Source organism: Paenibacillus wynnii, assembly GCF_000757885.1.
Lineage (GTDB): Bacteria > Bacillota > Bacilli > Paenibacillales > Paenibacillaceae > Paenibacillus_AQ > Paenibacillus_AQ wynnii.
This window is the reverse complement of sequence record NZ_JQCR01000003.1, coordinates 1,325,118-1,382,788: the sequence shown is the minus strand read 5'-3', so window position 1 is coordinate 1,382,788 and position 57,671 is coordinate 1,325,118. Positions and strand designations below refer to the sequence as shown.

54 protein-coding genes (2 of these 54 cut by a window edge) are annotated in these 57,671 nt (G+C 45.9%); 44 read left to right on the top strand and 10 right to left on the bottom strand.

The features are described from left to right. The 11 genes from PWYN_RS21720 to PWYN_RS21675 all read left to right on the top strand — a co-directional run. Positions 1–140: the 3' portion of an NADH:flavin oxidoreductase gene (locus tag PWYN_RS21720; RefSeq protein ID WP_157261238.1), read on the top strand. It extends 955 nt beyond the left edge of the window; the window shows 140 of its 1,095 coding nt (coding positions 956–1,095); its start codon lies beyond the left edge, outside the window; it ends in the stop codon at positions 138–140. A 185-nt stretch (positions 141–325) separates the two neighbouring features. Next, positions 326–1,912, top strand: coding sequence for a tRNA (N6-isopentenyl adenosine(37)-C2)-methylthiotransferase MiaB (miaB, locus tag PWYN_RS21715; RefSeq protein ID WP_036656199.1), 1,587 nt, complete (start codon positions 326–328; stop codon positions 1,910–1,912). A 30-nt stretch (positions 1,913–1,942) separates the two neighbouring features. Further along, the gene (locus PWYN_RS21710) at positions 1,943–2,389 is read left to right on the top strand and encodes a YlbF/YmcA family competence regulator (protein ID WP_420805823.1); all 447 of its coding nucleotides are present in this window, start codon (positions 1,943–1,945) and stop codon (positions 2,387–2,389) included. A gap of 224 nt (positions 2,390–2,613) precedes the next feature. Beyond that, a complete protein-coding gene (locus PWYN_RS21705; RefSeq protein WP_157261237.1) occupies positions 2,614–3,384 on the top strand; it encodes an NUDIX domain-containing protein in 771 nt (256 codons plus the stop codon). Positions 3,385–3,409: 25 nt separating this feature from the next. After that, on the top strand, positions 3,410–3,952 hold the full coding sequence (locus PWYN_RS21700; protein WP_036656193.1) for a cysteine hydrolase family protein: 543 nt from the start codon (positions 3,410–3,412) through the stop codon (positions 3,950–3,952). Positions 3,953–3,998: 46 nt separating this feature from the next. Next, entirely contained in the window at positions 3,999–5,456 is a 1,458-nt protein-coding gene (locus PWYN_RS21695; protein ID WP_036656191.1) for a nicotinate phosphoribosyltransferase, read from the top strand. 707 nt (positions 5,457–6,163) lie between these two features. Next, positions 6,164–7,174 (top strand): 2-oxoacid:acceptor oxidoreductase family protein, encoded by a 1,011-nt coding sequence (locus PWYN_RS21690; protein WP_157261236.1) that lies wholly within the window; start codon positions 6,164–6,166, stop codon positions 7,172–7,174. A gap of 24 nt (positions 7,175–7,198) precedes the next feature. After that, on the top strand, positions 7,199–9,505 hold the full coding sequence (locus PWYN_RS21685) for a thiamine pyrophosphate-dependent enzyme (protein WP_036656187.1): 2,307 nt from the start codon (positions 7,199–7,201) through the stop codon (positions 9,503–9,505). 179 nt (positions 9,506–9,684) lie between these two features. Next, positions 9,685–10,233 (top strand): hypothetical protein, encoded by a 549-nt coding sequence (locus PWYN_RS21680; protein WP_036656184.1) that lies wholly within the window; start codon positions 9,685–9,687, stop codon positions 10,231–10,233. Between the two features lie 410 nt (positions 10,234–10,643). Next, positions 10,644–10,817 carry a hypothetical protein gene (locus PWYN_RS29400; protein ID WP_157261235.1) on the top strand — a complete coding sequence of 58 codons (174 nt, stop codon included), beginning with the start codon at positions 10,644–10,646 and terminating at the stop codon, positions 10,815–10,817. Between the two features lie 12 nt (positions 10,818–10,829). Beyond that, positions 10,830–11,285 (top strand): MarR family winged helix-turn-helix transcriptional regulator, encoded by a 456-nt coding sequence (locus PWYN_RS21675; RefSeq protein WP_036656181.1) that lies wholly within the window; start codon positions 10,830–10,832, stop codon positions 11,283–11,285. Positions 11,286–11,385: 100 nt separating this feature from the next. Here the strand turns inward: PWYN_RS21675 and PWYN_RS21670 are convergent, their stop codons facing one another. Further along, positions 11,386–11,907 carry a MogA/MoaB family molybdenum cofactor biosynthesis protein gene (locus PWYN_RS21670; RefSeq protein WP_036659064.1) on the bottom strand — a complete coding sequence of 174 codons (522 nt, stop codon included), beginning with the start codon at positions 11,905–11,907 and terminating at the stop codon, positions 11,386–11,388. A gap of 179 nt (positions 11,908–12,086) precedes the next feature. On the opposite strand from PWYN_RS21670, the gene PWYN_RS21665 reads away from it, so the two are divergent. The 6 genes from PWYN_RS21665 (at position 12,087) to PWYN_RS21640 (ending at position 16,567) form a co-directional block, all read left to right on the top strand. Then, the gene (locus PWYN_RS21665) at positions 12,087–13,073 is read left to right on the top strand and encodes a CobW family GTP-binding protein (RefSeq protein ID WP_036656179.1); all 987 of its coding nucleotides are present in this window, start codon (positions 12,087–12,089) and stop codon (positions 13,071–13,073) included. Positions 13,074–13,157: 84 nt separating this feature from the next. Continuing rightward, complete coding sequence (locus tag PWYN_RS21660; protein ID WP_036656177.1) at positions 13,158–13,505, top strand: four-helix bundle copper-binding protein; 348 nt, start codon at positions 13,158–13,160, stop codon at positions 13,503–13,505. Between the two features lie 178 nt (positions 13,506–13,683). Continuing rightward, entirely contained in the window at positions 13,684–14,625 is a 942-nt protein-coding gene (locus PWYN_RS28305; protein ID WP_052088267.1) for an ABC transporter ATP-binding protein, read from the top strand. Further along, a complete protein-coding gene (locus tag PWYN_RS21650; protein WP_036656175.1) occupies positions 14,622–15,335 on the top strand; it encodes a hypothetical protein in 714 nt (237 codons plus the stop codon). The genes PWYN_RS28305 and PWYN_RS21650 overlap by 4 nt, the downstream gene beginning before the upstream one ends. A gap of 40 nt (positions 15,336–15,375) precedes the next feature. Next, positions 15,376–15,939 carry a hypothetical protein gene (locus tag PWYN_RS21645; protein WP_240479807.1) on the top strand — a complete coding sequence of 188 codons (564 nt, stop codon included), beginning with the start codon at positions 15,376–15,378 and terminating at the stop codon, positions 15,937–15,939. A gap of 16 nt (positions 15,940–15,955) precedes the next feature. Further along, positions 15,956–16,567 (top strand): class I SAM-dependent methyltransferase, encoded by a 612-nt coding sequence (locus PWYN_RS21640; RefSeq protein ID WP_036656173.1) that lies wholly within the window; start codon positions 15,956–15,958, stop codon positions 16,565–16,567. A gap of 87 nt (positions 16,568–16,654) precedes the next feature. Here the strand turns inward: PWYN_RS21640 and PWYN_RS21635 are convergent, their stop codons facing one another. The 4 genes from PWYN_RS21635 to PWYN_RS21620 form a co-directional block, all read right to left on the bottom strand. Next, on the bottom strand, positions 16,655–17,203 hold the full coding sequence (locus tag PWYN_RS21635) for a hypothetical protein (RefSeq protein WP_036656170.1): 549 nt from the start codon (positions 17,201–17,203) through the stop codon (positions 16,655–16,657). 1 nt (position 17,204) lies between these two features. Next, entirely contained in the window at positions 17,205–18,491 is a 1,287-nt protein-coding gene (locus tag PWYN_RS21630; RefSeq protein ID WP_052088266.1) for a winged helix-turn-helix domain-containing protein, read from the bottom strand. A gap of 125 nt (positions 18,492–18,616) precedes the next feature. Then, positions 18,617–20,692, bottom strand: coding sequence for an ABC transporter ATP-binding protein (locus tag PWYN_RS21625; RefSeq protein WP_052088264.1), 2,076 nt, complete (start codon positions 20,690–20,692; stop codon positions 18,617–18,619). Positions 20,693–20,720: 28 nt separating this feature from the next. Further along, entirely contained in the window at positions 20,721–22,469 is a 1,749-nt protein-coding gene (locus PWYN_RS21620) for an ABC transporter ATP-binding protein (protein WP_036656168.1), read from the bottom strand. 443 nt (positions 22,470–22,912) lie between these two features. On the opposite strand from PWYN_RS21620, the gene PWYN_RS21615 reads away from it, so the two are divergent. After that, positions 22,913–23,221, top strand: a complete 309-nt coding sequence (locus tag PWYN_RS21615) for a HesB/YadR/YfhF family protein (protein WP_036656164.1) — start codon at positions 22,913–22,915, stop codon at positions 23,219–23,221. Positions 23,222–23,307: 86 nt separating this feature from the next. Here PWYN_RS21615 and PWYN_RS21610 read toward each other — a convergent pair whose 3' ends face one another. Then, positions 23,308–23,829, bottom strand: coding sequence for a hypothetical protein (locus tag PWYN_RS21610; protein ID WP_036656161.1), 522 nt, complete (start codon positions 23,827–23,829; stop codon positions 23,308–23,310). A gap of 123 nt (positions 23,830–23,952) precedes the next feature. On the opposite strand from PWYN_RS21610, the gene PWYN_RS21605 reads away from it, so the two are divergent. Then, positions 23,953–25,704 (top strand): ABC transporter ATP-binding protein, encoded by a 1,752-nt coding sequence (locus tag PWYN_RS21605; RefSeq protein ID WP_036656158.1) that lies wholly within the window; start codon positions 23,953–23,955, stop codon positions 25,702–25,704. A 116-nt stretch (positions 25,705–25,820) separates the two neighbouring features. On the opposite strand, the gene PWYN_RS21600 is transcribed toward PWYN_RS21605, so the two are convergent. Together PWYN_RS21600 and PWYN_RS21595 are read right to left on the bottom strand one after the other, a co-directional pair. Next, complete coding sequence (locus PWYN_RS21600) at positions 25,821–26,264, bottom strand: DUF441 domain-containing protein (RefSeq protein ID WP_036656155.1); 444 nt, start codon at positions 26,262–26,264, stop codon at positions 25,821–25,823. 1 nt (position 26,265) lies between these two features. Continuing rightward, a complete protein-coding gene (locus tag PWYN_RS21595; RefSeq protein WP_036656151.1) occupies positions 26,266–27,270 on the bottom strand; it encodes a YpdA family putative bacillithiol disulfide reductase in 1,005 nt (334 codons plus the stop codon). A 218-nt stretch (positions 27,271–27,488) separates the two neighbouring features. On the opposite strand from PWYN_RS21595, the gene PWYN_RS21590 reads away from it, so the two are divergent. The 5 genes from PWYN_RS21590 to PWYN_RS29675 all read left to right on the top strand — a co-directional run bounded on the left by PWYN_RS21590 (position 27,489) and on the right by PWYN_RS29675 (position 31,596). Next, entirely contained in the window at positions 27,489–28,085 is a 597-nt protein-coding gene (locus PWYN_RS21590; RefSeq protein ID WP_036656147.1) for a DUF2087 domain-containing protein, read from the top strand. 119 nt (positions 28,086–28,204) lie between these two features. Further along, positions 28,205–28,660, top strand: a complete 456-nt coding sequence (locus tag PWYN_RS21585) for a DUF3939 domain-containing protein (RefSeq protein ID WP_036656142.1) — start codon at positions 28,205–28,207, stop codon at positions 28,658–28,660. Positions 28,661–28,815: 155 nt separating this feature from the next. Next, positions 28,816–29,487, top strand: a complete 672-nt coding sequence (locus PWYN_RS21580; RefSeq protein ID WP_036656138.1) for an HAD family hydrolase — start codon at positions 28,816–28,818, stop codon at positions 29,485–29,487. A gap of 451 nt (positions 29,488–29,938) precedes the next feature. Then, the gene (gene rsgA, locus PWYN_RS21575) at positions 29,939–31,030 is read left to right on the top strand and encodes a ribosome small subunit-dependent GTPase A (protein ID WP_036656134.1); all 1,092 of its coding nucleotides are present in this window, start codon (positions 29,939–29,941) and stop codon (positions 31,028–31,030) included. Between the two features lie 428 nt (positions 31,031–31,458). Further along, a complete protein-coding gene (locus tag PWYN_RS29675; RefSeq protein WP_169744142.1) occupies positions 31,459–31,596 on the top strand; it encodes a hypothetical protein in 138 nt (45 codons plus the stop codon). Between the two features lie 25 nt (positions 31,597–31,621). Here PWYN_RS29675 and PWYN_RS30120 read toward each other — a convergent pair whose 3' ends face one another. Beyond that, positions 31,622–31,861: a hypothetical protein gene (locus PWYN_RS30120; RefSeq protein WP_036656131.1), complete on the bottom strand. Its 240-nt coding sequence runs from the start codon at positions 31,859–31,861 to the stop codon at positions 31,622–31,624. Between the two features lie 98 nt (positions 31,862–31,959). Continuing rightward, on the bottom strand, positions 31,960–33,678 hold the full coding sequence (locus PWYN_RS21565) for an alpha-amylase family glycosyl hydrolase (RefSeq protein ID WP_052088262.1): 1,719 nt from the start codon (positions 33,676–33,678) through the stop codon (positions 31,960–31,962). 364 nt (positions 33,679–34,042) lie between these two features. Here PWYN_RS21565 and PWYN_RS21560 point away from each other — a divergent pair, with 364 nt between their 5' ends. From PWYN_RS21560 to glnA, 20 genes are all read left to right on the top strand, one after another. Continuing rightward, on the top strand, positions 34,043–35,062 hold the full coding sequence (locus tag PWYN_RS21560) for an ABC transporter substrate-binding protein (protein ID WP_036656128.1): 1,020 nt from the start codon (positions 34,043–34,045) through the stop codon (positions 35,060–35,062). A gap of 49 nt (positions 35,063–35,111) precedes the next feature. Then, positions 35,112–35,894 carry an ABC transporter ATP-binding protein gene (locus PWYN_RS21555; RefSeq protein WP_036656124.1) on the top strand — a complete coding sequence of 261 codons (783 nt, stop codon included), beginning with the start codon at positions 35,112–35,114 and terminating at the stop codon, positions 35,892–35,894. Beyond that, positions 35,887–36,726, top strand: coding sequence for an ABC transporter permease (locus PWYN_RS21550; protein WP_036656120.1), 840 nt, complete (start codon positions 35,887–35,889; stop codon positions 36,724–36,726). The genes PWYN_RS21555 and PWYN_RS21550 overlap by 8 nt, the downstream gene beginning before the upstream one ends. A gap of 91 nt (positions 36,727–36,817) precedes the next feature. Further along, a complete protein-coding gene (locus PWYN_RS21545; protein WP_036656117.1) occupies positions 36,818–37,810 on the top strand; it encodes an aromatic acid exporter family protein in 993 nt (330 codons plus the stop codon). 21 nt (positions 37,811–37,831) lie between these two features. After that, positions 37,832–38,848 carry an HD-GYP domain-containing protein gene (locus PWYN_RS21540; protein WP_036656113.1) on the top strand — a complete coding sequence of 339 codons (1,017 nt, stop codon included), beginning with the start codon at positions 37,832–37,834 and terminating at the stop codon, positions 38,846–38,848. 103 nt (positions 38,849–38,951) lie between these two features. After that, on the top strand, positions 38,952–39,509 hold the full coding sequence (locus tag PWYN_RS21535) for an outer spore coat protein CotE (protein ID WP_036656110.1): 558 nt from the start codon (positions 38,952–38,954) through the stop codon (positions 39,507–39,509). 226 nt (positions 39,510–39,735) lie between these two features. Next, positions 39,736–41,052 (top strand): putative amidoligase domain-containing protein, encoded by a 1,317-nt coding sequence (locus PWYN_RS21530; RefSeq protein WP_052088260.1) that lies wholly within the window; start codon positions 39,736–39,738, stop codon positions 41,050–41,052. Between the two features lie 144 nt (positions 41,053–41,196). Next, on the top strand, positions 41,197–44,052 hold the full coding sequence (mutS, locus tag PWYN_RS21525; RefSeq protein ID WP_036656107.1) for a DNA mismatch repair protein MutS: 2,856 nt from the start codon (positions 41,197–41,199) through the stop codon (positions 44,050–44,052). Positions 44,053–44,212: 160 nt separating this feature from the next. Further along, on the top strand, positions 44,213–46,168 hold the full coding sequence (gene mutL / locus PWYN_RS21520) for a DNA mismatch repair endonuclease MutL (protein ID WP_036656101.1): 1,956 nt from the start codon (positions 44,213–44,215) through the stop codon (positions 46,166–46,168). 43 nt (positions 46,169–46,211) lie between these two features. Then, complete coding sequence (locus PWYN_RS21515) at positions 46,212–46,991, top strand: class I SAM-dependent methyltransferase (protein WP_036656099.1); 780 nt, start codon at positions 46,212–46,214, stop codon at positions 46,989–46,991. Further along, positions 46,981–47,961, top strand: a complete 981-nt coding sequence (miaA, locus tag PWYN_RS21510) for a tRNA (adenosine(37)-N6)-dimethylallyltransferase MiaA (protein ID WP_036656096.1) — start codon at positions 46,981–46,983, stop codon at positions 47,959–47,961. Before PWYN_RS21515 ends, miaA begins: the two co-directional genes overlap by 11 nt. A 19-nt stretch (positions 47,962–47,980) precedes the next feature. Then, on the top strand, positions 47,981–48,220 hold the full coding sequence (gene hfq, locus PWYN_RS21505; protein ID WP_036656093.1) for an RNA chaperone Hfq: 240 nt from the start codon (positions 47,981–47,983) through the stop codon (positions 48,218–48,220). 177 nt (positions 48,221–48,397) lie between these two features. Beyond that, positions 48,398–50,965: a transglycosylase domain-containing protein gene (locus PWYN_RS21500; RefSeq protein ID WP_052088258.1), complete on the top strand. Its 2,568-nt coding sequence runs from the start codon at positions 48,398–48,400 to the stop codon at positions 50,963–50,965. Between the two features lie 123 nt (positions 50,966–51,088). Then, positions 51,089–51,643, top strand: coding sequence for a ribonuclease FAU-1 family protein (locus PWYN_RS21495; RefSeq protein WP_036656091.1), 555 nt, complete (start codon positions 51,089–51,091; stop codon positions 51,641–51,643). Next, positions 51,640–52,311 carry a YdcF family protein gene (locus PWYN_RS21490; protein ID WP_036656088.1) on the top strand — a complete coding sequence of 224 codons (672 nt, stop codon included), beginning with the start codon at positions 51,640–51,642 and terminating at the stop codon, positions 52,309–52,311. Before PWYN_RS21495 ends, PWYN_RS21490 begins: the two co-directional genes overlap by 4 nt. Positions 52,312–52,392: 81 nt before the next feature. Continuing rightward, entirely contained in the window at positions 52,393–53,358 is a 966-nt protein-coding gene (locus tag PWYN_RS21485) for an AAA family ATPase (protein WP_036656085.1), read from the top strand. 50 nt (positions 53,359–53,408) lie between these two features. Continuing rightward, positions 53,409–54,731, top strand: a complete 1,323-nt coding sequence (hflX, locus tag PWYN_RS21480; RefSeq protein ID WP_052088256.1) for a GTPase HflX — start codon at positions 53,409–53,411, stop codon at positions 54,729–54,731. 97 nt (positions 54,732–54,828) lie between these two features. Then, on the top strand, positions 54,829–56,082 hold the full coding sequence (locus PWYN_RS21475) for a methionine gamma-lyase family protein (protein WP_036656082.1): 1,254 nt from the start codon (positions 54,829–54,831) through the stop codon (positions 56,080–56,082). Positions 56,083–56,165: 83 nt separating this feature from the next. Continuing rightward, complete coding sequence (locus PWYN_RS21470; RefSeq protein WP_036656080.1) at positions 56,166–56,576, top strand: MerR family transcriptional regulator; 411 nt, start codon at positions 56,166–56,168, stop codon at positions 56,574–56,576. A 27-nt stretch (positions 56,577–56,603) separates the two neighbouring features. Beyond that, a protein-coding gene (gene glnA / locus PWYN_RS21465; protein WP_036656077.1) for a type I glutamate--ammonia ligase crosses the window boundary here: on the top strand, positions 56,604–57,671 show its 5' portion. Its footprint extends 261 nt past the window's final position; only the first 1,068 of its 1,329 coding nucleotides appear in the window; its start codon is at positions 56,604–56,606; its stop codon lies off the right edge, out of view.

Sequence of the window (57,671 nt, the reverse complement as noted above, 5' to 3'; positions counted from 1 at the left end):
AGCTGGAGAAAGAGGAATTTGATCTTGTTGCCGTAGGCAGAGCGCTCATCGTTGACCCGGCCTGGCCGGCTAAAGTGCAAAGCGGTAGAACGGATGAGATCATTCCTTTTACCCCAGCAGCGACTAAAACTTTGTTTTAAAGGTTTCTAATCATATTATTTACGAACGAACAATGACCTGCAAGATGGATGCTTTGAAAAAAGTGGCCTCTTCAGGTCATTTGTGTTGGTTTGCAATGGATAGGTTCAGGCCAGTTATGCTATAATTTTAAATTAGCAGTATCTAAAAATAATATAAAAGCTTTATCATAAAGGATGTGTACAGCATGACTAAGGGGAACAACAACTCACCGGACTTAAAATCCGGCAAGGGTGCGAAAAATTATGCCAAGTATTTCGATTTTTCGGATGCCAAAGTGATTTCCGAAGAAGAAGGCAAAACCACTTACCGTATTAAAGGTAGAAATGTTCAAATTAATAGCCAGCCGGACTATAAAGATGGTAAACGGCGCGGCAAGGAAGACATAGAAGTTCATTATGATTTTGTCATTCCAGAGGATATGATGAGCTTTGGAGTGGATAAGTTCTACCATATCACCACCTACGGTTGCCAAATGAATGAGCATGACACGGAAACTATGAAGGGTATGCTCGAACAAATGGGATATCGCAGCGTGGATGATCGTAATGAGGCCGATATTATTTTGCTGAATACCTGTGCCATTCGGGAGAATGCAGAGGATAAGGTGTTTGGGGAATTGGGTCACTTGAAGCATCTGAAGATTGAGAAGCCGGGACTTCTACTGGGAATCTGCGGTTGTATGTCTCAGGAAGAAGGGGTTGTGAACCGGATCATGTCGAAGCACAGTTTCGTCGATATGATATTCGGTACGCACAATATTCACCGTCTGCCTCACTTAATTAAGGAAGCCATGTTCAGTAAGGAACTTGTCATAGAGGTTTGGTCTAAGGAAGGCGACATTATAGAGAACCTGCCTAAAAAGCGTGAGGGAATGCGTGCTTGGGTTAATATTATGTACGGCTGTGATAAATTCTGTACGTATTGCATTGTACCCTTCACCCGAGGCAAGGAGAGAAGCCGTCGACCGGAGGATGTTATTGCAGAGGTGCGTGACCTAGCACGGCAGGGCTTCAAGGAAGTGACGCTGCTTGGACAGAATGTGAACGCCTATGGCAAGGATTTTACGGACATTAACTATACCTTCGGGGATTTAATGGATGATATGAGGTTAATTGATATTCCCCGTATTCGTTTCATGACCTCCCATCCGCGTGATTTTGACGACCGTTTGATCGAAGTACTGGCTAAGGGCGGCAATCTGTCAGAGCATATCCATTTACCAGTACAATCAGGCAGCACTGAAGTACTTAAGAAGATGAGTCGAAAATATACGCGTGAGCGCTATTTGGAGCTTGTGGACAAAATTAAGGCAGTTGTGAAGAATCCGGTCCTAACCACTGATATTATTGTCGGGTTCCCCGGTGAAACTGAGGAGCAGTTCGAAGATACGTTGTCCTTGGTTCGAGAAGTAGGCTTTGATATGGCCTATACATTCATATATTCTCCTCGTGAAGGCACACCAGCCGCAAGCATGGAGGACAATGTGCCGATGGAGGTCAAGAGCGCGCGACTGCAACGTTTGAATGATCTCATTAAAGAGAACAGCCGTATTAGTAATGACCGTATGTTAGGTGAAGTAGTAGAAGTGTTGGTAGAAGGCGAAAGTAAGAATAACACAGAAATGCTTTCTGGACGTTCCAGCAGCAACAAGCTGGTTCATTTTGAAGGTTCGAAGGAGCTCATTGGCACCTTTGTTCACGTTAGAATTACAGACACCAAAACATGGTATATCAAAGGTGATTACGTCAAGGAAGCTGCTGTAGTCGTTTAAATCATATAGAATGGGGAGATTCAAGTGGCAATGGAAGAAGGACGTTTGAACAAATACGGAATGCCGACCTACAACAGCCGTGATTTAATCGTGCGCGATGACATTATAGGAAAAGCCAAAGAACTCGCCTCTCTCATTTCAACCAGTGATGAAGTAAGGCACTTCCAACAGGCCGAACAGAAAATCCTGGCGCATGAACGGGTACAGGGACTTATAGCAACGATTAAGAAGAAGCAGAAAGAGATTGTTGCTTTCGAGAGCTTTAAGAATAAAGATATGGTAGCTAAGATTGAGCGTGAAATCGAAGAGCTGCAAGATGAGATCGATGGAATTCCTGTCGTGAATGAGTTTCAGCAAAGTCAGACAGATATCAATTATCTGCTGCAGCTTGTAATTTCCGTGATCCGAGATACCGTCTCCGAAAAAATCAATGTAGAGGCCGGTACAGAAGCACCTCCTTCCACATGCGGAGATTAACCGTATAAGCCAAGGGCGGATATTCATCCGCCCTTTATTTAAATATAGAATAAGTTCCACATTATACTATATCCTTATATTTCTCGGAGAAACGGGTGCCTTCTCTATTAGGACGGCGAAACCGTTTCTTCTTGTTGTGAAAGAATGTTGATTTTAGAAGTTCAGGTTTGGTACATTAAAAGGTACAATAGCAAATTATAGCTGCGGCAAAGGATGGATTAAGAGTGAGCGACAACGAGGAACAAAACTATAACGTCAAAAAGTACCGCACACCGGATGGTGTACCGGCTGACATTGTGATGTTTACATTGACGAAACGTGAGCGGAAAACAGTGACCAAGACACTTCCACTGCGCGAACTAAAAGTAATGCTGATCCGACGTAAAAAGTGGCCTTATGCAGGCATGTGGGCTCTGCCGGGCGGCTTTTGCCAGGAGGATGAGTCTATTTATGATGCAGCCACTCGGGAGCTCAAAGAGGAAACGGGTGTAGATGGCGGGCATCTGGAGTATCTTGGTGTCTACAGTACGCCGGGACGTGATCCGCGTGGATGGATCATCAGCCATGCTTTTTTCGCCTTGGTGGAGGAGTGGATGCTGGAGCACAGACAGGCTTCGGATGATGCAGGTGAGGTCGGCCTTTTCACCCTGCAGGAAGCATTGGAAGAGCTTGAACTCGCTTTTGACCATCATAAGATTATCAGAGATGCGTATCTACGTATTCAACAGCAAATGCTGCAGACAACAATCGCCAGACAATTCCTACCGAATCATTTTACTTTAAGTGAGTTATATCAAGTCATCCAGACGGTAGTTCCAGAGTTTAAGGAGCCCAATTTTATTCGTAAAATCACTTCGACTCGCAGTCGCCAAGGTATTTTGCAGGATGTGCGGGATGAGGCGGGAAATACACTCAGCTCCAATCAGTACTCGCAACGCCCGGCGCAACTGTATATGTTCACCGATCACGAGCCGCTTTTGTCAATATATACTTAGCCTTAACCGAGGAGGTCATATTCTTATGAGAGCCTTGATCGTAATTGATTATACGAATGATTTTGTAGTAGGCAGTCTGCCGGTGGGTCAACCGGGAATCGATATTGAATCCAAAGTCTGTCAATTGACGAAGCAATTTGTAGATAATGAGGATTATGTGGTTATGGCAGTGGATCTTCATGAGAAGAATGATGAGTATCACCCCGAAAGTAAGCTGTTTCCACCCCATAACCTGCGGGGCACCGAGGGACGGGAGCTATACGGACAACTTAACGCTATATATGAAAATAACTACGAGGCTATATATTGGATGGATAAAACCCGTTACAGCGCTTTTTCCGGAACGGATCTGGAGTTGAAGTTGCGGGAACGCGGAATCACGGAAGTTCATCTGATTGGTGTATGCACAGATATATGTGTGCTGCATACTGCGGTGGATGCTTATAATAGAGGCTTTACGATATTCGTGCATGAAGATGCCGTGGCCAGCTTTAACCCTGAAGGACACATCTGGGCGCTTGGACATTTTCAAGGCAGCTTGGGTGCAAAGGTTGTGAAGGGACAATAAGAGGCACGCCAGTGCTTACAGATACAGCTTGACAGGAGATGAGGACTTGAAGAGGGAGCTTGCTTTACATACAGATAAATATCAAATCAACATGATGTATGCTCACTGGGTCAATGGAAGTCATAGACGTAAGGCCGTATTTGAAGCCTATTTCCGGAAGCTGCCTTTCGGAAATGGTTTTGCCGTATTTGCAGGTCTGGAGCGAATTGCCGGTTATATTGAGAGCCTGCGTTTTTCCGAGGAGGATATTCGTTATTTATCGGAGCAGGAGGAGAATTATTCACCGGCCTTCTTGGAAGAATTGCTGCAGTTTCATTTCCAAGGCAGTATCCATTCCATGAAAGAGGGCGCCTTAGTATTCCCAGATGAACCGTTAGTGCGCGTTGAAGGAACCATCATGGAAGCGCAGCTCGTAGAGACGGCTATTCTGAACTTTATGAATTTCCAGACGCTGATTGCGACAAAGGCCTCCAGAATCAAGCAAGTAGCAGGTAACGATATCCTCTTGGAGTTCGGTACGCGGCGGGCACAGGAGGCGGATGCGGCGGTCTGGGGTGCACGGGCGGCTTATATCGGAGGTTTTGATGCGACATCTAACATGCTGGCCGGTAAATTATTCGGTATTCCTACGAAAGGGACACATGCCCATTCCTGGGTACAGAGCTTTGCCAGCGAGCAGGAGGCTTTTGATGCCTATGCTAAGGTGATGCCGGACGGTGTGACTCTATTGGTCGATACCTTTGATACGCTGCGGAGCGGTGTACCTAACGCCATTCGTACCGCCAAGAAGATGGAAGCAGAGGGCAAACAGATGAATGGAATTCGTCTGGATAGCGGTGACCTTGCTTATTTATCCATACAGGCGCGCAAGATGCTGGACGCGGCGGGTTTGCAGTATGTCAAGATTGTTGCCTCCAATGATCTGGACGAAAATACAATCATGAACTTAAAGTCACAAGGTGCGGCTATCGATACGTGGGGCGTGGGAACACAGCTGATTACAGCGTCTGATCAACCCTCCCTTGGGGGTGTTTATAAACTGGTGGAGATTGAGTCTGCCACTGGTGAAATGGTACCTACGATCAAAATCTCCTCAAACCCCGAAAAGGTATCCACCCCGGGCAAAAAGGATGTATTCCGTATTATAGGCACCAACGGCAAGGCTTTGGCTGATTATATCAGCTTCCCGGAAGAAGAGGCCCCTCGTAGCGGCAAAAAACTGAAGTTGTTCAATCCACTTCACCCCTATATGCAAAAGCATGTAGACCGTTACGACGCCTTGCCGATGCTGGAGCCCATTTATGTGAACGGGTTCCGTACCTATACGTTACCGGATCTGAATGAAATTCGGCGCTACCATCAGGAACAGCTTGATCTGTTCTGGCCTGAATACTTGCGTAAGCTAAACCCTGAGGTGTTCAGAGTGAATTTAAGTCAGCAGGTATGGACTCGCAAGCAGGAATTGATTGCGGAGCATATGCATCCGGATTCAGATTCGGAGTAAATTTTTTCTTTTATTTTAAAATCTCGTAAAAAGACAGCAGAGCAGCGATTCTCTCGTTACTAGAGAGTCGTTGCTCTGCTTTTTTGGGTCTTAGTGGCTGGACTCTGCCAGTATTCCGTTCCGCAAAACAGTGAAGGTGGCTTAAAGCATTTATTGCTTTCTAGCTTGCAGCCGATCAGTTCCCCGCTCTAGTAGGCCGATTCCTGCGATTCAAATGTAAAAATACACTTGATTCAGCGCTAGTAGGCCGATTCCTGCGATTCAAATGTAAAAATACACTTGATTCAGCCCTAGTAGGCCGATTCCAGCTATTCAAATGTAAGAATACACTTGATTCCGCACCAGTAGGCCATGGCTTTCGGGACATCCTCCTTGTGTGATTTTTATCATGATTAATGTGATAAATTTAACATCTTAATTTTTAATTTTATTGCTAAATTAAGGTTATAGGACAAGCAAAACATCATAAAGAACGCGAAATACACATATCAGACACAAGTAGTCATTTTGATGGCAGGCATTCTTTCATCGAGGTAACGCAACTCTGTAGTGTATAAACAGATCAATAGAATTCAATAAATAATTGTGATTCGTAAAGCACCGAAAATGCAAGATTTGTCACTTCGCGTACCGTGAAATCAAGTTACAATCGTGAAAAAGTCAGTATGGATGTTATTCTAGTTGACATTTAGAAAGGGGCTATGTCGGTGGTGAAGTTGCCAAAAGTGAACGAACTCGGTTTTTTTGAGATTCGTCTAGAGTCTATAGGAGGTCTGGGTGCAAACCTGGCTGGTAAGATGCTTGCAGAAGCGGGTGTCGTTGGCGCAGGGATGAATGGTGTAAGCTTCTCATCCTATGGTTCGGAGAAAAAAGGCTCACCTGTTAAAGCTAATATCCGGTTTTGTGATTTGAACACTCCAATACGGGATACCTCTCCCGTTGAGCAACCGCATGTTGTTGGAGTTTTTCATGAATCATTAGCGAAGACCGTTAACGTAATTAGCGGTATTTATGAACACAGTACCGTGCTGATTAATTCGACCAAGTCGTCTGATGAACTGAAAGAAGTATTGGGTATGAAAGCCGGTACAATTGCTGTAATTGATGCATCGAGCATCGCGTTGAAGGAGAAGAACCGGGTAAACATGGCGATGTTGGGTGCGATGTTCCGTCTGTGTGATTTCCTTGACCCTGAAATAATGAAAGGTGTTATTGAACAGTCACTGGGTAAAAAATACCCGCAAGCTGTTCAATCCGCCCTAACTACTTTTGATCGTGGATATAATGAAGTGAAGTTTCTGCATTATGAGCTTCCGGCAGGGGAAAGCATGCCGCAGTACGTTCGTTCCGATATTTCGTCGCTTGGATATAATACACAACCTATCGGCGGCATCATAACTAATCCGGGTAACAGTTTCCTAAAGAACTTAAGCATCTCCCGTTCCGGAATGCTGCCTGCCTTTGAGAAAGAGTCATGCATTAACTGCGCGCAGTGTGACACGGTTTGTCCGGATCTGTGTTTTGTATGGGAAGAGCGGATAGATAAGAAGGGCCGTTCGCAGATGTATTTAGAAGGCATTGATTATCAATATTGCAAGGGCTGTCTGAAATGCATAGAAGCTTGCCCGACTTCAGCTCTATCCAGTCAGCGTGAAACGGAAGGTTATGCCGACAGCCACACCGTTCACCATCTATTTGATTTGATTACACAGTCTTAATATGGGGAGAAAGGTGGAACACACATGGCTATCGATTATGAAAAAGAAGTAGGCTCTGCCAAGGTAGAGCAGAAATTTCTATATGAATCCGGTAATGAAATGGCAGCCTATGCTGCACATCAGATCAATTATCATGTTATGGGATACTTTCCTATTTCTCCTTCGACGGAGGTTGCCCAGTTTCTCGATACAATGAAAGCTAACGGACAGCATGACATCATGCTGATTCCATCGGACGGCGAGCATAGCTCAGCCGGTATTTGTTACGGAGCTTCTACTGCGGGCGGACGAGTATTCAATGCGACAAGCGCACAAGGTTATATGTTCATGTTGGAGCAAATGCCGGTGCAATCGGGAACACGTATGCCAATGGTTATGAATCTGATCTGCCGTGCAGTATCAGGGCCGCTTAACATTCACGGTGACCATTCTGATTTATATTATGCGCTCAATACAGGCTGGCCGATTCTGATGTGTCGTGATCCCCAGTCCGTGTATGATATGAACCTGATGGCTTTGAAGCTTGCTGAGCATGCTAAGGTCCGTCTTCCAGTAATGGTAGCTTCAGACGGATATTTTACCTCTCACCAAAAACGTCGGGTACAAGCTATCGCGAACCGTGCAGATGTGCAGAAATTTGTTGGAGAACAACCGCCAACAGGTTTTGCAGATACTTTAGACCGCAATAACCCGATTTCTGTAGGGGCTTATATGAATGAGCCGGATACCATCAACAACCGGTATCAACAATCGGTAGCGATGTACAATGCCGGTGATGTTTTTGAGGAAATCGCCAAGGAGTTCGGTGAAATGACCGGGCGTCACTATCCGATGGTTGAACAATATCGCATGGAGGATGCTGATGTAGCTGTATTCCTAATGAATTCTGCTTCAGAGATTATTAAGGATGTAGTAGACCAGCTTCGTCTACAAGGAATAAAGGCTGGTTCCATTTCACCTAACATGATTCGTCCGTTTCCACAGAGACAAATCGCTGAAGCATTGAAGAATGTCAAAGCCATTACTGTTGGTGATCGTGCGGATTCTGTTGGCGGACACGGCGGTAATATGGTAAATGAGATTAAAGCTGCATTGTTCACTTATGGAAATACTACGACCAAAGTCATCAGCCGAATCTACGGACTAGGCGGTAAGGACTTTTACGCAGAGGATGGACATCACTTCTTCCAGTTGGCTTTGGATGCTGTCGCCGCAGGCCGGGTTGAGGTGCCGTTCGATTATTACGGACATCATGCAGGTGCTCTGGAAAAAGCACCTCAGCGAGTACTTAAGCCGATGGACTTTGAATCTCTCAAAACTGGTTTGATTACTGTGAAGCAGGATGAGGTTACAGGAAAGCTGAGCGTGAGGATTCCGCCGCTTCGAAGCTTGACGAAGAAGCCTAAGCGTATATCGCCAGGACATGGCGCATGCCCGGGCTGCGGAATATTCTCGGGGCTGGAGATCTTCTTCAAAGGTATTGAAGGTGATGTCGTAACGTTGTACCATACGGGTTGTGCAATGGTTACTACTACCGGTTATCCGTATTCCTCACATAAATCAACGTTTATCCATAACTTGTTTCAGAACGGTGCAGCTACACTTTCCGGTGTGGTTGAAATGTTCTGGGAGCGTAAACGCCGCGGTGAGCTTGACAATCTTGGATTGCAAGAAGATTTTACATTTGTAATGGTTACCGGAGATGGCGGTATGGACATTGGTATGGGTCCTGCTATCGGTGCTGCTCTGCGCGGCCACAAAATGATCATTATAGAGTACGATAATGAAGGATATATGAATACGGGTGCCCAACAGACGTATTCTACGCCGCTCGGCCACCGTACAACAACCTCCAGCATCGGTAAACATCAGCAAGGTAAAACAACACAGCATAAGGACACCGCGCAAATTATGGCAGCTACGAATATTTCTTATGTCTTTACGGGTTCTGAAGCCTTTCCGCAGGATCTTGTGAAAAAAGCGGCTAAAGCACAATGGTATGCTCAGAATGAGGGTCTGGTTTATGGTAAAATCTTAACCGCCTGTCCGCTTAACTGGATGTCTGATGACAAAGAAGGCACTAATATTGTATCCCTAGCCGTAGAAACCTGCTTCTTCCCGCTGTATGAGGTTGAACAAGGCATTACGACAATAACTTACAATCCGGAAGACAAAGAAAAACGTGTTGATCTGTCCAATTGGCTCAAGACCATGGGCAAAACCCGCCATTTATTGAAGCCTGAGAATGAACCGGCTCTACGCAGTTTTGAGGATGAGGTTCAACGACGTTGGAATCGTCTGAAGGCAAAACATGAGCATCCAGATCTATAACATTCTTTTTTTGAATTTATATATTAATTGTTAGATGTAAAAGCAGACCCGGCAGGTTTCTTCTGTCGGGTTTTTCTTTATCCTTCTAAGCCTACAGAATCTGCACTGCATAGTTTTTCTATTCTCAGACATGCTATACCTATCTGGATCAAAACCGTGAGAAAGAAGGGGTGGCAGGCATGAAACACCGTATAGCAGGTTTGCTGGCTGCTGCAATAACGTTAGGATTAATGTTGACTGGTTGCAGTAATGAACAAATTGAGAAGGAAGCCGGAAGGTATAACATGCAAACTGTACAAGATGGGGTATTGCGGGCACAGTCGCAAGGAAAAGGGCTGAACGGACGTTTTTTGAAGCAAATGCGTCTCGCTTTTGCACGTGAGCAGGTCAATCTAACCCATGAACGTTATTCAGAAGATGCGAGAGGAAATATCAGTTACCAGTATCTTATTAACAGCCAACCTACACAGCTGATTACTATTCATGTGTTTTCAAGTGAACTTGAGCTCCTAAATCGGGTGCCGCACTGGTATGGAACTAATCAGGTTGCGGAGACCTCCACCACATTGACAGAAATCTATAATAAGAACAATGCATCGTTGGTTTATACTTCTATGGGGGAAAATAAGGGGAAGTATTCAGAAAAAATAAAGATTTTATTCACCAGAATACTCGATCGTTTGGATTTTCCTCAGGGGTCTGAGAATAGAGGTCCCCAATTTAAATAATAGTAAATTCTATATATTGTAAACCTAAATAGTGTCGCTAAAATAAATCGTTTTTTTAAGGGTTGTTGCCACTGCCTTTAATTAAAAGCGATTTTTTGGCGTTGTTTAGTCAATGATTGACAACACTCCAAGTTATTTATATACTATGTTTAGGATATTTAAATTAAAGATAAATAAAAATAGGGCAAATACGAATCAAGCCAAAGGAGAATTTGACGGAGGTAGAATCAAGGAACAAAAGCCGATAGGCTTCTCCGGAGAAGGATCGGTAATTACTAGATTATGATCTTAATTCTATTGGGCGTGGGCTCATGCAGAGACAAAGGCAGAACTTGGGCTGCATCCGCATCAAGGATTTGAGATTATGACCTATGGATATCAGGCCAAAGCATGCATAAGGATACACTGGTATGTACGCTTCAATTGGGCAAAAGGCTGATTTATTCAGTCATAAAGATTTTTTGATTTTCCAAACGGAGGATGAGGATGAAATCACTTTCCAAGCAGGTGGAGAGAAGCTCAGAATTGCTCTAATAGAACTGCCCACCAACATCGATTATCCTTTGTATCAGAAGCGTAAATAAGGGGGAAAACATATGATTGAAAGTGAGGCTAACCGTCAGGAGCTAGATTTGAGACTTTTTCGTGTGATTAGAAATATGTCTACAGCCCTGTTTGAAAATATTAAACGCGACATTGACAGTCACGGACTCGGTGTGGAAACCTTTCAAATTCTAGAGCTCATTTATAGCACTGGCGCACAGACCATTCAAAAAATTAGTGAGGGACTTTCCATTCCGAGCGGCAGTATTACCTATGTGGTAGATAAGCTTGAGAATAAAAATCTTGTGAAAAGAACTCCGGCTCTGGGAGATCGGCGGAAGACGGATGTAACGTTAACTGACGAGGGGCGAGCTTATTTCGATGAAATATTTCCGAAGCATGCCCAAACCATATCCAATAATTTATCCTCGGTAACCGATGCGGAGAAGCTTCTCCTTATTGATTTGTTAAAAAAGATAGGTTATGGCGCACTGGAAAATCGACCATGATTCAAAAGTAGAGGGGTGTCCCGCAGACAGGCCAGTTTGTATGGCTTCTGGGATACCCCTTTTCTGTGACTACATACCGTTCACCTGGATTTACATGGTTCTAAGTCCGTTTATATATCTCCCTCATCACGTGGCGCAGTTCGGGAATAATGATCCGGCTCATGGCTAATTTAACAGCTCCCGTTGATCCGGGCATCGAAAAGACAGCGGTACTTCCGATAGTACCCGCTATTGCCCGGCTAAGAATCGCTGCCGAGCCGATATCCTCTGTGAAGCTCAGATAACGAAAAATCTCACCAAAGCCCGGTAATGACTTGTCCAGCAAGGATGCAACGGCTTCATAAGTCGTATCTCGGGGAGAGATACCGGTGCCGCCGGTGAGCAGAACAGCCTCGATGTCAGAATGAACGGATCTTTTATAAACCAGCTCGCGAATCTCTTCATAATCGTCCTTTACAATCGTTCGCCCTTTAATAATATAGCCAGCTTCTTCAAGTAAAGTTTGGACAAGATCCCCACCGGAATCGGTCTCGGGCGTTCGGGTATCAGAAACCGTAATAATATAGCAGGAAACGGATTTAGGCGCTTCCCGTCGATGTTCTTCGACAGATGACAATTCAATCAACTCCTTGGCAGGGATTAGGTATTCGGTATGTTCTCATGATAGGCTATGACTTAGGCAAAGACAAGTTACCCACGGTTGTTAGGTGACAGGTCTGGCGTTAGCAATGAGGTTGCATCCGCATGACTGGATGTAGTACACTCGCTAGCATAAAGATTTATGTTGGGGAGAGATGAGGAATGGAACAGGTTGTACCTGTATATATATTATCTGGTTTTTTGGGGAGCGGCAAAACAACACTGCTGCAGCATTTACTTGAATATTGGAAAGCTCAGGGACTTCGCCCGGCAGTCGTTATGAATGAACTGGGTGAGGTTAACCTGGATGGTTTATTGGTTGAACAATCGGTACCTATGGCGGAGTTACTTGGCGGTTGCATATGCTGTTCCATTCGCGGGGATCTCAGTACTGAGTTGGCTACCCTTGTGAAGAAGGAGTCCCCAGATGTAGTGATTATCGAAGCTACAGGTGCAGCGAATCCGTTAGAGATTGTCGATGGTGTGACCGAAACATCCCTATATCTCAAAGTGGAGCTGAAAAGCCTAATAACGGTCGTTGATGCTGCTCATATCCTGGAGCTTCACCGTTCACAGCAAGGAAAGACCTACAGGCTGATGCAAGAGCAGATCCGCTGCGCTTCGGTGCTGATCCTGAACAAGACCGACCGCGTGACCGAGGATGAAGTGACCGAGGTTTCTGCAGTGCTGCGGAAATGGAATGCTTTTGCACCCATAATGTCTACTGTTCGATGTGAGGTGGATCCCGAGGAACTGCTCAGCAACTCTGGGGGGATTCTACGAGAAGGTGAAGCTGACGCTAAGCAGGAGACCGGCTCCATGCATACCGCACACGATCATGTCATGGCATACACCCATTATTTCAAGCGTCCGGTGGATAGTATGGAATTTGAGGAATTTGTCAAGGAACTGCCACGGGATGTATATAGAGCCAAGGGAATTCTAACCTTCAGCGACACGTCAAGTCGGTTTCTGTTCCAATATGCTTACCGTGAAGCCGATTATATGAAAATCACTCCACAAGGAGAGGTACCTGATGTTGCCGTATTTATCGGGGAGCATTTCTCATCCCGTGAGCTTCGAGATAAACTGCTCCAAATGGAAAAACGGAATCTGGTCCGACCGGGCACGGTGAAAAGAAGTTTATAAATCCATCCAATAATTGTTTGGTTCGCGGCAATTCTAACAGGTTAATACAAAGACATACCCATCAAAAAGCAGGAGGTTAAGGCTATGACCCCAATTCAATATCAGGAGTGCATTGAAGCATGCATCAAGTGTATGAATGCCTGTAATTATAGTTATGTCTCAAGCCTGAAAGAGTACGACCTTGCATTACTGCGGGATACGATTCGTATGGATCGGGAATGTGCTGATATTTGTGGATATGCTATACAGGCTATGACTCGTCAAAGTCCTTTCGTTGCTGAAATTTGCCGCTTATGCGCCGAAATATGTGAAGCCTGTGCAGAGGTATGCAACAGAAATGTACATATACAATGCAAGAACTGCATCCAAGCATGCTTAGATTGTGCGGAAGCTTGCCGCCAGATTAGTGAAGCTGTTGCGGTTTACGCCTAAAGAAAGGTCTGAAAGATTTAGCGTTTCTGTTATAAGGACCAAGCTGGAGCAGGAGTTACTGCTCTCCGGCCTGGTCCTATTTTAATATATAAGAAAACAGGAAAATGGGGTTTACACGGCGAATAATTTGGATGTAGGTTCGTACGATACTTTACAATGTTAGCTGACGGGAGTGACTATGAAGCTTAACAGTGAGAACATCCAATCCCCCTTAATTGAGCTGGAACAAGTAGGGAAAATATACAACGGAGTAACGGTGCTTGATGAGGTTTCTATGAAGATTGAGTCCGGTTCAGCAACGGCAATTATCGGTCGTAACGGCTCTGGTAAAAGCACACTGTTATCCATACTCGCCGGGTTGATTCAGATTTCAAATGGACGGTTACTTCACAAAGACAAGAGAATGAAGATCGGGTATGCACCCGAATTTTTTCCTCCGTTAAAGTTTACACCTGAGGAATTTTTAAGGAGTGTTGGGCGTTTCCAAGGTCTAGCACCGAAAGAGATTGACCATCGGATAACGGAACTGTTAGTCTGTTTTCGCCTGGAAAGCTATCGTACGCGGTCTATGGAGAGTTTCTCAAAGGGCATGCTGCAAAAGGTGAATCTCATGCAAAGCATGCTGAATCGGCCTCCGTTGCTGCTGCTTGATGAGCCCATGTCGGGTTTGGATGCTCACGCACAAGATTCCTTGCTTGAATTTGTACATGAAATGAAGCGCCAAGGGACAGCTTTAGTCTTTTCTGCTCATGAATCGCAATGGATCGAAGCATTAGCGGATGAAGTACATGTTCTGCACGCAGGCCGAACAATACGTACAGTAAACCGAACAGAATTGCATAGCTCAATTTATTATAAAATTGTCTTCAAAGGAGTCTCACAACCTCTTGATACTCCCTTGGAACAGATGCCTGGTTTTCTATCTATGGCCTTATCCAAAGAGCAGCAAGACGCTGATTGTCCCGTAATATCAGTTCAAGCTATAGAGTGTGATACGTTCCTTCGGACAATACTGGGCGCTGGTGGTTCTATCCTCTCGGTGGAGCGAAAAGGAGGACTTTCTGGCCTGGAATTATGGATGAACCCTCAAGAAGCTTCCAAGAGGGGGGCTGCGTCGTGATAGCATTGATTGCTTATCTAATGAGAAGTTACACCCGTTCACAACGGTATTTCGCTTCTTTGTCCGGTATTGTTATAGCGGTATTGGTGTTGTACTCTTACAAGCCTAATCCTATAATGAACAGCTATGCTGCAACGGCTGTAATTTTGTTTATCGGGTGTGCAGCCATGGGGCTTAGCTTTTTGAATCATGAGCAAGCGGTACAGAGACAAGTGGTTATTGTTCATCTGAGGAGCGCTAGAATCTACAACATAGGCGGAATCCTTAGTCTAACCCTCCTTGCTCTATTGTTAGATGTTATGATAGTGGTGTATCCAATGATTACAGGACGATTTCCCGAGCCGGTCGGTATCTACCGATTTCTGCTGGCTTTAATTGGACATGGTCTGCTGGGTCTACTTGGAATCTCTATTTCATTGTTTCTTCAATCGTCTTGGGTAGCTAAAAGGAGTCATGCAGTCGGGCTCATGCTGGCGAGTATCATTTTATCGATCGGTGGAACTCAGATCAGCAGTCTATTAGAGGGGCCACTTATTCCCCTACGATTTCTTCTGCCGCCGGTTGCCCCGGTCATGAATGCCTTGATGAACGGGGACACCTTGTCGACTTCAGGGGTGCTGACTTCGTTTGCTCATGTATCCCTGTACATAGTTCTATTAATAGGTATTTATGTATTTAAATCTGGTACTAAGGATTATTCGAGAATATAATGTATCTTTAATTCATTAAAAAATTTCAGTGGGAGGAAAGATGAAGGACACACAATTACCGGAGAGTGAACATTCCAAAGAGTTATTCGCTTATTTCGGACTGGCTGTTTATTATGGTCAAGCGCTGGAACAGCAGCTGACCAACCTGTTACTGCTAACAAAGCTGTCTCAGGGGAAGACACCGTCGGAAGCGGATCTTGCGGATCTGTATCAGCGTAAACTTGGCAATTCACTCGGCCAGCTCATCAAAGAAATCCAGCATCATTTTCCTTTCTCTGAGGCAGAGACAGCCCAGTTGGAAGAGGTTTGGAAGCAGCGCAACTATATTGTGCATGATTATTTCAAGGAGCGCATTCAGGATACGTTCACCCCTGCCGGGAGAGCCCATATTATCCGTGAGCTAAAGAGATTCAAGAATAAAGCCAGCAGGCTAGAAATCAAATTACAGGGATACTGTACAGAGATGTATACCAAGTTGGGTCTTGAGAGTACTGATGAAGAGGCCCAAAACTGGAATGAGAAGCAGCTTGTACATAGAGGAATGCCTACAGATTCGTTTGAAAGAGAACGAGATTCCTCCTGTTGGAAGAAACAGAAGAAATAGAGAAGGAGTGTTCCGTATGGTAGATATATTCAAACAGACTCCCTTATACAGGTACTTGATGTATTGCAATGAAACTGAAATGGACAAGAACATCTTAGATTGTGGAGCCGGAGGAGACACTCCGCCGTTAGCCTTATTTGCACAATACGGTTACATAACGCATGGCATTGATTGTGATATGGAGCAAATAAACCTGGCGAATACATACGGACAAGAGCATAGTGTGTATCTGGATATCCGTCAGGGAGATATGCGCCAGCTGGCCTTTGATGATGAATCGATCCCTTTTGTGTATTCCTATAATACCGTGTTTCATATGAGAAAAAGTGAAGTCAAACAGTCTGTTGAAGAGATGAAACGCGTATTAAAGCCCAATGGATTAATGTTTGTGAACTTCTTAACGGTTAATGACTTCCGCTGTGGGGAAGGACCGGATTTAGGTGAGAATCAATATGAACAATTTGACGATGATCAGCCTGTTATTCACTCTTATTATAGATCTGATGAACCGGATTCTTTATTCAGTGATATGGAGGTATTGTACAAAGAAGATAGGGTTTTGGAACGGATATTTAATGGAGAGCGGATTCGGCAAGGTTTTGTAGACTATATTGTAAAGAAAATATAACTCCAATAAAAAAAGAAAGCACGGCTCCTAAAATGGAAGCAGTGCTTTTTTGCCATTCACTCTTTTTTTTCTGTAAATTGTAAATCATTATTCGGAGTCACTTAATCCATTTAGTATTTGGCCTTCGATGATGCTGAGAATATCCTCTGAGTTATAGATGTCATTATTAACCTTCCAGACATCACCTTCTTTTAAAAGCGTCATTGTTCCATCCAAGAATAATTTATCTTCTTTGCTATCTCCAAAACGGAGAGTGCCTGTATAGGTAAGATCTATGGATTCTGCTGTTACACTTTTCTCTGTAAAAGATATATAGGTTACTTTAAGCTCATTATTTTTAATTAATGCGACTCTTAAGGCACGTGCATACATACGACTGGCAGATTGAACCTCAAAGAAGACTTTTGTGGTTAAAGGTTTTATTATAGCTTCCTTTTTTGTTATGTCTTCCAGTGTAATCTCATTCGAATGATCGGGTGGAACGGCTTCAAGCTCTTGTTTTTTGTAGGCAATAGCTACACTCATGGCTTTTGAAAGGCCCGACTCCTGCACAATACTTTCTTTACTCGAACAAGACGTTATTACAACGGAACATAAGGCGGTTATTACAATAACCATGGCTATTTTTTTATTCACTTTACTCCCCCAATCCCAAACTACACTCACGCACTGCTATATCCTGGACACTCTTCACAAGCTCCTGTAATCCTGATTTAGTTACGACTTCGGGCAGGAACTGCACGGAGTTTGCTCTCACGCAGCGTGCCAGTGAAATCAGAGCCTCCTTGAGTGCGGCGGTCAGATCCGGGGTTAAGGATTCCTCCGGCTCCCACCACCAGTTGATGATGGTTAATATTCCGCTTTTCTTATCCGTGACCGGCTCAAATCTGCCTACGAATCGATCTCCATAAAGTAGAGGGAGTACATAATACCCGAATTTCCGCTCCGCTGCTGGCTTATATACCTCCCAACGATATTCGAAATTAAAGAGCTGTTTAATGAGCTCGCGGTCCCATAGCAAGTTATCCAAAGGAGCGAGTGCAGCGGCAGAGAATGTGCTTATACAATCTTCGCCTTGTTCATTGGTATCTCGTAAAAGTTCTTCCAGAACAGGAGTATCTATGGTTCTGATATAGAAGGGTAACTTGATTCCTTCTACGTTGACCTCTCTAATCCTATCCGTATGCAGCAACCGCTGAATGGCCATTGTTCTTTCTTTACTCTTCAATCCGTTAATCCCCAGCCAACCATCGCCGGATCTATTCCATTGAAGTCCAATACTGCCGATACGGCGCAGTACGTACCAGTCATAATACTGATCTTCAGTTTGATTAGGGTCTTGCTCATTAAGGATAGTCTCCGGCAGCAATTTGGCTGTAAAGTCATAATATCGGCGGGTATGCACTCGATGATGGACGACGATTTCTCCCCAGAAATACATGCTTTCCAGCGCTGCCCGGGAAAGCCTTGCGGGGGCCCAGGCCCAGTTGATTTTGTCTTTACCCTCCATATCCAGGGAAGAGAGCGGACCACGTTCCGTAAGTTCCTGGCGTACACGGCCAACGGTGGCCATGATTTCACTGTTTCCTCCGTATCGTGTTGCTGCCAGTTCGCGGCTCCGCTGGAAATAAGGCCAATCCTCTGTGCAATAAATAGACATGTTCTTATCCCAGCCATCGACTAATAGCCGATCCTGATACAGGAGCTCCTGCACCAGATCTGGCGTGAAACCGGGGATGCGCGCCTGCAGTACGAGTTCGTGATTATGGCCGGTAATGCTAAGCGGATCATATTGGATACATCCCACATGCCTGATATAATCGTAAATGCTTTGCTTTGACCCTTGTAAGGTGGAAGAACTCAGATGTTGATGTCGCAGTAGAAACAATCTAGCCTGTTGTTTGGATATTAAATAGTTGATCAATGTTTGATCACTCCGCTCGTATGTATTAATTTACATTATACAGAACGAATGTTCCTCTTACAATAATAATAAAACCCTGACTCCATATACTAGGGGGTCAGGGCTATTAGTTCAATTATGTTCTATTAAAAGCTGCCTTCCGGAGAAGGACGGAGAATTGGCGAAAGCTTGTCATTAGCTCCGCTGCTTGCAGTAATGGCACCCACCTGAAGTTGATACATACGGAAGTACCTGCCGCCAAGGGCCATTAGCTCATCATGGTTGCCGCGTTCTACAATTTCACCGTGATGGAGCACTAGAATCTGATCCGCACTGCGAATCGTGGACAGCCGGTGAGCAATGATAAAGGTTGTGCGTCCTTTTTTCAGCACCTCAAGTGCCTCTTGAATGATGCTCTCCGTCTCCGTATCGATATTGGAGGTAGCTTCATCTAGAATAAGGATCGCAGGGTCGAAGGAAAGGGCGCGTGCAAAGGAAATAAGCTGGCGCTGTCCCGCGGAAAGGGTGCTTCCTTTCTCTACGACAGGTTCATCGAACCCAAGCGGTAGATGAGACAGCAATTTATCTGCGCCTACTTCTCGTAAAGCCCGTTCGACTCTTTCGCGTGAAATCCTTTCATCACCAAGACTTACGTTGGAAGCAATCGTACCCGTGAAGAGATAAGGGTCCTGCAGAACAATACCCATATGACTGCGCAGCCACTGCTTCGGCATATCCTGGACCTCTTGACCGTCAATGGAAATTGACCCTTGCTGAGGATCATAGAAACGGAACAGCAGGTTGATGATTGAGCTTTTGCCGGAGCCTGTATGCCCTACAAGTGCGACCGTTTGACCTGGACGGGCCTCGAATGAAATGTCACGCAGGACGAAGTCCTTTTTGTAAGCAAAAGATACATCCTTAAAGACCACATTTCCCTTGTATCGCGGCATGGTGCCGTCTGTCACGGGTTCTCCGGGTTCATCCATAAGTGTAAACAAGCGACCCGCAGATACCATCGAGGTATCCAGGTTAGCCAGCTGATTGACCATCCCTGTAATGGGATGAAACATACGTCCGAGCACATCTACGAAGGCGTAGAGGACACCTAAGGAAACAAAAGTATTGCCACCTAGACTGCCAAAGCCGAAATACCATAACACAAGTACAAAAGAAAAACTGCGTAAGGAATTCACCAAGTTGTGGGAGGTGAAGGCATTCAGGTTAAGCATTTTATTCTGATACTTTAAATAATCATCGTTAAGGTTCTCGAATTCTTCACGACGCTGCTTCTGGCGGCGGAATATACGGATGATCGACATCCCCTGAATGGATTCATTGATAATGGCGTTAATCTCACTTAATCTGGAGCGGATAATCGTATTGTATTTGGTAGCAACTTTACGGTACAGCACGATCCAAATCACCAGAATGGGCACAATGAACAAGCTAACCAAACCAAGTTTCAAATCGAGCAGAAACAAGGCGATATATACACCGATGAGATTGATAATACCCGTGCTGAAATTGGATAGAACCGCAATGAACAGATCCTTAATGGCTTCAGTATCATTGGTTACCCGGGATACCACCTTACCCGCAGGCAGATTGTCAAAAAAGTAAACAGGAAGACGCTGAATATGCGCGTAGACATCGGTTCGCAGCTTCCGAATAACCTGATTGGCTGAAGATTGCAGCCAGTAGGTTTTACCGAATTCAGCAAAGATCGATATGACCAGAAACAGTGCGTACAATCCTACCAGCTCATAAATACCCGGAAGCTCAGGTTTATAAAAGGCAAATAGTTCATCCGCCGATAGTTTGACTGCGGGATAAGTAACCTCAGTCTCACCGCGTACAATATGCAATTCGCCGTCACGGTAAGTTCGCTCGCCTTGAGGGTGTTCTACAGGTTCGTTAATAAAGTAAAAGCTGCGTCCCTCCTGAAGCAGTCGGATTTCTTGGCCTTTGCTCTCACCCGGCTCGAATCGGTCGGCCCGTTTATATAACTTGTCGTTATAAACTGCCGCCTCGTCCGGCGAGTTTGTCTGGAAGTAGGGTTTTTCGATGGCTAACATGTGATTATCGATCATATTTTTGGCGATAAAAGGGCCTGCAAGCTCTGCTCCTACACCGATGGAAAGCAGCAGAAGGGCCGAGATAAATGTTTTCTTAGCAGTTAATGCGTATTGAAGCAGGCGTTTGCCTGTACTTTGTGTCAACGGTGACACCCCCTAAAAGTTTGCTGGATTAGTCATTTGATAAGTTATTCTCCACCTGCTGACGATCATATTGCTCACGGTACCAGCCATTTAGATCTAACAGCTCTTGGTGGGTACCTCGTTCTGTAATAACTCCATTATCCAACACAACAATTTGATCGGCATGCTCAATGGCAGAAAGTCGGTGGGTGGAGATCAGAGTTGTCTTTCCGGCCCGTTGACTGCGGATGTTCTCAATAATACGGGCTTCTGTACGTGCATCGACCGCTGAAAGCGCATCGTCAAGGATCAGAATATCAGGATTGGAGATAAATGCCCGCGAGAGGGAGACACGTTGTTTTTGTCCGCCAGAGAGGGAAACGCCCCGTTCCCCAACTAAAGTATCCAATCCATCGGATAATGTACCGAGATCACTTTGGAAGGCCGCTGTGGTGATGGCTTCCATAATCCGGTCGTCATTGGCATCCTCATAACCAAATTGAATATTCTGACGGACGGTTTTGGAGAAGAGGATCTGCTCCTGAGGTACGTAACCCATCCAGCTATGCAATCGGTCTAGGGTAATATGTTCAATCGGCACACCGGAGATCAATATATCGCCGGAACCTGTCGGATATTCATGAAGCAGCTGCTTCAACAGCGTTGATTTTCCGCTGCCGGTACGGCCTACAATACCAAGCGTCTCGCCCTGGGATAGGGACAAGCTAACATTGCTTAGATTATCAACGGTTGAGGTCGGGTAGCGGAAGGTGACCTGATTCATCTCAATACGGGTTGGGCTAGTAACTTCAGTCGGATGTGCTACATCCATCACGTCGGGTTTGGTGTTTGTTGTGTCATCAATACGCTCGAGTGATGCACCGCCGCGCTGCATAATATTAATCAGCTCACCGATGGCGAACATAGGCCATACAATCATTCCGAGATACATATTGAAGGAAACGAGATCGCCTAACGTAATCTGATTGCGGAAGACGAGGTAAATCCCGTAGGTGAGACCGATGATGTAACTCATCCCGACACATAAGCGAATGGTGGGTTCGAAAAAGGCATCGACACGGGCCACGGCCATATTTTTACGATATACATCTTCCGTAATGTCCGAGAATCGCTTCTCATCCAATCGTTCCTGAACATACGCGCGGATAACACGCACACCCGATACAGATTCGAGTACCTGATCATTCATATCCCCGAAGGCGTCCTGTGCAAGACTATACCGGTCATGAATAGCTCTGCCATAGAAAATCATAGCTACTGCGATTAGCGGAAGAGGCAATACTGCTGCCAGTGTCAGCTTCCAGCTAACTAGAAAACCCATTGCCAGAAGTACGACTGAGAGAAATATGGTGGAGTCCACTAGGGTCAACATACCGAAACCTACGGTAGCTGAAACTGCGCGAATATCATTCGTTGCCCGGGCCATTAAATCACCGGTGCGGTTGCGCTCGAAGAACGAAGGGGTCATCGACATCAAATGATTCATAAACCGGGATCGCAGGAGGCGTTCCACGAGATTGGAGCCGCCGAATAGTTTATGCATCCATATGTACGTGATCCAGTAGATCGTAAGCAGCATGACAACGATCATGACAATATACTTGGTTAACGAAACAGCTGTAATCGAACCGCTCACAATTTCGTCTATGGCATTACCTAAGAGACGGGGAGGGAGAAGCTCCAGCACGCCGGCTGCAATTAGTAAGACAAGACCAATAACATAACGTCTTTTTTCCCGGCGAAAGAACCATCCGAGATTTTTCAGAACAGAGAACAAGTAAATCCCTTCTTTCGGATTAATTTTTCATGTGGTTAGCTCTAAGGCATGCAAAAAGGCATATCATCCGAAAACGGACGATATGCCTATAATTAGAGACTATCATGCGCACGGCGCTAAGCAGCACCTGGCATGGAATAAACTTTCATGATCTAAAGTGATGCGATTGAAGTAAATCGCAAGTGCTTCAGGAAGGTTTCACCACATGGGCTGCTTCGGTATTTGGTTGTGTGTAGTTGAGGACAATAGTAAAGTATTGGTTCATTACTGGATTAAACACCGCGCTCACCCTTTCGTTAATTTGGTAATAACTTGAAGACCTAAGTTATGTTCAGAGTTTATCACTGAGTCTGAGATTTTGTCAATTGGAATTTTAGGATGATCTCATTTGGTAAAAATCAATTTTTTAAGTATGATGTAGGGACACAAAGGAGTGGAGAGCCATGAGTATCGATATCAGTAAAGAAGCTGCCTCTTGGTTTAAAAGGGAGGTTGGGGTTACAGACGGAGGTTATATTCGATTATTTCCCCGTTATAGTTCAGGTGGTGGATTGCATCCTGGGTTCTCGCTCGGTATAGCCATAGAACCACCGGCACGTCCGAGAATTGAGACGACGCAAGAAGGCATTGTGTTCTATATAGAGGAGCAGGACCTCTGGTACATGGAGGGTTACGGACTTTCTGTGGTATACTCAGAGGCCGAGGATGATATAGAGTATAAATACGAGGCAAAGACTACTGCCGGCGATTAATTGGATTTACTACAACAATAAAAGCCCTTGCGATAAGCATGGGCTTTCCTAATGTACAGCGCCGAACAGACCACAACGGTTCATTTCTAATGATCGGTGAGAGAGCTGCGTGTGCCTTCTTCCATGGCAAAATCAAAATCATCAATATCGTACACTTGAACGGGAACTTCGCCCTCGATAATACGCTGAATAAGTTCGAACTGATCCGTTAAAATAGGCATTTTCTCGCGCTGAGAGGTCAGCAGAAGCTCTGTTTCAATCGGATCGAACGTTTCCCCGTATTGTGCCGAATCCATGCTGTTGATGATGACCATTTGCGCCTGTCCGCCAAGCAGAATGGTAGCGCTTTTTGCCCAAGGCATGGCTAGACAGCGGTTGATTTTTTTCTTATTCAAAGGCTCTTCGAAGTAATTGATTAGTTCTTTGATTTTACCTTTGACATGTGCATCATCTTCCGGGAAATTCATCAGCGGTTCTTCGCTGTCTTGCAGTTCGTACAGTTCGAGCACACTCGTATATGGCACAATATATTCTACAGGGCTTCGCGGTACAAGAAGCTGGCCGTAAATTGCCATCATGACGGCTTCCGTCACAAATTGTCTGGACATCGTTATCCTCCTGAGGTTACGGTACTACTATAGTCTAAAAGACTTAAAATTATAAAAACACTGTATAGAGCAAAAGTCAATAATTGTTGTGTGCATGGTTCAAGGAAAGGATAGAACAAAACAGTGAAACAATGGAAATCCTATTTTATTTTCGTACGCCCTTACATGAAATTAATTATACTGACACTGTTCATTGGTATGATCAAATTCAGCATTCCGTTAACCCTGCCCATGATTATGAAATATGTGGTGGATGATCTTTTATTGAACCCACAAATGACCGCCCAGGACCGTGTGTCTCAGCTGATGCTCATTTTGGGGGGAGCCCTTATTTTATTTGTAGTTATAAGAGGTCCGGTAGAGTATTACCGCCAGTATTTTGCCCAACTTATCACAAGCAGAGTATTATTCGATATGCGAAATAAGCTTTATGGACATATGCAGCGGTTGTCGTTGCGTTACTACCAGAACACCAAAGTGGGGGAGGCCATCTCCCGGTTCATCAATGACGTGGAGCAGACCAAGAATCTGGTAGAAGTCGGGATGATGAACGTGTGGCTCGATATGTTCACTCTTCTTTTCGCGCTGGCGTTTATGGTTTACCTGAATCCAGTGCTCGCACTCGTCTCGATTGCAATTCTGCCTTTGTATGGGATTGCTGTCAATACTCTGTATAAGCGGCTTAAAATATTGACCAAAGACCGTTCGGCAGCACTTGCTGGCATTCAGGGATATCTGCATGAGCGGATCCAAGGGATAGCTGTCATCCGAAGTTTCACAATGGAACGGGTTGACCAGAAGAAATTTGAAGGCATCAACGGCAACTTTCTGGATAAAGCCATGGCCCAGACACGCTGGAATGCTTTCACCTTCGCAATTATTAACACTCTGACTGATATTGCTCCACTGCTGGTTATCGGTTACGGGGGCTATCAGGTTATCCACGGTAATTTAACTTTGGGGACGTTCATTGCCTTCTTTGGTTACCTGGATAGAATGTATGCGCCTCTACGCCGTTTAATTAACTCTTCAACGGTGTTAACGCAAGCCTCGGCATCTCTGGAACGAGTGCTAGAGCTGTTAGAGGAGCCTTACGATATTGTTGACGAACCAGGGGCAAGACCGCTTGTAGGAGCGACTGGATCCATTGAATTTGAAAATGTATGGTTCAAATATAACGATGAGAACGAATGGGTGCTGAAGAATATTTCTTTGGAAATCAAGCCAGGGCAGACCGTCGCATTTGTGGGCATGAGCGGCGGGGGGAAGTCGTCGCTAATTAGTTTGATTCCGCGATTTTATGACATTCAGGAAGGCAGTCTTAAAATGGATGGACAAGATATTAAAGGCTTGACTCAGGAGAGTCTGCGACGAGCCGTTGGAATGGTTCTGCAGGATAACTTTTTGTTCAGCGGGTCGGTACGCGACAATATACTATTCGGGAATCCGCATGCTTCAGAACAGGAGATCATTTCCGCAGCACAAGCAGCCAACGCTCATGACTTTATTGAGATGCTGCCGCAAGGTTATGATACCGAGGTCGGTGAGCGCGGGGTGAAGCTGTCAGGGGGGCAGAAGCAGCGCGTGGCTATTGCCCGAGTGTTCCTAAAAGATCCGAAGGTGCTTATCTTGGACGAAGCTACTTCAGCATTAGATCTGGAATCGGAGCATCTAATCCAACAATCGCTGCAATCCCTTTCCTCACAGCGTACTACGCTTATTGTAGCTCATCGCTTATCAACGATAACGCATGCAGATCAGATTATTGTCATCGAGAACGGAGAAATAACAGAACAGGGCACGCATGATGAACTAATGTTGTTAAAAGAAGGCAGCTATGCCCGATTATTCAATGTTCAGCGGCTGGATGGTTAAGAGAATCCATCACATTTCGGTGTTTTTAGTTGCACGAAGTACACTTAAACATGACCATGCCTTTGATTTTAGTGAAACGAAGGGGTCATCTCATCCGAGATGATCCATTTTTACGTTCACAGTCTGCCAATCAGTAGCGACAGGATGCCAGCGGCAATTAGCGGACCAACAGGTACTCCTTTGAATAAGGCGACTCCAATGACAGTGCCGATCAGGAGACCTGCCACAATCGTAGGCTGGCTGCCCATCAATACGGCTCCGCGACCGCCGAGATAGGCCACGAGGATGCCGATCGCTATAGCCAAAAGGGACTTCCAGTGAAGGAAGGATTGTCCAACAGTTTGAAGAGAGATTTTACCGCTGGCCAGTGGAGTCATTACCCCAATCGTGAGGATGATAATGCCGATGGTTAGGCCATTCTTTTCGAGCCAAGGAAAAGCCTGCTGCAATCCCAATACACGCAATAGGAGCAGGAACACCATCGCTATCGTTACAGGTGAATTTCTGCTAATAACACCAAGGGCGGCGAGTCCGAGCAATAGTAATGATGTCACGTCCATCTTAGTGATCCATCTCCTTTACCCCGGTCATCTGTTTAGACGCAATATGATCTGCTATCAGCTTGCCGTGACCACGCCCGGATTCAATAAACACTTCGTTCGCATTTCGTCCGGAGGCAATAACCCCAGCCACATAGAGACCCGGAATGTCGCTCTCCATGGTTTCGGGATGAAACGCAGGTTTGTCCATATCATCATCCATGGCGACACCTGCTGAAGTGAGTAGAACCCTACTCGGGCGGAAGCCGGTTAAGGCGAGCACAAAATCATTGTCCAGTGAAGTCTTTGACCCATCCTTTGAGGTGATAATTACAGAGTCCACCGTAATTTCAGTGACCCGTGATTGAAGATGCAGAGTGATTTTATCTTTCTTGACCATACTTTCAAAAATAGGGCGTACCCAAGGCTTGATATTGTCTGAAATTCGATCTCCATGGTACACCATATCCACAGAGGCACCCACACGCATAAGCTCCAATGCTGCATCTACAGCAGAATTGCTGCCTCCAATTACAGTAACCTTCATACCCGTATAAGGATGGGCTTCACCGAAATAGTGGGTCACTTTGGGCAACTCTTCACCGGGAATTCCGATTAGATTAGGCTGGTCAAAATACCCAGTTGCGATAACGACATTTGCTGCATAGTGGACCTTTTGTTCTCCCCGTAAGTTCGAGGTATGTACAGAAAAGCTTCCGTCCTCCTGAGGCTCTACCTTTAACGCTTCCTCATAGGCTGCAATTTCCAGACCATACTGCTGGGCTGCACGGCGATAATAGACCAGCGCTTCGTGACGGAAAGGCTTCTCATTAGGTGAGGTAAAAGGGACGTTGCCGATTTCAAGCAATTCTGTGGTGCTGAAGAATTGCATGTTCGTTGGATACAAATAAATAGAGTGTACAATGAAGTTCTTTTCTATGATAAGGCTGGATAAGCCTTGTCGCTGGCATTCTATAGCGGCGGATAGCCCGCAGGGTCCGGCTCCGATAATGATTACATCTTTCATATGGCTGCATACCTCCCAGTTAAATGGTGTCACTTCCTACTCTGCTGTCGTAAAGGCGTTATAGTAAATCCTACTCCAATTTCGGTTTTTTTTCCAGAATGCCCATATTTGCCGCTGAGCGGTTGTTGAACTATATTAACTATGATAAAATTAGATACATATCTAATCAGTTTAGTTCTGATGTTTCTGCTTAACATCTACTGAAGGAGTGTTCCCTATTGCAGCTTGATAAAATTGTTGCCTACCACAAAGCGTTGGCTGATCCTACGCGGCTGCGTCTCTTATTGCTTCTTTCCAAAGGAGAGATGCACGGTCAGGCGCTTGCTGAACGATTGAGTTTATCCCAGCCAACAGTTACTCACCATGCATCGAGGCTAAGGGAAGCAGCGCTGATTAAGGAGCGGCGAGACAAAAATACGGTGTATTTTATGCTGAATCCAGAATTTATCAAGCAAAACGCTGAGGCATCGCTACAGTTTATTTTTGCTAAAGGAGAAGAGACTATGGAAGAGAAGAACACAGATAATAGTCTGAAGGAAACGGTAACTCGCAATTTTTTCTCTAAAGATGGGAGACTACGGCAAATTCCCGCACAATACAAAAAAAAGCTGATTGCTCTTCAGCATATCGTTGAAAAGCTTGAGCCCGGTGTAGTGTACACCGAAAAAGAAATCAATGAATTCATAAAGCTATTCCATGACGATTTTGCAACCATTCGCCGTGAGTTCATCATGCATCAATTTATGTACCGAGAAAATGAGAAATATGAGCTTAACCCCCGCGAGGTGTGGACTCACTGGCAACATGTCAAATAATGGACTTGAAAATAGGGATTATTTATGACGTTCCAATTAATACTGATTAAAAACTCAGAAAACGAATAAACTGGAATTGTAAGCGTTATCTGAATATACTTCGAAAGGAGACCTTCAGTATGATATTCAAACGTGCCAAAAAGGATCCCGCTCCACAAAATGTAAAGGTCACACTGCCGCAAATCAAGCAGGCGATCAGAAAGTTCGAGGAAGAGATGCCCTCGCCCATAAATCGTACGGTACTCATGCTTGAAGACAAAAGTATAGATCTTAACCGTCTGAAACGTTATCTGGGCGGGGTTTCGGATCAGAAATTCTATATGTCGCGGGAAACCTTTGAGATTTTTGCGGAAGAAGACAAGCTTGTTCCTTATTATCTAGACATGGTTCAATCCGCCGTGGATAACTACATTAATGATACTGGCAAGCTGCCTTTACTGGAAGATGCATGGCTTCCTGAGGTCCATTATCGTCTATTATCCACGGAACGCTATTTGAAGGAGACTCCACCTTTTCCGCTTTATATAACGGATGAGGAAATGATGTTGACGCATAGGAGTGATCATTTTCAATAAGAAATCCATAAGGATACTATCTTCGTTAAAGACTGTCCTGTAAAAGGGGAAGGCAATTTCCTTTTTCCAGAACGGTCTTTTCTTTGTTCCAAAAGGCATAGTACAATAAGTTCTGAGGTTTCAAATTACAGTTCGCATTTAAGGGGAATCAGGGTATGAAGGAAGTACAAGCCTTATTATTTGATCTTGATAATACGTTGATGGATCGCGATTATACCTTTCGCAGCTTCAGCACGCAATTCGTGCAGGATTTATTGGGGCATTTGGAGCCTGAAGCTGCAGGGCAGGTTGTAGAGGAAATGATTCTAAGAGATGCTGACGGTTATCGGGACAAGGATGGGTTCTTCGAGGAGTTGAGTCAGGTCTTGCCTTGGCAGACCCCTGTAACTGCTGCAGATATACGTGCTTATTACGATGAGAAATACGCAGGACACGGAGCCATGATGAAACATGCGGAGACTATTCTCAATTACTGCAGGGATAGAGGCTATATTCTCGGGCTCGTCACGAACGGCAAAAAGGATATTCAGCACGCAAAAATAGATCTGTTAAGTCTTCGTCACCACTTTAAGGATATCGTGATCTCGGCGGAGGTAGGCATCAGTAAACCAGACCCGGAAATTTATCAGCTGGCCCTGGAACGTCTTGGCGTTGATGCTTCACACACCCTTTTCATTGGGGATCATCCGGTCAACGATATTTGGGGGGCTGGAAAGGCTGGGATGGAAGGAATATGGCTTCGCAGGAATCATGTCTGGGATGATCATCTGGATATTCGCCCTTGGAAAATTATTAATGAGCTGGATGAGCTTAAGGAAATATTGTAATGGTATAAAATACATTTGCAGTTGACATCATTCTGTGATCCGTTTATGATGGCATCATAATATTCTGGAAGGAGACGATGTGATATGACAGTTTATACAGGAGCGACCTTATCGGTAATAACTGTTATTAATACGTGTCTTCCGGGGAACAGCGGCTGCAGACTTTAAGGAACGCAGCTTAGCAGGTATGCTCATTTATGCCTTTTAGAGCCGCCGGGGACCGTAGGGTTCCGGCGGCTTTTTTGCATGCATAGATATTCTGCATCCATACTGCAGTTATATCTATGTATGTCTATATCACCATGGGTTCTGATGAAATTTTCAGGACACTAAGGTGTTATTTGCCGCCGGAGCTTGAACTCCGGCGGTTTTTTGTGTGCCCGGAATACGCAGATACAGGGAATGAATGGAATTGCAAGATGGATGAAACAACATTCTAGGAGGGTATTCATTGAGTATAGAACAATATGGCTGGAACCAAAGCTGGTCCAGCAAGTGGAGTCAAATAGAAAGTAATAATAACGAGGATAAAGGCTTGGTACCTGGGCGGATTGTCGGTGACTTCGGCAGTAAATTTCGAGTCATGACCGAAGCTGGAGAGATTTGGGGTGAGTTGGCAGGTAAACTGCGATTTGAGCTAAGTCATTCCGGAGGCTATCCCGCGATTGGCGATTGGGTTGCGCTTACCCTTCTGGATGCGGGCGATCATGCTATCGTCCACTGTGTCGTTCCAAGGCACAGTGTCATTTCCAGGCAAGCCGCAGGGAATGTGACAGCCGAACAGATCATTGCGGCGAACGTCGATACCTTATTTCTAGTCAGCGCTTTGAATGACGATTACAATGTCAGAAGAATGGAAAGATACCTGATCATGGCTTGGAATAGCGGGGCGAGTCCGGTAATACTGCTGACTAAAGCGGATTTATGTCTCGATTCAGAGCGGAAAATTGCTGAAATGGAACGGGTTGCACCCGGGGTAGCTGTTCACGCCGTAAGCGCCTTGGAGGATAATGGACGGGACTCGCTCATGCCTTATATCGGCAAGGGTCAGACCGTAGCTTTAACAGGTTCATCAGGCTGCGGCAAGTCTACGCTGGTGAACTGGCTCTGCGGTAAGCCGGTACAGCGTACTCAAGACGTTAGAGAGGGTGACAGCCGCGGACGTCATACAACAACCCATCGTGAGCTGTTTGTTATGCCGGCAGGAGGCATTATTGTCGATACGCCCGGGATGCGGGAACTGCAGTTATGGAATGATGACGGGGGTCTCGACCTGGCTTTCGGGGATATCATACTCTTGGCATCAGGATGCCGGTTCAGTGACTGCCGTCACGAGCAAGAAGAGGGATGTGCCGTACTGGAAGCCGTGCGAACAGGGGAACTGGAGGAAAAACGCATACTGAACTACCGTAGAACGCAGCGCGAATTGTTGTACCAAAGTGTAAAAGAGGAAAAGGCAAAGCGTAAAAACGTGTCTCAATCCAAGGTAACCGCTTCTCGTTCAGGCAGAAAAGGCTGGCGCAAGGAAATAGAAGAGTTGTAAGGGCCATTAGAATCTAAAAAAACAAGACTTCCCTGATTTCATTAAAGAACGGGAGGTCTTGTTTATTTCCTACCTGATATAAATGGGTACAATCTTAAAATCAGAGGTTGACTTTATGAGCGAACAGAGCGGAGGGTCGGAGGGATTCTGGAGAAACGGCAGTGTTCGCCTTTAAAGCCCGATTTTAACCTATAATTCATTTTACAATCCAGAAATCAGGCTTTAACAGCGATCGCAAGATCCCTCCGAACCCGTAGCGGTTTGTTTCACAAACGGTCAATCACTGATTTTGGTTTTGAGCCAATAAATTTATCGTTTTTAATTCACGTTTAGACGTTTAAAAGAGAAAAAACCCGGTTAAATAGGGGATACATGGAAATAGGAAATCATTTCCTGTAAAAGCCAGTTACTAAAAAGGAGCGATTGATATGTCCATTGACCGGTTTATTATCAAGAAGCTGGATAACTGTCATGAGGAACATACGCGGCTGAATTTAGTGAAGCTTTTCAAATTACGGATTCAAAAGGCGGAAAAAGCGGAGAAGAGCAATCCTAAAACAGGTTAAAATAAACAAAAAAAAGCTACCCCTCTTAATAGAGGGATAGCGCTAATGAATCATTTTCACTATAACTGTGCAATATAGCTTCCGAGCCTTTAATTTCGATACTAATCAGAGAATTCAAACATTTCTTCAGGGCGCTTTTGCCCTTTTGAATTTTGAGATCCAAGGTGCTAGTAAGCAATCGAAGTACTTTTTGAGTGGGCTGTTTATTTTCTGTTGTAAAATACACAGGTACAGACTTGTTCTGAAACGTTATGACCATTCTCATTGAAATCACCTCGCTAAAAGTATTTCATATTCAAATAGTACCCCTCATTTCTTAATTTTACCTTAAAATTAGCTTATGATAACATAAAGATTGCTAGATTAAGGCTGAAGAATAACCGTAGAATAGGGAGGAAGTGTGATTTCTTCTCCATTTAGAGCTGCTGATTTAGATAAATCCTTCAAGATAGCCGTATAATTTCCGTCATTTCCTTTTGCAGTAAGCTTCATATGCTGCTCTTGACCGCTAAGATTGTGAACGACTAATACTCGTTCTTTGGTCGTTAAACGTTCAAAGGCAGTAATACTGGAATTCCCGGAGGCATAATCCCGGATATTTCCATTCTGCAGAGCAGGCACTTCATTCCGAACGGCGATCAAATCTCGATAATTTTGCAGTAGTGATGCTCCCTTGCTATTCTGAATGTCCACACTGCTTGAATCTGAACCCTCGTTGTTGCTTCTGTTTTCCCAAGTGGTTTGCCCCTTACCGGTACCTTCTGCATACCAACCCATAGGTTCCCGAATGCCTTCATCCGGTTTCACACCCAGCATCCCGATTTCTTCTCCATAATAAATGAAAGGATTCCCAGGTAAAGTTAGTAGCAGTGCCGCCGCCATTTTGGCATGGTTAGGGTCGTCGTCCAGTTGGCTCATCACCCGATTCTGATCATGATTCGTTAGAAAAATAGCATCGGTAAAAGCACCGTCTGAAATTTTGGAATACAGCTTGTAGGTTCGCTCCAAGGTATATGCAATGCCGCTGTCCTTTTCACTTTTGGCGGATTGGAGCAGCGATTCTGCCAGTCCAAAGTTGAAGCCGGAATCAAATGCCTGATTCAAATACGCACCAACAGACACGGCTGAATTTTCCCACACCTCACCTACAATATAAGCTTCGGGGTTAACCTCACTCATTGCTTTACGGAAATCCTGCCACCAGGCCACATTTTTGGAGGTTGTGGCTTCACTTTTGTCGCTCGATAGATCTTCATAAATATGCTTGGCTGCATCCAGCCGGAAACCGTCAATGCCTTTTTCCAGCCAAAAACGACCGATATCCTTCATCTCACTGCGTACCTCTGGATTGTCGAAATTAAGATCGGGCATACCGTCCCAAAAAATTCCTAGATAATGGCTCCCCAACACGGAGTGCCATGGATCTCCACTCCCTGATGCGCTGGTTCCCTTTACCGGACGGTTCTGATCTTCTGCCCAAACATACCAATCCCTGAAATCTCCATCCTTGTTTTTGGCAGAGTCTATAAACCATGGATGGGACTTGCTCGTATGATTAACCACTAGGTCCATAATGACCTTAATACCCCGCTTATGTGCTTCCTCAACCAACACCTGTAAATCTTCAAGCGTTCCGTAATCAGGGTTCACTGCGCGATAATCCGTGACATCATATCCGTGATAGCTTGGAGAAGGGTTAATGGGCATCAGCCAAATCCCACCCACGCCAAGATCATTCTTTGTATCTGAATTTCCGTCATTTAAATAATCCAGCTTTTCGGTAATTCCTCGCAGATCACCGATTCCATCTCCATTCGAGTCATAGAAGGAACGGACGAATATCTCATAAAAAACGGTCGACGGCTGTTCATCAATTACACTACTACTGGGCTCGCTTGGTGACTTAGATGTCTCCGCTGGACTTGGTGCAGGTGAGGCACTTTGTGAAGGTAACGGTGATAGACTTGTTGTTGTACCTTCAGAGTCTGAAGAGCAGCCGATTAGAATACTTAATGTTAAAGCGACTGCCGTTAAGGACTGAAGTGGGCGGTATTTATGTATAGTGGATAGGTTGGGCTTCATACAGTGTTTCCTCCTAAGTTTATAAAATGAAGTAAGCGCTTTTTTATTCATCTTACAGGAAAAGAACCTTTTTGTTAAAACGTTTGCACAACTCAAAAATAAGTGAATTAGATGATAATATACGAATTAGGGAGTATATATACATATTTACATTGGTTTCCTTTTAATTACTTTGAAATACTCCTAATTTCGCATATATGATGTAATAGTTAACCTCCAAAGCAAAAAGAATGGGTTGAATTTACGCCAAGAATAGGACAAATCTATGTGCAAACGATTCACTCTCCTGATCTTAACCTTTCTATGGACGTCGGCATATGATTTATAGAGGGTATTGAAAGCTGATGATAAAGGAGAATGAAGGATGAATAGAAGAAGAAAAGCTGCGGTTTTCTTCCTGATGATCGGAATGTGTTTTTCTATTCTTGCGGGCTGCGGCGGGGATTCTACAGTCAAAGTTAAAATCGGTGAGGTCACTCGTTCTGTATTTTATGCGCCTGAATATGTTGCTCTTACGCAGGGCTTCTTCAAGGATGAGGGGTTGGAGGTGGAACTGCAGACGATTCCGGGCGGAGATAAGACTATGACAGCACTGCTGTCAGGTGCGATTGATGTTGCATTGGTAGGCTCCGAAACCTCTATTTATGTATATCAGCAAGGGGCTGATGATCCTGTCATCAATTTTGCACAGCTTACACAAAGAGACGGGACATTCTTGTTCGCCCGAAAAGCGGACGGGACTTTCAACTGGGACCAAGTGAAAGGGTCAACTTTCCTCGGGCAAAGAAAAGGCGGTATGCCGCAGATGGCAGGTGCTTTTACCTTGCTCCAGAAAGGGATCGATCCTGCGAAGGATATAACGCTGATTCAGAATATCGACTTTGCGAATATCGCAGGAGCCTATGCATCGGGAACAGGGGATTACGTCCAGCTTTTCGAGCCGCAGGCTTCGATCTTCGAACGTGAAGGTCGGGGGACGGTCGTAGCTTCCTTCGGGGTAGAGAGCGGCTATTTGCCGTATACGGTATTCATGTCTAAGGACAGCTATATCTCCAAAAACGGGGACACGGTACAAAAGTTCACCAATGCCATTCAACGGGCGCAGCTGTGGGTTAAAGGCCATAGCCCGGAGGAAATTGCTACTGCAATCATGCCATACTTCGAAAAAACGGAGAAAGATATCGTTGTATCGGTTGTAAAACGGTATAAAGATCAGGATACCTATGCTACTAATCCGACAGTGGATGACAAGGAATGGAACAATTTATTGGATGTGATGGATAACGCAGGAGAGTTGAAGGCACGCGTACCGTCCGAAAAAATTGTCAACAACACCTTCGCGGAAAAAGCTCAGAAAGATATTAAGGACGACACTGCAAAGTAAGTCGAACATGAAAACATATTCTCGCAATGATGAGGGAGGAGGAGATGATATGCTTCCAGTTGTCCAATTGAAAGGTATAACTCACGCTTATCTTGGTGATCAGGAAGCTTCTCTGGCCCTGGAAGATCTGAATCTAAGTATTGGCCAAGGGGAATTCGTCAGCTTGGTTGGACCCAGCGGATGCGGGAAAACCACGTTGCTTTCTATTATAGCCGGGCTGCTACAACCTTCTCACGGGGAGGTCTTGCTTAACGGTCAAAGGGTAGAAGGCCCTACTCCTGAGGTAGGGTATATGCTGCAGCAGGATTATCTCTTTCCTTGGCGCAGCATCCTGGATAATGCAGTATTGGGACTTGAGTTGACCGGCAGATTTAATCAAGAAACAAGAGAGAAGACCTTGAGGCTACTGGAGGATATGGGGCTTGCAGGTAAGGGCAACCAGTATCCTTCTCAGCTATCAGGTGGGATGCGGCAGCGGGTCGCCTTGGTCAGAACATTAGCTACGGATCCCAGTTTACTGCTGCTCGATGAACCTTTTTCAGCATTGGATTATCAGATAAAGCTCCAGCTGGAGGATCTTGTATCCGAAACATTCCGGCACCGAGGCACCACTGCTATCCTGGTCACACATGATCTGTCGGAAGCGATCGCGGTAAGCAGCACCGTAATCTTACTGGAACGGAATCCGGGGAAGATTCGCAAGATATTCCCCATACCGTTGGGAATCCGCGAGGCTCCGCCTCTCTATGCACGCAACCAAAAGGGGTTTGTAGAGCTTTTTAATGAAATATGGAGGGAAATGGAGTTGGCAGGAGGGGAGACGAATGAATAAAAGGGGGCCATCCGAGACTTCAGCAGCTTCCCGTGCACAATGGCTGCAAGACATGCATGAAGATTACTCTCGGGGAATTAAGCAGCGAAAGAGAAACGTAATGGTTGTAAGATCCGTTATCATGCTGTTATTCTTTGCGGCTTGGGAAGTGGGTGCCAGATTAGGGTGGATTGATGAACTACTGTTCAGCTACCCTACAAAGGTATTCCAGCAGATATTAGGCGATATGGTCAGCGGCAGCTTGTGGCCCCATCTAGGCATGACTGTGGGTGAGACTGCTGTAGGTTTCGTATTAGGAACATTGCTCGGCACGCTTCTAGCGGTGCTCATCTGGTGGTCTCCTTTTTTATCAGCGGTGCTTGATCCTTATATGGTTGTCTTCAACAGTATGCCGAAGGTGGCGCTTGGGCCGATATTTATTGTAATGTTTGGGGCAGGATTTACGGCGATTGTCGTGACCACTTTATCCATCACTGTCATTGTTACTACGTTGGTAGTGTATAACAGCTTTTGCGGTGTGGATCCCAATCTGGTTAAGGTCGTTAAGTCTTTTGGGGCATCACGGGTTCAGGTGTTTACCAAGGTAATCCTGCCGGCTTCTTTTCCAACGGTTGTCTCCACGCTAAAAGTGAATGTAGGTATGTCTTGGGTGGGTGTAATTGTCGGAGAATTTCTGGTAGCCAAGTCGGGCTTGGGGTATCTGATTATTTACGGGTTTCAGGTGTTTAATTTTACTTTGGTGATGTCGAGTCTGCTCATTATTGCCGCTGTGGCTACAGCGATGTATCAGTTGGTTGTATATGTAGAAAGACTTCTGCTGTCGCATAGGTAAAAAAGATGTCGTATTGTGCCTGTTAAGAAAATCAAGTACCATGATTATACTGTATAAATATGATGGAATTGTTTTAAGGAGAGGTAATGGAATGGGTTTTCGCATTATTAAAACAGCGGCTGCAACGTTAATGTCCATATTGATTGCGGCTGCTGTAGGTATACCCAATGCGCAGAGCGCTGGGCTTTTAGCTATTTTGGGTGTGGAAGTCACCCGTAAAAGGAGTCTCCGGACGATAACTGCTCGGTTTTTAGCCTCGGTTGTGGGTCTCCTTTTCGGGTGCATTCTATTCTGGCTTTTGGGGTTCCACTATTGGGTGCTTGGGGTGTTTGTACTGTTCGGGTTTCCGCTTATTGTCCGATCCGGCTTCAAAGAAGGAATTGTCACAAGCTCGGTTATCGTCTTTCGCGTATTTGGACAAGCTGAGATCTCCCTACATGTACTGCTGCAGCAGGTGGAGCTATTAATTATCGGACTTGGTTCTGCCGGTTTGATTAATTTGATCTACATGCCAAAGACCGAAGGTACAATGTATCGGATTCGCAAAGAGGTAGATGGAGCGTTTTCCGTTATATTCAGTCAGATGGCTCGTACACTTCATGATCCTCATTATGTATGGGATGGTAAAGAGTTGATTACTGCAAATGGGGCTGTACAGCAGGGGTTGAGGGCAGCGGAAAGAGAAATGGAGAATCACGTCATCCATCCCGATGAAGCGTGGAATGTATATTTTTATATGCGAAAAGAGCAGTTGGAATCCATCCAGGTTATGATGCAGCTGTTATCCCAGGTATATCAATGTTTTCCGCACGGGGAAATGGTGGCCGATCTATTCGACCAGCTTAGCGGGGATGTATTGGCAGAGGAATATACAGGGCGGACAGAACATCTGCTGGAGGCGCTTGAAAAAGAGTTTCAAAAGATGGAACTGCCTTCCTCCCGTGAGGAGTTTGAGGTTAGATCTGCTATTCTGCAGCTGTGCCGAGAGCTGGAACTCTATCTGAAAATCGCGAAGCGTTATAAAATGCCCGTCGCGAACAAGACTGCGAATCGAGGCTGGGTTAAGAGAAAAGGTTCCTTATAAAGTGACAGTAGGTGAGAAGGTATGGGAAATAGCAATAAGACGTATATCGGCAAACAGCTTGGATTGGATCTATTCAATGACAAGGGAGTATTTGTTTTACCTGCTATGACCCTGTTAAATACAGAGCATATCCGCTTGCTTGATCAGCATCATATCTTTTTGGACAACCATGATATTATCGAAATAGAAAGCGAAGCCTTCTTTCATATCGCTGTGGATGACTGTACGACTGCCATGGAAATGATCTTTGACCAGATTAAATTTACTAAAAAAGTGCCTATTAATGAACTTCGGTCAGAGGTCATACCTTTTATTAATAAGGTCTCGGAAAAAAATGATTTTTACGGAATGTTATCAGCGCTCCAATCCAAAGATGATTATACATACAGGCACAATATCGCGGTTGGCATCTTATCTACACTTCTCGGTAAATGGCTCAAAATGGATCCCGAAGAGCTGGGTATGCTGACTATTGCCGCAACGCTGCATGATATCGGAAAGATCATGATTCCGGCTGAAATTTTGACCAAACCCGGTCCGTTGTCGGATGAAGAATTCGAATTAATGAAGAGACATACAACTATAGGCTATGAATTAATCAGGGACACGGTGGGGACAGACCATATGCAGGCGCTGGTAGCCCTTCAGCATCATGAAAGAATGGATGGAAGCGGGTATCCGTTTGGGGTACTTGGACATCGAATTACGGACTATAGCAAAATTGTAGCTGTCGCAGATGTGTTCCATGCAATGACCTCAGACCGTTTATATCGTAAAGCATCACCGCTGTATGAGGTACTTAAGCAGATGGGAGATAGTGCCTTCGGCAAGCTTGATCCTTATATTTGCCGAGTCTTTATGGACAAGCTGATGCAGTCGATGATAGGCAATGAGGTAGAACTGACAGACGGCAGGATCGGCCGAATCATCATGATTCTTCCGCATGATCCTATTCGCCCGCTTGTAAATATCGCAGATGATTTTATTGATTTAAGTAAAGAGAGAAAGCTCGGAATCATAAAAGTATTCCCGAAATAGACCTCCGAAGGCTTACCCAAATTTTTTTATACTCTAACAATCAACAAACGCCCATGTCCTGCATACACTTGATAGTGAATGATTGTATGGAGGAGGTTTAAAGATGTCATTGAACCATAAACGTCAAACAAGGGAGATCATTACGAAGGCGATTTGCGGCAAAGGTCGTAAGTTCTCTACCGCAACCCATACCGTAACTCCGCCGCATCATCCGACTAGTATCTTGGGGGCTTGGATTATCAACCACCAATACGAAGCGGTAGCTGCCGGAAGCGGAATCGAAGTCATCGGTACTTATGATGTGAACATCTGGTACTCGTACGACAAAAACAAGCAGACCGAAGTAGCGAAAGAAACGGTCTCCTATGTTGAGCTTATTCCACTCTCGTATTTGGATCCTAGACACCGTGCTTCCACGGTAGAGGTTTCTGCGGATGCAACGCAGGAGCCGAACTGTGTGGAAGCAGGCGTATCTCCCGGCGGAGGAAGTGTTACCCTCCGGGTAGAGCGGGAATTCGAGGCGGAGCTGGTGGCTGAGACCAAGGTCCGCGTGTACGTCAGCGATCAAAGCGATGATCCGGAGGATAAGGACTACGACTTTGACGGTGAGAGCTTCGATTATGAGGATTTGGACCCTGATGCGCTGGATGATGAGCTGTAAGGAAGGTACGCCGCTGGTAACTGATCCTCAATGGGTATGAAACCATTATATGATCAGGGGGCAGCGGCGTAGAGGGCGGATGCCCTCCTTTTTTAAATTTATTTTAGGTCTTGCGTGTATAGGATTTTGATGATCTGCAGGAAACGGTGCCGTCCAATAGGATGGAAAACCGTTTTTTGCTTTCTAAATCTTTATAAGAATAGCGGCGGTCTGGAGGTGGGCGGAAATGAATGAAGGATACCACGTGTTTGATGCTTTGTCGCTGGAGCAAAGACAACAGCGGCTGCTTCGCAGCGGGGTTGAGGCTGCATTAACTCAGCAGAGCAAGCTGATGTTAAGGGATGGTATGGAAGGTGATATCGGATTATCCGCATTGGTTCCTGCAAATGTTATCTCTACGAATGCAAGGCATAGGTTGCGTTATAAAGTATACATATACAATCTGACGGTACTTAGGATCCTTCCGTTTCGGACTGGAGCAGGAATGAAGGGGCTAACTTTCACACCCGGTTCAGACGAGTCTGTTGAACCTCCCGAACGCCGCGGGTTGAACAAGCTGCTCGAGGGTGTGGCTGTCCGTGCTTTGTACAGCGTGGGTCTCGACAGCGGTGAGGTTCTGCTGCTCTCCAAGGGGGACCGCAGGTATGTGGTGGAGGAGATTACTCCGCTTAAGGAGCAATCGGGTGAACCCTTGCCTGAGCCCTACCGCACAGCGGAGCAGACTTTAGAACGGATTCTGGCCCTCGAGCTCCCCGGACGGCCGGGGATGATGATGGGCATGGATCCGGAGTTCCTGCTCCAGCGGGGCGCTGCCGGCCGAGTCGTGCCGGCGTCCCTGTACTTGCCGACGGACGGCGTCGCTGGCTGCGACGCCGGACCTCCGGGAACGCGTGGCACGTTCCCGGTCGCGGAGCTGCGCCCCCGGCCGCGCGGTTCCCCGCGCGCGCTGCTGGCGCAGCTGATGTCCGCCGCAGCCACGGCGGACCGGCTCATCGCCGACCGCTCGCTGGCTTGGCGGGCGGGAGGCATGCCGCTGCGGGGCTGGGCCCTCGGCGGCCACCTGCACTTTAGCGGCGTGACGCTGACGGCGCCGCTGCTGCGCGCGCTCGACAACTACCTCGCGCTGCCCCTACTGCTGCTGGAGGACGCCCGGGCAGCTTCCCGGCGTCCGCGTTACGGCGTGCTCGGCGATTTCCGGTACCAGCCGCATGGCGGCTTCGAGTACCGGACCCTGCCGAGCTTCCTGGTGTCTCCGGTCGTCGCCAAGGGGGCAGTCTATCTAGCTCACCTAATCGTGAGCCGGTATGAAGACCTGCCCCTCCGTCCGCTCGACAGGGAAGACCTGCATGCCGCCTACTATCGCGGCGACAAACCCCCGCTCCGCGCGGCCTTCGCTCCGCTCAAAGGCCAACTGCGAGCCTTAGGCGGCTATGAACTCGCCGCCCGCTACATAGAACCTCTTTTCCGCTATATCGACGAAGGTAAAACATGGAACGAAGCCCGTGACATCCGCGGACTCTGGTGTGCCAAAGAAGCGCCGTGAACAGGCGCTTCTTTGTATTTTTGTCCGCAGTTTCCATTTCGAACTCTAGCGAATACAACGATTATCCAATGCTCGGGGATAACCTTGAACGTCTACTTTCTGCTATAATGGACGATAGCAATGAAATAGGCATGGAGGTTGACCATGGCACAATATACGCCGATGATACAGCAATATTTACGAGTAAAGGAAGGGGCCAAGGATGCCTTTCTCTTTTTCCGTTTGGGAGATTTCTATGAAATGTTCTTTGAAGATGCGATATTGGCCTCCAAAGAGCTTGAAATTACATTGACCGGCCGCGAAGGCGGAACTGAGGACAAGATCCCTATGTGCGGAGTTCCGCATCATGCTGCCGAGGGATATATTCAGCGACTGATTGAAAAAGGATACAAGGTAGCCATCTGTGAGCAACTTGAAGATGCCGCGACGACCAAAGGAATGGTACGGCGGGACATCGTACGTGTGGTTACTCCAGGCACAGTGATGGACGGCAAGATTCTTTCGGAGAAATCCAATAATTATCTGGTATGTGTTACTGAAACTGATGGCATGATGGCGCTGACAGCCTGCGATTTAACCACAGGTGAGCTATATGTAACATCAGTACTCTCGGGGGCGGAATGGCTCCGCGATGAGATTGGCATTTATGAGCCTGCAGAGATTATCGGGGATGCAGCTTTATTGGACAGTATTCGCGGTGAAGCTCTATTTGGAGCAAAGCCCGTTGTATATACACCTTGGGAGAAACGGGATGAGGAGTCTGCACGGCGGCAATTTGGAGAAGCGGCTTGGGTACGGCTAGAGAAAGAGCGGGGCCAATGCTTAGCGCTTTTAATCTCCTATTTGGGTGAAACGCAGCGCCGATCACTGGGACAATTAAGCCAGATTTCTCCTTATGAGCCGGGGAACTATATGATTCTCGATCCGTTTACCCGCCGCAATTTAGAGCTTACTGAAACCGTTCGTGAGCGTTCCAAAAAAGGTTCACTGCTCTGGCTGCTGGATCGCACAGAAACCTCAATGGGAGCACGTCTGCTCCGCCGGAGAATCGATAAGCCTTTGCTGCAACGTTCTCCTATTGAACGGCGGCTGGAAGCTGTCGACTATTTATATAACCAATTTATCGTTCGTGAAGATCTTCGGCTCGCACTGAAGGAAATTTATGATCTGGAACGACTAACCGGACGTATTGCCTTCGGCAGTGCTAATGGTCGGGATATGAATGCCCTGAAGCTGTCTCTGGCCCAGATTCCAACCTTGAAAGAGATGTGTATGGGCTCGGGTTCAGCTACGTTGAAAGAGATTGGTTCATCCATGGATGAATGTGCCGAGCTGCGTGAGGATATTGAGCGGGCTATCGTTGAAGAAGCTCCAGTTTCTATACGGGATGGCGGGATCATTCGGGCAGGCTACCATGCACGATTGGACGAGCTGAGAGAAGCGAGCAGTAACGGAAAACGCTGGATTGCCGAGCTTGAGGCGAAGGAACGTCTGGCAACCGGCATCAAGTCCCTCAAAATCGGCTACAACAAAATCTTCGGATATTATATAGAAATAACCCGTTCTCATCTCGCCTCTTTACCGGAAGGCAGGTATGAACGCAAGCAGACATTGGCGAATGCGGAGCGGTTTGTTACCCCTGAGCTGAAGGAGAAGGAAGCTCTAATTCTGGAAGCGCAGGATAAAATGACGGACTTGGAATATTCGCTTTTTACAGAGCTAAGAGATCGTTTGAGCGCTCAAATTCCACGCTTACAGAATTTAGCCGAAAAGGTAGCTGAAATCGATGTTTACCAATGCCTCGCAGCTGTAAGTGCCGAGTATCGATTTGTGAAACCTAAGCTGTCGGACGGTTACGATTTGGCCATTGAAAACGGACGCCATCCCGTTGTTGAGGCCGTTCTTAAGGACTCCGCCTTTATCGCGAATGGAAGTACCCTTAGTAAAGGCGAAGGGAACATTCTACTGATTACCGGTCCGAACATGGCTGGTAAAAGCACTTATATGCGTCAGGTTGCGCTAATTACCATCTTGGCGCAAATCGGTTGTTTTGTTCCTGCGGCAAGTGCGGAGATCCCGCTGATTGACCGGATTTTCACCCGTATCGGAGCAGCAGATGATCTCATTGGCGGACAAAGCACCTTCATGGTGGAGATGGCTGACATACAAGTCATGACCGAAAAAGCCACTCCGAGAAGCCTCATCATTATTGATGAGCTGGGGCGCGGTACCTCAACAAGCGAGGGAATGGCTATTGCTCAGGCAGTCATTGAATACGTTCATGATACGATTGCTTGCAAGGCGCTAGTTTCGACTCATTTCCATGAGTTGGCTCATTTGGAAGAAAGTTTAACTGGGTTGCGCAATTATTCGATGGCCGTACAAGAGAGCGGCGACAAGGTGAATTTCCTGCGTAAACTTGTACCCGGGGCCGCAGACAGCAGCTATGGTATCTACTGTGCCCGTCTGGCTGGGCTGCCTGAAGGGATTATTGATCGTGCTTACGGTCTACTGCAGGAAATCGAGCATGCATCTCCTGTGGGTGCTGGACCTCGAGTTTATACTGAAGGACAAGAGCGAAAGTCAGTGATGTCAGAAACATTCCCATCCGTTCCATACGGTCGATCCGTTCAGGAAGCTGCAGGCTCCTCAACAGGTCTGATAAACGAAGAAGTTAGTACGATAATAGAGTCCGCAGCAAAAGCGGCTTATGCAGAAGCAGCGGCAGCTTCGCATCCCTCACTTCCATCCACTATAGAGGATGAGGGACTCGGAGTGGTTCAACTCTCTATATTTGGAGAAGAGGAGCCGCGCAGAAACCGCAAAGGCGGTGCAATTACACCTGCTTCTACTGCTGCACACGAGTCCGCTGTTGTTCAAGAGAATCCATTCATGAAACAGATCATCGCCGCAGTAAAAGACGCAGATCTCATGAACATGACACCCCTACAGGCCATGGGTTTGCTGAATGACCTCAAGATGAAGGCAAGAGATTTATAAGGTTAATTGCTATTGTTAGTTTAATGCTATTGCTAGGTTAATTCCTAAGTACCTTTGATTTGCTCAAATTGCTTGTAATCGTGAATTTAATTGTAAAAGTGCACTTGATTCAGCGCCCGATTTATTCTATTTAATATTGTCAAACAGCGAGGTGAATGAAATGGCTAAAATTCATATATTGGACGAGCATATTGCCAACCAGATTGCAGCTGGTGAAGTGGTCGAGCGTCCAGCTTCGGTCGTAAAGGAATTGGTGGAGAACGCGATTGATGCTAAGAGTACTGTTATTGAGGTCTCTGTGGAGGAAGGTGGTCTACAGAGTATCCGTGTGAAGGATAATGGTTCGGGGATAGAGGCGGATGATTGCGAGACTGCTTTTTATCGACATGCCACAAGTAAAATCGCGAATGGACGCGATCTGTTCCTGATTACAAGCCTGGGCTTCCGCGGGGAGGCTTTACCCAGTATTGCCGCCGTATCCAAGGTCTCGCTGTTGACAGCTAGTGCGGATGATGGAAAGGGCAGGCTGATCAAGATTGAGGGCGGCAAGCTGATTTGTAATGAAGATGCTCCTTCCGGGCAAGGAACCGACTTTGAGGTACGGGAGTTATTCTTCAATACACCGGCAAGATTGAAATATATGAAAAGCGTTCAGACGGAGCTGGGGCATATTTCGGATGCCATGTACCGGATGGCGCTGGCACATCCAGACATCTCCTTCAGGTTCCAGCATAACGGCAACCAGCTCCTCCATACTTTGGGTAAAGGGGATTTGCTGCAGGTGATTGCCGCAGTATACGGAACTTCAGCAGCGAAGGCCATGTTGCCAATCACAGCCGAAGATCCCGACTACCGGATTTCCGGTTATATCAGCCGTCCCGATTGGACACGTTCAAATCGCAATGCAGTAACAACAATAGTAGGTGGGCGTTATATTCGAAGCAACGGATTGAACGCAGCGGTGATGCGTGCGTATCATACCTTATTGCCAATTAACCGCTATCCATTGCTTGTTATGAAGCTGGACATGCATCCTTCTCTAGTTGACGTTAACGTTCATCCAGCCAAACTGGAGGTCCGATTCAGCAAGGAAGTGGAATTGTACAAGTTCGTTGAAGAGGAGACCCGAAAGGTATTATTAGGTCAGACTCTAATTCCCCGACCAGGCAGAGAAACGATCGGCCCTAAGGGAAGCTCATCTTTTATACAGGAGCAATTCGCTTTTCAGAAGGGTTCAAAAGAGGCGTTGAAAGAGAGCCCAATAGAGCAGCTTGAACGTGCGAAATACACGGACTCAAACCTGAATAAAGGACTCATGACAGGGTCACCAGCTTTTTCACAACAGGAAAAACAAAGTGAAAGAGAACCCTTCAAATCAGAACCATATAAACCATCCCAAGCTGCTTCGCAAATTCGCGAAGCAGGGAAAAACAACAGCTATCGTGCTCCTCAGTCCACTTACAATGCGCGCGAAGTGGCTGCGGGAATTGAAGAACTGTTGGCACCTCCTGCCGGTGGAGGCACGGGACTTCCGGTATTCCCAGAACTGAATTATATCGGACAGCATCACGGGACCTATATTATCGCCCAGAATGAGGAAGGCTTATATTTAATAGATCAGCATGCCGCTCATGAACGAATTAATTATGAATTTTATTATGAGCAATTTGGACGGCCGGCAGATGCGTCTCAAGAGCTTTTATTGCCGATAACACTTGAGTTCACTCCATCTGAAAGCCGCCAACTTGGAGAACGTTTGCATTGGTTTGAGCAGGCCGGTGTGTACTTGGAGCATTTCGGGGGTCAGACGTTTCTTGTCCGTTCCTTGCCTTATTGGTTCCCTCAAGGAGAGGAGAAGGCGATTATCGAAGAAATGGCAGAGTGGGTGCTTAGTGAGAAAACCATCGATCTGGCCAAGCTTCGTGAAAAGTCATCTATACTATGCTCCTGTAAAGCATCCATTAAAGCAAATCACAAGCTCACAGAACAGGAAGTAGACAGTTTATTAACCCGATTGTCTGCTTGCAGGCAGCCCTATACTTGTCCGCATGGACGTCCGATTCTGATTTCTTTCTCTGCCTATGATCTGGAAAAATTATTCAAGCGGGTCATGTGATCAACGAAGCAAAAATGTATACGGCAACTAGTCAGGAGGCAACATGATTATATCTACGGGTAGTAACCCGATACCGGAAATTGTGGAACGTGCGCAGTCACTTGCGGATCGGTTAGAAGTTGAATATAAACCGCGCGGAACCCTTTCCTTAACCAAGCTGGTAGAACGTTATCAGGACCAGGAGGTGCTGGTTGTGCTGCAAGAAGCTGTGCGGCTTCTGCGGCCTGGAATGCCACCTATGCAATTTCACCCGAGTATGGGGTTTGTTCGGGCAAAACGGGTAATAAAAGGCGAACGTGACCCAATGCTAGATGCAGCCGGTATGGAGCCGGGAGATAGTGTGCTGGACTGCACGGCTGGCCTCGGAACGGATTCTCTTCTGTTTGCCGTTTATGGCGGTGAAGCCTCTGAGGTTACCGCTATCGAGAGTTCACTTCCGCTTTATGGACTCTTGTTGGAAGGGATGAGCCATTATATTACCGGGAATGAGAAAGTGAATGCTGCTTTTCGCCGGATCAACCTTGTACATAGTGATCATTTGGACTATTTGAGATCACAGCCGGACAACAGTGTGGACATTGTCTATTTTGATCCGATGTTCCGCCAGCCTTTAACGGATTCAGCGGCTATTTCTCCTTTACGTCAGTTTGCTAATGGTGCTGCTTTGTCCCCTGAGAGTGTGTCTGAAGCCGTGAGAATTGCCCGTAAAGCAGTGCTGTTGAAGGAAAAAAGTCTAAGCGGTGAATTTATAAGGCTGGGTTTTTCCGAGCTGCTGCGCAGTAATTCCAAAACTTCGTACGGGGTGATACAAATTGACAACTGAAGTAAAACCTAAGCTGCTGGTACTTTTGGGACCCACTGCTGTTGGTAAGACGAGACTGAGCTTAGAGCTTGCAGCCGCATACGATGCTGAGATTATCTCAGGTGATTCGATGCAGGTGTACCGTGAAATGGATATAGGAACAGCCAAAATCACTCCCGAGGAGATGCAAGGGATTCCGCATCATTTAATGGATATTCATGATCCGCAGGATTCCTACTCGGCGGCTGAATTTCAGGATCAGGCAACCAAAGCCATTGAAGATATCCGAGCAAGAGGGAAGCTCCCCTTTATTGTTGGAGGTACCGGACTTTATATTGAGTCCTTATGTTACGGATTCCGTTTCTCGGAAGCAGTGGCAGATGAGGCCTTTCGTAAGGAGCAGGACGAATACGCGGAGGAGCACGGAGCTCTTGCTTTACACGCCCGATTAGAAGCTGTTGACCCGATCAGTGCGGCCCGTCTGCACCCAAATGACCGCCGTAGAATCATACGTGCTCTAGAGATTCACCATCAGACAGATACGACACTTTCATCCTCTCATGCTGCCCAAAAGAAGGAGTCTCCGTACGAGCTGTGCATCATCGGTTTGACAATGGACCGGAAAATGCTATATAAACGTATTGAAGACCGAATTGATCAAATGCTGGAAGATGGACTTGTAGATGAAGTGAGAACTCTGCTTGAACGCGGCTACGGCAGGGGGCTTGTGTCCATGCAGGGACTGGGCTACAAGGAAATTGCGGCATACCTCGAGGGCGAAACTACCTATGAGGAGGCTGTGACACTTCTTAAACGCGATACTCGCCGATTCGCCAAAAGACAGCTGTCATGGTTTCGTCACATGAAGGAAATTGAGTGGATCGATGTTGGTGAAGAGCAAAACTTTTCTGGGAATTTTGAAAAAATACGTGATATAATAGCAGGAAAGTTTCTCTCAGGTCTTGAATATACTTCTGAACAATCTAATTGAACCATTGGGGGTACGGCATATGAACAAGTCCATTAACATCCAAGATACGTTCTTGAACCAACTGCGTAAAGAGAATATCCCTGCTACAGTATATTTAACCAACGGCTTCCAGATCCGGGGGATTATTAAAGCGTTCGATAATTTTACAATTGTTATTGATAGTGACGGACGCCAGCAAATGGTGTACAAGCATGCCATTTCAACATTTACTCCGCAACGCAGTGTATCTTTGATGCAGGACAGCGGGAATAACGAGTAATTGGCATTAACCATTTGGAGAGAAATCTTTTAACCTGGAAGATAAACATGCTTGAAGTGAAACCTTTTTGTTTATAATGCGTTTTATAGAATGAAAGAGAGCAACCTGAGAAGGTTGTTCTTTTCATTCAGGGGTAGACTATAAATTATTTTTTCCACAAGGGAGTCAGGAGGCACCATGTCTAGAGACGATATTACAAGACCAAACCGAAACAGAGACAGAGAGCAGCCCAAACCTAAAAAGAAAAAGAAAAAACTGCTAACTAAAAAACGTGTATTATGGACTTTATTTTTTGCCACAGCGCTGGCTATTTTTTGCGCCTTAGGCGGTTATCTGTTCATTATGCTAAACGGTGAGAAGCTCCTTAAGGAAAATGCAGGGAAGCTGACTGTTAACCCTACTACTAAAGTTTATGATCGGAATGCAAACCTCATTGGAGAGTTATCGCTGGAAAAAAGTGATCCGGTCGAACATGACAAAATCCCGGAACTGCTTATTAACGCTTTTGTAGCCACAGAGGACAAACGCTTTTTTGAACACAAAGGTGTCGATTTCTGGTCCATCGGGCGTGCCGCTGTTAAGGACATTGCAGCCCGTAGCATGGTTGAGGGTGGTAGTACGATCACTCAGCAGCTGGCTAAAAACATATTTTTGACGCGTGATAAAACTTTTTTCCGTAAAGCAACAGAAGTCTCTATTGCCGTAGCTTTAGAGAATGATAACACCAAAGACGAAATTATTACGATGTATTTGAATAGAATTAACTTTGGAGGCACGATTTATGGTATTAAGGCTGCCTCTGAACGTTATTTTGGCAAAAGCAATCTTGAAGATCTTGAAATTTGGCAAATGGCAACATTGGCTGCAATGCCGAAAGGCCCTTCCCGCTATAATCCACTTCGTAATCCCGAGCTTTCGAAGGAACGCCGTGGAATTGTGCTGACACTTATGCATGATCAGGGGTACATCACGGAACAAGAGATGATTAATGCCAAAGCTGTTGACTACACATATAAACCGCCTGCAAGCAAGCAGCGGTATCAAGCATTCATAGACTATGCTGTGGATGAGGCTGAAGAGAAGTTCGGACTCTCTGAGGATGACTTGAACATTGGTGGATACAAAATCTACACTACGATGGATAAACATGCTCAGCAAACGGTGGAGGATGCATTCGCCGATGCGGATAATTTTGAGGAAAGTGTAGATGATGAACTGGTCCAAGGATCCATGGTCATTATGAACCAAGAGAACGGCAGTATTATGGCTTTACTGGGCGGACGTAATTATGAGAAAAAAGGTTACAGCCGTGTATCGGCAAGCCGGCGTTCACCGGGATCGGCCTTCAAGCCCATCGTATCTTATGCTCCTGCGTTGGAGTCTGGAAAGTTCATGGTTGATTCACAGTTGAGTAATGAGAAACAATGTTTTGGCAAATATTGCCCGAATAACCTTCATGGATATTCCTCGACCATCAGTATGAGTGACGCACTGCAGAAATCAGAGAATATTCCTTCTGTGTGGCTGCTGAACGAAATTGGTGTGAAAACGGGATTTCTATTTGCTAAGAAAATGGGCATCTCCCTTGCAGATGAGGATAAGAATTTATCACTGGCACTTGGGGGGATGAGTAAAGGTACCAATACCTTAGAGATGGCTCAGGCATACAGCGCTTTTGCGAATGGCGGAGAATTGAGAGAGGCCTATGCCATTAAATCCATTGCCGATAGCGAAGACAAGACTGTTTTTAAAGCCGATACATCATCGGAACGAGTCATGTCGGAAACCACTGCCTATCAGATGACGCAAATGATGCAGAAGGTAGTAGAAAGCGGTACAGGTAAAAAAGCACGGATTAACCGACCAGTAGCTGGTAAGACAGGTACCACACAGAGTGGATATACTGGAATAAGCTCAAATAGGGATGTATGGTTTGTAGGTTATACTCCGGAATGGACAGCTGCGGTTTGGATGGGCTACGATGAGCCTGACAAAAAACATTTGCTTAAGAACAGCAGTCCGCTGGCTGCTGCATTCTGGGGTAAAGTCATGGAAGAAGCTCTGAAGGATTATCCGGTGAAGCCGTTCCCGGACTCAGGGAATCTTGATCTTCCTGAAGCTACCGAGGATCCAGCTACCAACCAGACGATCACAGATTTGTCAGCTGAATATGACCCTTCAACCATGACGGTAAATATGAGCTGGACGGGACTGCCTACTGAGGGTGTCGAGTATCGTATATATCGTAGAGAAACATCAGAAGCGGACTTTACTCCATTGTTAAGCTCACTGTCATCCAGTGCGGCTGATATAAGTGCGATGCCAGGCTTGATTTATGAGTACTATGTAACAGCTTATTATTCCGATAAAGGTATAGAGAGTGAGCCTTCTAATCTAGTGAACGTTTCTGTTCAAGATACCCCGCCTTCCGAAGAACCCATTCCTACTTTAGATCCAGTGCTTCCTACGGATTCACCAGGAAATGGAGCTAACAATGGTTCAAACCAAGGTGGAAACGGCAATGGAAACGGCAATGGAAACGGTAATGGGAATGGAAAAGATGAGGGTGGAGTCTCTCCGGGGGCGACAGCAACTCCTGCTCTTCCTACAGCGACTCCCGTGCCTACAGCCTCGCCAAGTGTAGATCCGGGCACCGGAGGAGGAACGGGTACCGAAGCTACGGCTAGTCCAAATCCTGAAGTCGGGTTTACGGAATCCTCCAAAGATAAACCTGAGAAAAAATAAAACCTCTGCCCTGATCACTCTAAGGATCCGTCTAGATCGGATATTAGAGGATCAGGGTTTCTTTTTGAGTGTAAACCCTAAATGTGGTAAGCTGAAGTCACCATACTGGAGAGGGTAATTTATATGAAACGTAAATTCGGAGACCGGGCCAACTGGCGCCGGATTACGCGCCGCCATTTTGCCTGCCGCTATGTGGAAAGCAGGGAATTCAATGGTTTCATCACGCTTTACACAATCTACGGGCTTAAAGAACCGTTGTGGAAGAGCTATGGCAGGCATACATACCGCATTGCAGACAAAGGGTATTCGTGGCTGCAGTATTTCCCTAAAGACAGTCATTATATTGTGACTGCTATGTTCGATGATAAGCAAAATATTATTCAGTGGTACATTGATACCTGTAAGGTACAGGGGGTCACAGATCAAGGCGTTCCTTGGTTTGATGATCTATACCTCGATGTGGTGGTGCTTTGGAACGGAGAGGTATTTCTGTTGGACGAGGATGAGCTGGACGAGGCGCTGGAGCATAGCGACATTACAGATAGCGAGTACAATCTTGCCTGGGCTACTGCTAACACCTTGTTACGGAGTATCGATGCCCATGCCTTTCCTTATTTCTCTCTTTCCTTGAAGCACCGGGCCGAATTGTTCCATAATGGAGATTTCAGGAGGAAATGAAAATGGAATGGCAGGGTGGTAGCGGATCTTCCCCGATCCGGATAATGTCCAGAAAACGAAGATTTAGATCCATGCGTGGGGTGAAAATTACATTCGTTGCTTTGCTGATTGTTGGACTTCTCTGGTGTGCATTCTCTTTTTGGAATATCAACCGGACAGTGACTACAACTCCCATGACAGGTGGTGATGTCGGTATCGTACTTGGCATGTCGATGTGGGGGGATGAGCCGAGTCCCGGTTTGAAGGAAAGGCTGGATTACGGCCTTAAGCTTTATAAAGAGGGTAAATTCCCTCGGTTTATCGTTACAGGCGGATTAGATAAACCGGATCTTAAGTATACTGAAGCTCAAGGAATGCGAAATTACCTCGTTCAGCAGGGAGTGCCGGAAGATCGCATTTATGTGGAGAACAAGGCCACCAGTACTTATGAAAACTTATTATTCAGTAAAGAAATTATGGCTCGTGAAGGTTGGTCCAGTGCTGTAATCATTACGCATACGTATCATGGACGGCGCTCGCAGGAGATTGCAGCTGAACTTGGCTATGCCAAAACGGAGCTAGGTTTGACTGATTCAAAAATTATGTCCATGGCTTGGCATAAATCCCGGGAGATACTGGCCTACACCAAATGGAAAGGTAAGCAGTTTACCTTGCAGTTTGGCAGTTAAAATCTCGAATCTGCTAATAACACCTCATCTATAAGAATAGACTGGAGTAGAGTAGTCAGCCTGTATAGATGAGGTGAATTCATGAATGGACACATAGCTGCGACAAGCGGGCGGGAGGAAAGCAGACCGTCAAGACAAATAAATATTGTATTGCGGAATCAAGAGCCTCCAATCGTGAGCAGTCCATCTGGAGATAATGAGACTGCACCGCCGAAGGGGCATAGTCACAGCGGGCTTTTCCAGGAAATTAGCCGTGAACTGGACGCCCTGGTAGGACTGGATAATATCAAGGAATTGGTCTTTGAAATTTACGCCTTGCTGCAGATTGCTCAAATGCGCAGTGAAGCGGGACTTGCCAGTGGAGGGCAGGCTTATCATATGGTTTTCAAAGGAAACCCAGGAACAGGGAAGACAACAGTTGCCCGCATTGTCGCTAAGCTGTTTCAGCGAATGGGAGTACTGTCCAAGGGGCATTTGATTGAGGTGGAACGAGCGGATCTTGTAGGGGAATACATTGGTCATACCGCACAGAAGACACGAGATCTTGTCAAGAAAGCGCTTGGTGGGATTCTTTTTATTGATGAAGCTTACAGTCTTGCGCGTGGCGGAGAAAAGGACTTTGGTAAAGAAGCAATAGATACTCTTGTTAAATCTATGGAAGATCATCGCAGTCAATTTGTACTCATACTGGCGGGTTACTCCGGAGAGATTGATTATTTTTTGATGAGTAATCCCGGGCTTCCTTCACGCTTTCCGATCCAGGTTGAATTTCCCGATTACACGATCGATCAGCTGCTGCAAATTGCCGAATTGATGGCTAAGGAACGAGATTATATTTTGATGCCTCAGGCTATACTCAAACTAAAGCAATACTTATTGCAGGAGAAAACGGAGAGTATCCATGCTTTCAGTAATGCCCGCTATGTGCGAAATTCAATTGAGAAGGCTGTTCGCAACCAGGCTGTGCGTATACTGACTCAGTTTGAGAACAGCAGTCCTGGTAAGCAAGAACTGATGTCGCTACGTACAGAGGATTTTAGGCTGTAAGTCATCACGGCTAGAATAACAATATTACCGTCATAAGGAGCATGTCATAAATGGCAATAACAACACATGATACAACTACAGATATACAGGATAGAGCAATACTGGTCAGTCTGGTTACAGATAAAATTAAGCGAACGGGGATCGATCCAGAGCTTTCTCTACAGGAACTGGTTCAATTGGCCGAAACAGCGGGTGTAGAGGTGCTGGATGTACTGCGCCAAAACAAAGAAACTCCGGATTCAAAATGGTTTATCGGCAAAGGTAAGGTTGAGGAGCTGCGAATGGCTGCTGACGGATTAGGAGCCACCACCGCAATATTTGATCAGGAGTTGTCTGGTGCCCAAGTACGGAATCTAGAGGAAACCCTTGATTTGAAAATCATCGACCGGACTCAGCTAATCCTGGACATCTTTGCAGGCCGTGCAAAGACCCGTGAGGGTATTATTCAGGTGGAGCTGGCCCAGTTGTCTTATTTGCTGCCCCGGCTTTCGGGACAGGGGAAGAACCTTTCGAGACTTGGCGGCGGTATAGGTACGAGAGGTCCTGGTGAGAGTAAGCTTGAAATGGATCGACGTCATATCCGTGACCGGATTACTGAACTGAAACGCCAGCTTGATGAGGTTATTAAGACCCGTGAATTGCATCGTGAGCGTCGCCGTAAGAGTGGGGCTATTCAAGTTGCTTTGGTTGGTTATACCAATGCTGGCAAGTCGACTCTCCTGAAGCAATTGACCGATGCGGATGTATATATCGAGAATCAGTTGTTCGCAACTCTGGACCCTACTTCACGCGTTCTTGCACTTCCTGGCGGTAAAGATGTAGTTCTTACGGATACTGTAGGTTTTATTCAGAATCTCCCGCATCATCTGGTAGCTGCTTTCCGCTCTACACTGGAGGAAGTTAATGAGGCGAATCTGGTGCTGCATGTGGTAGACTCCTCGTCACCGATGCGTGCGGAACAGATGGATGTTGTTCAATCCATCCTTCAGGATTTGGGAGCCGCTGGTAAACCGCAAATTACATTGTTTAATAAAATAGACCTTTGTCAGCCTGAAGAGAAGGAAATGCTGCCATCGGACACCCGCCACTTAAAGGTCAGCGCTTATAATCCGGAGGATTTAGAGCGGATTACGAATGTGATACAGGATGAACTCGCCGGTGATACGTTGATCTTTAGGATTCCGGGTGACCGTGGAGATCTTTCTTCACTGCTCTATAGAGTAGGAGAAGTATTAGAACAAACCTATGATGAGAACGATGTTCTCTACAATGTCCGTCTAAATAAAGAGGATTATGTGAAATGGGGATATATGCTTACTGATTTTGTGGATCAACCAGAGGTTGGTGTCATTAAGGACGAAACGCAGTTTTAGAAGGTAGGAAGAGTTTTTATAAGCTGCATAACTGACAGGGAGCTACCGTTCCCTGTCACTATTATGAGAAGTGGATGTTAGGAGAGATATTAAAGGCATGGCAGTATTTGCAGAAGATCTAATACAGGCAGCTGAGGCTGCGGAAATTGAAATTGAAAGTGCTGTAAATCAACTGAACCGAATTGTGGACCAGAATCAATGGAAAGTTATTGAAGCCTTTCAAAAACATCAGGTCAGTGACTTCCATTTTGCCGGCTCTACAGGTTATGCCTATAATGACCGTGGGCGCGAGGTGCTTGAGCTTGTGTATGCTGATGTTTTTGGGGCTGAGGCGGCTTTGGTGCGCCCTCATTTTGCTTCAGGCACGCATACCATCTCTACAGCCTTATTTGGTGTGCTGCGGCCCGGGGATGAGCTGCTCTATATTACTGGACGGCCTTATGATACCCTTCACAAAGTGGTGGGTAAGCCGGGGGACGGGACAGGCTCCCTCGCCGATTTCGGAATATCATACCGTGAGGTTGCTTTAACTGATGATGGCAAGGTGGACTGGGATGAAGTCTCCCTCGCTATTCATTCTAAAACCAAAGTGATAGGGATACAGCGCTCGCGCGGATACGACTGGCGCTCGTCTTTTACAGTCTCTGAAATTGGTGAAATGACGAACAAAGTGAAGGCTTTAAAAGCAGATGTTATCGTATTCGTAGACAATTGTTATGGTGAATTTACTGAGGAACTGGAACCGCCGCAGGTCGGCGCTGATCTGGTAGCCGGCTCGTTGATTAAGAATCCGGGAGGCGGAATTGCGGAGACTGGCGGTTATATCTGCGGTAAGAAGGAACTGGTAGAATTGGCTGCGTACCGCTTGACTGCTCCGGGTATTGGTGGGGAAGTAGGCGCTATGTTGGGTACCACTCGAGGGATTTACCAAGGACTTTTTATGGCTCCGCATACAGTAGGACAAGCTGTTAAAGGAAGCATATTTGCCGCATCCGTATTCGGGCGATGCGGATTCCGGACTAGGCCGGCTTGGAATGATTACCGGACGGATCTGATTCAGGCTGTGGCATTTGACGGCCCTGAGCATCTCATAGCATTCGTTCAGGGGATTCAACGAGCAGCTGCTGTCGATAGTCATGTTGTACCTGAGCCATGGGATATGCCCGGATATGAGCATCCTGTCATAATGGCGGCAGGTACATTTATACAAGGTGGAAGCTTGGAGTTATCTGCTGACGCGCCTATTCGTGCGCCTTATATTGGGTATATGCAAGGTGGATTGACCTACTCTCACGTTAAGTACGGGGTACTTATGGCGCTGCAAACTATGCGAGATCGTAATTTATTGTAAGAATATCTTACACACCATTGACACGCCAAATTAGGAAATGTACAATGAGATGAGAAAAAGATCATTGGAAGGTTGGATGAGTCATGGGTGATGAAATCCGCAGAAATATGGCATTATTTCCTATAGGTATCGTAATGAAGCTTACGGATTTATCTGCAAGACAAATCCGTTATTATGAGCAGCACAGCCTGATCGTACCTGCTCGTACTTCGGGGAACCAGCGTTTATTTTCATTTAATGATGTTGAACGTCTGCTAGAGATCAAAGCATTGATAGAGAAAGGTGTTAACATTGCCGGCATTAAGCAGGTAATGAACCCTGTCACCAAGGAATCTGAGGAAGCTACAGTGATTACCCCAGATACAGAGGTAAGGCGCAGAGAGTTGTCCGATTCCCAGCTTCACCGTTTATTGAAGCAGGAACTGGTCTCAGGTAAAAGACCGGGCCAAGTATCGCTAATTCAAGGAGAATTATCCCGGTTTTTTAATAAATAATATAAAGAGCGTAAGGGAGAGGGTAAAGTGAGCTTTTCTAAAGAGGATATTATAAGAATTGCCAAGGAAGAGAATGTCCGTTTTATTCGTCTGCAATTTACCGATCTGCTTGGAACAATTAAAAATGTGGAAATTCCTTACAGTCAACTCGAAAAGGCACTGGATAATAAGATGATGTTCGATGGATCTTCTATCGAAGGTTATGTTCGTATCGAAGAGTCTGATATGTATCTGTATCCAGATCTGAGCACATGGGTTATTTTCCCATGGGTAACGGATAGCCGTGTGGCACGTCTGATCTGTGACGTGTACATGCCGGATGGCACACCTTTTGCTGGAGACCCGCGCGGTATCCTCAAACGTTGTTTGAAGGAAGCAGAAGAAATGGGCTTTACTGCCATGAATGTTGGACCGGAACCTGAGTTTTTCTTGTTCAAAACGGACGAGAGAGGTAATCCTACAACTGAATTGAACGATCAAGGTGGATATTTTGATTTGGCGCCGATGGATCTTGGGGAAAACTGCCGTCGCGAAATCGTATTGACACTTGAGGAAATGGGATTTGAAGTTGAAGCATCCCATCATGAAGTGGCTTCTGGCCAGCATGAGATCGACTTCAAGTATGCTGACGCTATCAAAGCAGCTGATCAGATTCAAACTTTCAAGCTCGTTGTGAAGACGGTTGCCCGTCAACACGGCCTGCATGCAACTTTTATGCCTAAACCACTATTTGGTATGAACGGATCCGGTATGCACGCTCACCAATCCTTGTTCAAAGGCAGCGAGAACATGTTCTACGATGAAAGCGACAAGCTGGGACTCAGCAAAACCGCACGTTACTACATGGCTGGTATTTTGAAGCATGCACGTGCTTTTGCAGCGATTACCAATCCGACGGTGAACTCTTACAAACGTCTTGTACCTGGTTATGAAGCACCTTGCTATGTAGCTTGGTCAGCAAGTAACCGTAGTCCAATGATCCGTATCCCGGCATCTAGAGGCTTGAGTACTCGTGTTGAGGTTCGTAATCCGGACCCTGCAGCTAACCCTTACCTTGCGCTTGCTGTAATGTTGAAGGCTGGACTCGACGGTATC

Bases quoted from the DNA above. Each gene is read 5' to 3' on its own strand.
- miaB (WP_036656199.1), top strand. From the start codon at position 326: ATGACTAAGGGGAACAACAACTCACCGGACTTAAAATCCGGCAAGGGT.
- PWYN_RS21710 (WP_420805823.1), top strand. From the start codon at position 1,943: ATGGAAGAAGGACGTTTGAACAAATACGGAATGCCGACCTACAACAGC.
- PWYN_RS21700 (WP_036656193.1), top strand. From the start codon at position 3,410: ATGAGAGCCTTGATCGTAATTGATTATACGAATGATTTTGTAGTAGGC.
- PWYN_RS21685 (WP_036656187.1), top strand. From the start codon at position 7,199: ATGGCTATCGATTATGAAAAAGAAGTAGGCTCTGCCAAGGTAGAGCAG.
- PWYN_RS21680 (WP_036656184.1), top strand. From the start codon at position 9,685: ATGAAACACCGTATAGCAGGTTTGCTGGCTGCTGCAATAACGTTAGGA.
- PWYN_RS29400 (WP_157261235.1), top strand. From the start codon at position 10,644: ATGTACGCTTCAATTGGGCAAAAGGCTGATTTATTCAGTCATAAAGAT.
- PWYN_RS21675 (WP_036656181.1), top strand. From the start codon at position 10,830: ATGATTGAAAGTGAGGCTAACCGTCAGGAGCTAGATTTGAGACTTTTT.
- PWYN_RS21665 (WP_036656179.1), top strand. From the start codon at position 12,087: ATGGAACAGGTTGTACCTGTATATATATTATCTGGTTTTTTGGGGAGC.
- PWYN_RS21660 (WP_036656177.1), top strand. From the start codon at position 13,158: ATGACCCCAATTCAATATCAGGAGTGCATTGAAGCATGCATCAAGTGT.
- PWYN_RS28305 (WP_052088267.1), top strand. From the start codon at position 13,684: ATGAAGCTTAACAGTGAGAACATCCAATCCCCCTTAATTGAGCTGGAA.
- PWYN_RS21645 (WP_240479807.1), top strand. From the start codon at position 15,376: ATGAAGGACACACAATTACCGGAGAGTGAACATTCCAAAGAGTTATTC.
- PWYN_RS21640 (WP_036656173.1), top strand. From the start codon at position 15,956: ATGGTAGATATATTCAAACAGACTCCCTTATACAGGTACTTGATGTAT.
- PWYN_RS21615 (WP_036656164.1), top strand. From the start codon at position 22,913: ATGAGTATCGATATCAGTAAAGAAGCTGCCTCTTGGTTTAAAAGGGAG.
- PWYN_RS21610 (WP_036656161.1), bottom strand. From the start codon at position 23,829: ATGTCCAGACAATTTGTGACGGAAGCCGTCATGATGGCAATTTACGGC.
- PWYN_RS21600 (WP_036656155.1), bottom strand. From the start codon at position 26,264: ATGGACGTGACATCATTACTATTGCTCGGACTCGCCGCCCTTGGTGTT.
- PWYN_RS21595 (WP_036656151.1), bottom strand. From the start codon at position 27,270: ATGAAAGATGTAATCATTATCGGAGCCGGACCCTGCGGGCTATCCGCC.
- PWYN_RS21585 (WP_036656142.1), top strand. From the start codon at position 28,205: ATGATATTCAAACGTGCCAAAAAGGATCCCGCTCCACAAAATGTAAAG.
- PWYN_RS21580 (WP_036656138.1), top strand. From the start codon at position 28,816: ATGAAGGAAGTACAAGCCTTATTATTTGATCTTGATAATACGTTGATG.
- PWYN_RS29675 (WP_169744142.1), top strand. From the start codon at position 31,459: ATGTCCATTGACCGGTTTATTATCAAGAAGCTGGATAACTGTCATGAG.
- PWYN_RS30120 (WP_036656131.1), bottom strand. From the start codon at position 31,861: ATGAGAATGGTCATAACGTTTCAGAACAAGTCTGTACCTGTGTATTTT.
- PWYN_RS21565 (WP_052088262.1), bottom strand. From the start codon at position 33,678: ATGAAGCCCAACCTATCCACTATACATAAATACCGCCCACTTCAGTCC.
- PWYN_RS21560 (WP_036656128.1), top strand. From the start codon at position 34,043: ATGAATAGAAGAAGAAAAGCTGCGGTTTTCTTCCTGATGATCGGAATG.
- PWYN_RS21555 (WP_036656124.1), top strand. From the start codon at position 35,112: ATGCTTCCAGTTGTCCAATTGAAAGGTATAACTCACGCTTATCTTGGT.
- PWYN_RS21550 (WP_036656120.1), top strand. From the start codon at position 35,887: ATGAATAAAAGGGGGCCATCCGAGACTTCAGCAGCTTCCCGTGCACAA.
- PWYN_RS21545 (WP_036656117.1), top strand. From the start codon at position 36,818: ATGGGTTTTCGCATTATTAAAACAGCGGCTGCAACGTTAATGTCCATA.
- PWYN_RS21540 (WP_036656113.1), top strand. From the start codon at position 37,832: ATGGGAAATAGCAATAAGACGTATATCGGCAAACAGCTTGGATTGGAT.
- PWYN_RS21535 (WP_036656110.1), top strand. From the start codon at position 38,952: ATGTCATTGAACCATAAACGTCAAACAAGGGAGATCATTACGAAGGCG.
- PWYN_RS21530 (WP_052088260.1), top strand. From the start codon at position 39,736: ATGAATGAAGGATACCACGTGTTTGATGCTTTGTCGCTGGAGCAAAGA.
- mutS (WP_036656107.1), top strand. From the start codon at position 41,197: ATGGCACAATATACGCCGATGATACAGCAATATTTACGAGTAAAGGAA.
- mutL (WP_036656101.1), top strand. From the start codon at position 44,213: ATGGCTAAAATTCATATATTGGACGAGCATATTGCCAACCAGATTGCA.
- PWYN_RS21515 (WP_036656099.1), top strand. From the start codon at position 46,212: ATGATTATATCTACGGGTAGTAACCCGATACCGGAAATTGTGGAACGT.
- hfq (WP_036656093.1), top strand. From the start codon at position 47,981: ATGAACAAGTCCATTAACATCCAAGATACGTTCTTGAACCAACTGCGT.
- PWYN_RS21500 (WP_052088258.1), top strand. From the start codon at position 48,398: ATGTCTAGAGACGATATTACAAGACCAAACCGAAACAGAGACAGAGAG.
- PWYN_RS21495 (WP_036656091.1), top strand. From the start codon at position 51,089: ATGAAACGTAAATTCGGAGACCGGGCCAACTGGCGCCGGATTACGCGC.
- PWYN_RS21490 (WP_036656088.1), top strand. From the start codon at position 51,640: ATGAAAATGGAATGGCAGGGTGGTAGCGGATCTTCCCCGATCCGGATA.
- PWYN_RS21485 (WP_036656085.1), top strand. From the start codon at position 52,393: ATGAATGGACACATAGCTGCGACAAGCGGGCGGGAGGAAAGCAGACCG.
- hflX (WP_052088256.1), top strand. From the start codon at position 53,409: ATGGCAATAACAACACATGATACAACTACAGATATACAGGATAGAGCA.
- PWYN_RS21475 (WP_036656082.1), top strand. From the start codon at position 54,829: ATGGCAGTATTTGCAGAAGATCTAATACAGGCAGCTGAGGCTGCGGAA.
- PWYN_RS21470 (WP_036656080.1), top strand. From the start codon at position 56,166: ATGGGTGATGAAATCCGCAGAAATATGGCATTATTTCCTATAGGTATC.